This is a genomic window from Sporosarcina aquimarina, from assembly GCF_033253705.1.
In the GTDB taxonomy this organism is placed as follows: Bacteria; Bacillota; Bacilli; order Bacillales_A; family Planococcaceae; genus Sporosarcina; species Sporosarcina aquimarina.
On the sequence record NZ_JAUBDH010000006.1, the window covers coordinates 1 to 56,430 of the forward strand.

The following is a 56,430-nucleotide window of genomic DNA, read 5'->3' on the forward strand; positions in this document are numbered from 1 at the left end:
AAGCTCAGTTGTCTGGTAATGATGGCGAAGAGGTCACACCCGTTCCCATACCGAACACGGAAGTTAAGTTCTTCAGCGCCGATGGTAGTAGGGGGCTTCCCCCTGTGAGAGTAGGACGTTGCCAGGCAAGTTTTATTTTATTATTTGGTCCCGTGGTGTAGCGGTTAACATGCCTGCCTGTCACGCAGGAGATCGCCGGTTCGATCCCGGTCGGGACCGCCATTTAATTTAAACTTACAAACCGATTCGGGGATTTCCCTGGATCGGTTTTTTTATATTTATATGCATAGAGTGTGCGGTTCTACTTAATTTCCGTTACACTGATAACATCACTAGAAAAGGATCGGATTCTCTTATGAAGAAACACATTCATGTCACTTCGGTTTTGGAAACCATCCAGCTTGCCGAACAATTGGCTCAGCTGCTTTCGCCGCCAGATGTCATTACGCTAGAAGGGGATTTAGGCGCAGGAAAAACGACGTTCACTCAAGCGTTGGCAAAAAGCCTGGGCGTTACGCGTACTGTTAGCAGCCCTACTTTCACGATTATTAAACAATATGAAGGGACTACTCATCCTTTGAACCATTTAGATGTCTATCGCTTAGCGGACAGTGATGAGGACTTAGGATGGGACGAACTTTTTTATGGGGATGCGATTTCCATTGTGGAATGGGCACAGTATATTGAACCGGAGCTGCCGGAAAATCGTTTAGGCATCAAAATTACGCGAACCGGTGATACAGCGCGTCTGATTGAATTAGAACCCATCGGAAGTCATTTTATTAAGATTTGTGAGGCGATATCCCAATGATTTGGTTAGGAATTGATACATCCAATGCACCGTTATCCGTTGCGCTCGTACAAGATGGGCGAATTTTGTGCGAACAAACGTCAACTTTTTCAAAAACTCATTCGATCCAAGCAATGCCAGCTATTGAATGTCTTTTAAGTGATGCCAACTTAAGACCAACCGATTTAGAAGCCATTGCGGTGTCTGAAGGACCGGGTTCTTATACAGGCGTTCGAATTGGCGTTACTCTCGCTAAAACGCTCGCATGGACATTGGGAATTCCATTAGTTGGTGTTTCCAGCTTAGCCGTTCTTGCTGCGAATGCCGTGCCGTTTGAAGGTGTGATTTGTCCATTATTCGATGCACGGCGCGGAAATGTATTTAGTGGTGTATACAAATCTAAAGGTGAAAAACTTCATCCTATTTGGGAAGATCGCCATGGTTCACTGGAGCAATTGCTGTCTGACGTATCGTTCATTAACCAGCCGGTTTTGTTTATTGGACAAGATGTAGACATTCATAAAACAGCTATTAGTGCAGGACTAGGTGATCAAGCGGTATTTGCACCATTTCCACAACAGCTGCCGCGTGCTTCGCAATTGATAGATTTGGCTGAGCAGCGTATTCCGGCTTCTGATGTTCATCGGTTTGTTCCGAACTACCGTCGAATGACTGAAGCTGAAACAAATTGGCTCAATGAGCAAAAAACAGGTGAAGTTGAATGATTGACTCTATTGTATATCGCCCAATGCTTGCAAAAGATATTGACGATGTCGTTGCTACAGAAGTTGAAGTGTTTACCACGCCGTGGTCAGCTGAAGTATTTGAACATGAACTTACTGGCAATGACTATGCGACGTATATCGTAGCGGAATATGAACATGAAGTTGTAGGACACGTAGGGATGTGGGTCGTCCTTGATGAATGTCATATAACGAACGTAGCTGTACGTAAAAGTCGACAGGGGAATGGAATAGGGGAAGCGCTTATGCGCCAGGCTATGGACCTTTGTCGAAATAATGGGGTACGGGCGATGTCTCTTGAAGTACGTGTTACGAACGAAACTGCACAAAACTTATATCGTAAGCTTGGCTTTCAGCCGGGCGGTATTCGTAAAAACTATTATTCTGACGACCATGAAGATGCGCTCGTCATGTGGGTGGAATTGATATGAAACGAGACGTATATATTTTAGGAATTGAAACAAGCTGTGATGAAACTGCAGCTTCGGTTGTTAAAAATGGTTCAGAGATTATTTCGAATGTGGTGGCTTCTCAAATTGAGAGCCAGAAGCGGTTCGGAGGCGTCGTGCCTGAAATTGCTTCGCGTCACCATGTGGAAGAAATCACTCTGGTTATTGAAAAAGCGCTGCAAGATGCAGAGTTGGCTCCTGAGGAGTTAGATGCTGTAGCCGTTACTGAAGGTCCGGGACTCGTAGGCGCACTGCTTGTAGGGATTAACGCCGCAAAAGCATTTGCGTTTGCGAACAGTCTCCCAATTATCGGTGTTCATCATATCGCTGGCCATATCTATGCCAATCAGTTGATGCAGCCGATGGAATTTCCATTGTTGGCGCTGATTGTCTCAGGCGGGCATACTGAAATGGTCATCATGAAAGACCATGGTTCGTTTGAACTTATCGGGGAAACGCGTGATGATGCAGCAGGTGAAGCATACGACAAAGTGGCCCGTGTACTTGGTTTACCTTATCCAGGAGGTCCACACGTAGATCAGTTGGCGCTAGCTAGTACGTCAGCTGTGGAGTTCCCAATTGCTTGGCTTGAGAAAGATTCATATGATTTCAGTTTTAGCGGATTGAAATCATCTGTCATTAACTATAAACACAACTTAGAGCAACGTGGTGAAACGTTAGACGCTGAAGCAGTCGCAGCCGGATTCCAGAAAAGTGTTGTGGAAGTACTGACAGTAAAAGCAGTAAAAGCTGCCAAAGAGTATAATGTGAAGCAAGTGATTGCAGCAGGCGGTGTGGCTGCAAACAAAGGCTTAAGATCATCATTGGAAGTCGCTTTTGCACAAGAAGACATTCCATTTTCTGTTCCGCCGATTTCGCTGTGTACAGATAATGCTGCAATGATTGCCGCAGCAGGCACTCAAATGTTTTTAAGCGGCGTACGGAGTGAGTTGTCGATGAATGGAAGACCCGGTATGCAGTTAACTTCATGGAACGAGTAAGCTTAACACGAAATTCGTCAAATTCAGACGAATTTCGTTTTTTTTTGATAACGAGAATATTTCATTTGTCAATAGAGAACATTCGTACTTATGCACAATTTGTGGATAGTTTGTGCATAAGACCACGACTAGTTGATAAAATAGGTTACTAGAATGGATAACTATGTGGATTAAAAATGATGTTTGTGTGGATAACGTGGATAACTTTGTGAATTGCGATAAAACCGCTGTTGGCAGTGTGGAAAAGATTGTGGGTAACTAATTATCGATAATGTCGAACTCAGAAGGACAACTGTTGACCCGTGACGGATTCTACGGTTTTCTGCAGATCTTCAATATTTTTGTCCAACCGAGACAACTCATAAGAAAAAGCAGCGAATCGCTCCGCTGCTTTTATCTTTTAAACTGTTTCTATTTCTTCCTGTAGTTCTAGCCATTCATCTGCCAGTGAATCGTGATCAGTTTGTAACTCATCGATTGTTGCTTGAAGTTCCATGAGCTTTACATGGTCATCTGCATACTCAGGCCGGACTAATTCACCTTGCAGCTGCGCAATCTGTTCATCTAACTCAGCCATTTTTGTTTCTGACTGTTCGATTGCACGCTTTAACCTTCGTTCTTGTTTCTGCCGTTCTTTATCCACTTCTTGGGGTTTACTCTTTACTGCCGCTGCAGGTTGCTGCGCAGCTAGGGATTCCGCAAGCAGTTCTTCTTGTTCAGCCTTCTTTTCAACAAAGTAGTCATAGTCTCCGAGGTATTCCACGGCACCTGAATCACTAAGGTCAAATACTTTTGTTGCAATCCGGTTGATGAAATACCGGTCGTGGGAGACGAATAGAATCGTTCCTGGGAAGTCATCTAATGCGTTTTCAAGAACTTCCTTACTGTCGAGATCCAAATGGTTTGTCGGCTCATCGAGTACTAGCGTATTCGACTTCTCCAGCATTAGTTTTGCAAGTGAAAGACGTGCTTTCTCCCCGCCCGAAAGTGATTGCACAGGTTTACCTACATCATCGCCAGTAAACAGGAAGCGTCCGAGCAACGTCCGGATGTCTTTTTCATTCATCAACGGCCAGTCATCCCAAATTTCTTGAAGGACCGTACCTGAACCAACTAACGTGGCCTGATTCTGATCGTAATACCCAAACTGGACGTTGGTACCATAACGGATTTCGCCTGCTAACAACTCTTGTCTTTTCACGATAGTTTTTAATAGTGTCGACTTGCCAACACCATTCGGACCGAGTATCGCAATCCGATCTTGTTTGTATATGCGCATATCGATATTCGCTGACACGGGGTTCCCGTTATACCCAACCGCAGCCTTTTCGATGGCAAGTACATCATTCCCACTCGGTCTGTCGATTGTAAACGAGAAGTTCGCAGATTTTTCATCGCCATCCGGCGAGTCCATCCACTCGGTTCTTTCTAATTGTTTACGACGGCTTTTCGCCATTTTACTAGTAGAAGCACGTGCAATATTTTTTTGGATGAAATCTTCGAGCTTTGCTTTCTCGCTCGATTCTCTTTCAAACAGTTTACGATCTTTTTCATAGTTCTTCGCTTTTTCGTCCAAATAGGCGCTGTAGTTCCCTGTGAAGCGCGAGACTTTACGTCGTGAGACTTCGTAAACCAAGGTAACAACTTGGTCAAGGAAGTATCTATCGTGCGACACGATGAGGAGAGCCCCTTCATACGATTTTAAATACGTTTCTAACCAGCTGAGTGTTTCGATGTCGAGATGGTTAGTCGGCTCATCGAGAATCAGCAGGTCAGGTTTGCTTAACAACATCTTGGCTAGTGCAAGACGCGTTTTTTGACCGCCTGAAAGAAGGTCAACAGGCTTCTCATAATCGTCAGGGAAGAAGCGCATACCATGCAGGATGGAACGCGTGTCCGACTCGTATTGGTAGCCTCCGCTGTCTTTGAATTCGACTTGCAGCGAATCATATTCGCCCATGATGCGGCCTGAAGTAGCAGGATCGTTGTAGACTTCAGGGTCTGCCATCTGGGCCTCTAGAGCACGCAGACGACGTTCCATTGCTTGCAGCGGTTCAAATACGGTCATCATCTCTTGCCATACAGTCAGCTCGGAATCGAGCCCGCTATGCTGTTCAAGATATCCGACACGAATCCCTTTAGGAACTATGATATCCCCAGAATCCGCAGTTAGTTCACCAGCAATTATTTTTAATAGGGTGGATTTTCCGGCCCCGTTTCTTCCAACAAGTGCGACACGGTCCCTATGCTGGACTTCCAATTTCACATTTTCAATTATGTCAGTGCCTGAAAACGACTTCGTTACACCGTTCACTTGCAAGATAATCATCGTTTCACCTCTATTTTCATTCTTCTTAAGTTTACTGGAACGGACGTGGCGGTGCAAACACTGGCTTTACAACCACACCTAAGTCCTGTAGGATAGAAGCGATTCGATACAGCAGCAGGAGGTTTACGATGGCTGAAGAACAAGTTAAAATTCCCCAGGCAACGTCAAAACGCTTGCCGTTGTACTATCGATTTTTACAAAATTTCGCGAATAGCGGGAAGAAACGTGTTTCTTCAAGCGAACTTAGCGAGGCCATGAAGATCGATGCAGCGACCATTCGTCGCGATTTTTCACATTTTGGTGCACTCGGCCGTAAAGGCTACGGTTACGATGTGGATCATCTTGTCGGCTTTTTTAGAAAGACACTCGACCAAGACGAAGCAACAGATGTTGCCTTGATAGGCGTTGGAAGTCTCGGTCATGCGTTCATGAAATACAATTTCCACAAGAATCATAATACACGTATCGTCATTGCGTTTGACCCGAAAGCGCCGCATGAAGGGAAGATGGTGGCAGATATACCTGTCTATCATCCGGATATGATTGAAGAGAAACTGACGGAACTTGGGATTGAAATGGTGATTTTAACCGTTCCTTCGCGTGCTGCCCAGAAAGTAACCGATCGTCTTGTTGAGGTAGGCGTTAAAGGAATCCTCAACTTCACAACAATCCCGCTAACGGTGCCAGAGTCCATAAGGGTTCACACAATTGACTTGTCTGTTGAGTTGCAATCTCTTATCTATTTCATAAAAAATGACGTAAAAGATTCACAATTATAAGCCTGCATGGATAGTCAATTCGTGCAAAATGATGTAGAATAGACATATTCAGAGGGAGGTGTCCGAGATGTCACCAGGTATTGGAAGTCTACTTATTATTGCTGTCATTGCCCTTCTCATTTTCGGACCGAAAAAGTTGCCTGAAATCGGCAAAGCATTCGGTTCTTCACTAAGAGAGTTTAAAAATGCGACAAAGGGTCTTGTAGAAGACGACGACGCAAAAACAGATGTTAAAAAAGTGGAAGACAAGAAAGAAGTGCTCTAAGTTAGGATGTCTGTCCAATGGAAGAACGTACGCTAACCATTATTGAACATATAGAAGAAATTAGAAAACGGCTGATTACGATCGTCGTTTTCTTTGCAGTTTCAGTCATTGGAGGATTTTTGCTGGCAAAGCCGCTCATTAAATTCTTGCAATCCAATGGACCTGCTGCAGATTTACCGTTAAATGCATTTAACGTGATTGATCCGATTGCCATCTACTTAAAGGTAGTGGTGTTCATCGGGATTATCATTATTTTACCGATTATTATGTACCAATTTTGGGCGTTCGTTTCTCCGGGACTGTTAGATACGGAACGACGGGTGACGCTCAGCTATATCCCTTTTGCATTCTTCCTGTTCTTATCGGGAATTGCATTTTCCTACTTTGTATTACTGCCGTATGTCATTCAATTTATGGAAACTCTTTCCGCAGATCTGGGGATTACGCAAACAATCGGCATCAATCAATACTTCTCGTTCCTGTTCCAAATCTTGCTGCCGTTTGGATTCGTGTTTCAATTACCCGTGGTGTTATTATTCTTATCCCGTCTGGGCTTTTTGAATCCGAATGTCTTGACGAAATTCAGGAAAGTCGCGTACTTTGTCCTGTTCGTCATTGCAGCCTTCATAACGCCACCTGATTTGGTATCGCATTTGTTTGTCACACTTCCATTGTTCTTGCTATACGAAGTGAGTATTATCATTGCTCGTGTCGGGTACAAGAAGTTCTTGAAAGCGGAACAATTGCGCATTAAAGAAGAGGAAGAGGCAGAACGTGAGCGGTTGTTTGCAGAAGCAAAAGCTGAACAGCAGCGCCAGATTGATGAAGTGAATGCACGCATGAATAACGAGGACAACTAAAAAGACTTGCTGGCCGGGTTCCGGTTCGCAAGTCTTTTTTTTGTTATCTATACACCGTTTACCAAAAGTGCTGGAACAATGTGATTACAGACTCTTGGAGCTTTTGCAGTTCCAAGATTTTATCTTTATTCAGCGTGACAATCATGACAAATCCATTCATAAGCATGTGCGCAATCATAGGTGTCCAAATCCGCTTGGTTTTATAGTATATATAGGAAAATACAAGACCTGGCATGAGATAGACGAGAATGTGCTCGAGTTCGTTGTGAACAGCTGCAAAGATAAGCGCGCTGGCAAGAGCCGCGATCCAGAAGTTGGTTTTCGTATAGATCCCGCCGAATACAACACGGCGAAATACGATTTCTTCAAGTATCGGTGCGAAAAGAACGATACAGATGATTAAGATCGGTGCGACTTCAGCTACTTTTGTAAGTCGAGCCGTATTGTCTGAGCCATTCGTAATGCCAATAGCTTGCTCAATGTATCCGGCGAGCATTTGTCCAAGTAAGGCTAAGAAAAAACCGAGCACACCCCAAACAATGGATTTTGAAATAGGGGCTTTCTTTCCTTTAAAGACTGTCCAAAATTTCTTATCGGTTCGGATGACCAGTAAGAAGGCGATGATCGCTAAAACATTTGCAATGAATAAACCCCAAGCCGTCCCTTGAAAAGCGGCTTCTTTCGTTTCAAGTCCATTTGCAGCGAATAGTTTAATCATCCCTTGTGCAATCGGCAAACTGCCGAATTGCATCGCGATATATAAAAGGAGGATGGTTATGTAGAGCATCCAAGGTTTGATCGTTTTTTGTTTCAAAAAAATCGTTCCTTTCCATCTAAGTATTGATAAGTGTATCGGTTTTATAAAAGAAGCGCAAAGAGTAAGAAATAACGATTTGTTTTACTTGCAATTCAGTCACTGATTTATTATGATAGTAACTGTGTTAGCACTCCTGTTAAGTGAGTGCTAAATAAGAAAAAAGAAGAACCGTTAGAGGAGGGTGTTTCATTTGTTGAAACCATTAGGTGATCGTATTGTAATTGAACTAATCGAAGTGGAAGAGAAAACGTCAAGCGGCATCGTATTACCAGATTCCGCAAAAGAAAAACCGCAAGAAGGTAAAGTCATTGCAGTCGGTACAGGCCGCGTTCTCGAAAACGGCCAGCGTGTCGAGCTTGAAGTAAAAGAAGGCGACCGCATCATCTTCTCAAAATATGCAGGTACTGAAGTTAAATATGAGGGCAACGAATACTTAATTTTACGTGAGAGCGACATTCTAGCAACTATCTAAGAATGCGCATCACTTTTAAAAACGAACAAATATTAGGAGGGACTCATTCATTATGGCGAAAGAAATTAAATTCAATGAAGACGCACGCAGCGCAATGTTGCGCGGTGTCGATACATTAGCAGATGCTGTAAAAGTAACACTCGGACCAAAAGGACGTAACGTGGTTCTTGAAAAAAGTTTCGGTTCACCACTTATCACGAATGACGGCGTAACGATTGCAAAAGAAATCGAACTCGAAGACGCATTTGAAAACATGGGTGCAAAACTTGTTGCTGAAGTCGCTTCAAAAACAAACGAAATCGCGGGTGACGGTACGACAACTGCAACGGTTCTTGCGCAAGCCATGATCCGTGAAGGATTGAAGAACGTTACTGCGGGTGCGAACCCTGTTGGAATCCGTAAAGGAATCGAGTCAGCAGTAGCAACAGCAGTTGAAGAATTGAAAGGTATTTCCGATGAAATCGAAAGCAAGCAAGAAATTGCACAAGTTGCTGCAATCTCTTCTGGCGACGAAGAAGTCGGTAACCTCATTGCTGAAGCAATGGAGCGCGTTGGAAACGACGGCGTTATTACACTTGAAGAATCTAAAGGCTTCACGACAGAGCTTGACGTTGTAGAAGGTATGCAATTCGACCGTGGATATGCATCTGCATATATGGCAACGGATACAGATAAGATGGAAGCGGTTCTCGACAATCCATATATCTTGATTACAGATAAAAAGATTAATAATATCCAAGAAATCCTTCCGGTACTTGAGCAAGTCGTTCAACAAGGCAAGCCGTTGTTGATGATCGCTGAAGACGTTGAAGGCGAAGCACTTGCGACACTTGTGGTGAACAAGTTACGCGGTACGTTCAATGCAGTTGCAGTAAAAGCCCCTGGATTCGGAGATCGTCGTAAAGCAATGCTTGAAGACATCGCGATTCTAACAGGCGGAGAAGTGATTACAGAAGACATCGGGCTTGACTTGAAGTCTACTGAAATTACACAACTTGGACGCGCTTCTAAAGTTGTTGTGACAAAAGACAACACAACAATTGTTGAAGGAACAGGTGATGCGGATACAATCGCAGCACGCGTTGGTCAAATCCGTTCACAGCTTGAAGAGTCTACTTCTGAGTTCGACAAAGAGAAACTACAAGAACGTCTAGCGAAACTTGCTGGCGGTGTAGCAGTGATCAAAGTCGGCGCAGCAACTGAAACAGAATTGAAAGAACGCAAACTTCGCATCGAAGACGCACTGAACTCAACACGCGCAGCAGTTGAAGAAGGTATCGTTTCTGGTGGGGGAACAGCGCTTATCAACGTATACAAAAAAGTGGAAACTTTGCTTGAAGGCGTAGAAGGCGACGTCGCTACAGGCGTGAAAATCGTCCTTCGTGCACTCGAAGAGCCAGTACGTCAGATCGCTACAAACGCAGGTCTTGAAGGTTCAATCGTCGTAGATCGCTTGAAGCGTGAAGAAGTCGGCATCGGCTTCAACGCAGCAAACGGCGAGTGGGTCAACATGGTCCAAGCGGGTATCGTGGATCCAACAAAAGTAACGCGTTCCGCACTACAAAACGCAGCATCTGTTGCAGCGATGTTCCTATCGACTGAAGCAGTAGTTGCGAACTTACCAGAACCAGCTGGTGCAGGCGGCATGCCTGACATGGGCGGTATGGGTGGAATGGGCGGCATGATGTAAGTCAGCCGTCTTCAATAGAAAACGTCAATTCCTTTTGGGGAGTTGGCGTTTTTTATTTAGATAAAATCGGGGGTGGGTGGACGGTTGTTGATCTGCGTTTCAGGTACGCGCTCTCCGCGAGCTTGCCCTTAGCCGAAGATACAACTCCCGAACAATTTTAAATAAACACGAAGGTTTGTTGCACATGTAGCTAGTATCATTCATACTTAATCATTTTTCCTGCTCATTGTAATGGAAGTGAATTAAAACTTCTTTGTTGACTTATTATTTTAATGATGCTAATTTATATTAAGGATAACAGGAGTCCTTAATATCTCTTTAATAAATGGAAAGGAGAATCAGAATGAAATACTCAAATGCCACAAATTATGCTTTGCACACGATGGTGTATTTAATTCATTTGCCACAAGGTAACACGGTAGGGGTTCAGGAGTTGGCGAAAATTCAAAAGCTGTCTCCGACATATCTGTCAAAAATTCTAACCAAGCTGACAAAAGCGGGGTTGATCGAATCGACACCAGGAGTAAAGGGCGGCTATAAAATTTCCAGGTTTCAAAATGAAGTTTCGTTTTTTGATGTCATCAAAGCGATTGAGGGAGACACCAACCTGTTTGATTGTTCAATTCACCATGAAGGGTGCCTGATCGAAGAAACGATGCAGCAAGCAGAAGAAAATATGAAAAAAGAACTCCAGTCAAAGCTTCTCATTGATATTGTTAAAAAAGCAGAGGCCGAACGTTCGGTGGAAACGAACCAGTAAAAGCAACGGAAGGAGATGGACAAATGTTATTGGATTGTGCAGTGATTGGCGGAGGACCAGCGGGGCTGAATGCTTCTTTGGTTCTCGGAAGGTCAAGAAGGAAAACTATTCTGTTCGATGATAACAAGCCCAGAAATGCCGTGACTTCGGAATCCCACGGGTTTATCACGCGTGATGGTATCAACCCACAGGAATTGAAACGAATTGCCCGGGAAGAATTGGGCAATTATCCCGACGTTAAAATCGAAAAGCAGCGGGTGCTGAGCGTAGCCAAGAAAAATGGCGTATTCCAGATCACAGCTGAGGACGGAGGAATCCATAATGCTAAAAAGGTCATACTAGCGACGGGATTCAAGGAAGTTCTGCCGGATATCCAATCAATAAAAGAGTTTTACGGAACCAGTTTGTTTAGCTGTCCATTTTGCGACGGCTGGGAATTGAGAGACCGTCCCCTTGCGGTGATCTCAGAAAATCAGCCAGCTTTTCATCTGGCGAAAGTAGTATCGAACTGGACGGATAATTTGATAGTGTGCACCAATGGTAAAAGAACGCTTTCTGCAGATGAAAAAGTAATACTTGAAAGCAAGGGGATAAAAGTTTACGAGAAAAAGATTCGTTCGTTAATCGGTGAAAAGGGGTGCCTGCAAAAAATCGAGTTTGATGGCGGAGAAGCGGTGCTGAGCGACGGTGGATTTGTCCTGCCGGAATGGGTGCAAGCAACTGACATTGGTATACAGTTAGGATGCAACCTGAACGAGCGTGGAGGCATTGAAACAGATAGTTGGAAAAAGACAACCGTTGAGGGTCTTTATGCATGTGGTGATACTTTGATGGCCGGGCCGTCTCAATTGATTCTTGCTGCTGGAGAAGGCAGTATGGCTGCAATCAGCATTAATGGAGCACTGATTGAAGAAAAGTTTAGGGAATAGAATGACCTGGATAATTGATTAAGCAAAAAAGGTAGGCCAATCTGTAGCCAGGCAACTTACTTAGTTAGGGAATAGACATTCCAATGATTTATATAAGTTTCAAAAAAATTTATGTCAATTGTAGATAAAGAATACCTTTAATGGTTTTAATGTAAACAAACAGAATTCTGCTGGATTTAGGCAGGAACACGAAATAAGAATCACGGAAGGACTCCTCAGAAGGAGAAGAACAGTTTGTACTCTTTCAACAATATCCTGACGCATTACAGGCCAGTGTTTGTTTCTTACTTCTAATTTTTTATACACGAAGAAAGGGAAGGGTTTATTGCAGAGGGAACAATGCCGTAGATTTTTGTAGATGGTAAAGGTTAATCCGTCTCTATCATGAAGTGTCAGGATTCTGATGCTGAATCCATCAAACGCTGGATTAATGAAGAAGGATCTCTTTGTAGGGAAGGTTATGCGGCTCTTTAATTTTTTTGATAGCAATGTTTGAATCGCACACGTTATAGCAAGGCAAGTCAGAGAAACACTATTGACATAAGTATCCAAATTTAAATTAAGATCGTAAAGGTTTTAGAAAACAGTAATCAAAGGAGAATTTATCATGAATCAAAAATTACAGAAAAAGATCCAAAATTTAGAGAGCATAAAACGACTTCCAGCAGAGGAGTTCTTTAAATTCCTACAGCTTAATAAAGAAGACGAACTCTTAGATCTTGGAGCGGGAGCAGGATATATAAGCCTTTCTATTGCTGACTATGTGAAAAAAGTTGTGGCGTTTGATTTTGATAAGGATGTTTTAGATTATCTAGAAAACAAAGCCAAAGATAAAGGAATAACAAACATAGAAACAGCTGCCGGAGATTTTAAAGCAATGCCCTTAGCTAGCAATAAATTTGATAAAGCTGTCGCTTCAATATCATTGCATGAAGTTCCCCCACTTTCATTGGTTTTAAGTGAAATTCACAGGGTGCTAAAGGATAAAGGAATATTTTTATGTATCGATCTAGAGAAAACAGATCACCCCACAGGGCCAAGAGTTCCTTCTCAGGAAATGGAGGCGGAAATTCGCAAAGCAGGTTTCAGCATCAAAGAAACAGTTCATTCACCAACACCGATTGCTAATCAACCTGTTTATATTATTGTGGCACAGAAAAATAATTAAAAGAAAAACTAGTCATTAAGGTCACAACTTAATGGCTAGTTTTATTATAAAGAATAACTGCCTATATAAGACACAACTCCAAAACGATTTTAAATAGTATTCAAGTTGTAAGGTGCACAGACGACGATTTTTTATTATCAGAACAAATAGATTGCTTCTGTACTTTAGGATGCGTAAGGTTAGAAATATAGTATAGGAGGGGTTACCTTGAAGAATATTACATTAAATAATGGCATCGCTATGCCGATCATTGGAAGTGGTACAAATACGTACGGGAAAGAAGGGAACGAGTATAGAGGTGCTTTAAGAGGAGACACGCAAGAAGTCGACTGGGCGATTGACAATGGGTACCGTCATTTTGACTCTGCTCAAGTGTATAACAATGAAGAAGTGCTTGGACAAGGCATTGCGAACTCGCAACTTCCGCGTGAGGATTTTTTTATCACGACTAAGCTAAATACCTTCGAGGGGTTTGCTGGTGCGGATTGGGCTCATGCTGAAATTGAAAAGAGTTTAGAGAAACTGCAAACAGATACAATCGATCTATTTCTTCTTCACAACCCTTGGGATAACCCTACTGAGATGCTCGAAGCTTGGGGAATTTTAGAAGACTATTATAAGCGCGGTGTGTTTAAGGCAATTGGAGTTTCGAACTTTAAGGAAGAACACCTCGATTTACTTCTTGACAATGCCGCTGTGCGACCAGCAGTGAATCAAATAAAATCTCAAGTCGGCACATGGAATGAAGCGTTGATTGCGTATAATAAGAAAAATAATATTGACACTGTCGCATGGTCGCCACTCGGCGGAATCGATGAACAAGCTAAGCAGACTTTAGAGGAAATCGGAAACCAGTACGGAAAAACGTTTGCACAAGTTGTGTTGCGTTACAACATTGAGCGTAATGTGATCGTCATTCCTAAGTCACATAATAAAGAGCGCCAAGCACAAAGTTTAGCGATTTTTGACTTTGAACTTACAGAAAACGATCGTGAATTAATTAGCAAATTATAAAAAGCCATTCCCTCCACAAAAGCGGAGGAAATGGCTTTTCTTCATGAAGCGCAAAACTCCTTGTTACAGTTTTGCCCAACGTTCTTCTAACCAGTTCATGAAATTTTCACCTTTGTCGCCTTCATACGCATCATATACATCTAAACGCATACGTTTTAGTTTATCTGCAAAGTCTGCCACTGTATGGTCCTTAGGCAAGCTTTTTTTCACTCTTAAAAAAATCTTGTCAGTACCTTTGATAATATCAAAACGCGCAGGCGATGGCTTCTCAACGTCCTCACCGAACGCTATAAGTGCTTCATAGGCTGCTAATTGCACCTTGCTGACAGTATCGTGCTGCATACGATTTTTCAGTAAATCTATGACTTTTTCATGTTGATAAGCAGATAACACTTCGACTGCGTTTAATCGTTCTCGCCAGCTAGAAGTATAATTGGCCTGTTTTTTTAATGTATCGTACTGTTCAGGTAATGTTGTTTCAAACTGTTTCAAGTGATTGCACCTCTTTTTTTAACTGAATGAAAAATGAATTCTTCTTCTGCCTCTCTTAGTATACGTTGTCTGGATGACAATAGCGATGCCTCGTTGGAGAAAATCTATTAAATCGTTATCTGTACAAGACATAACTACAAAGCATTTCCAAATAGTGTTCGAATTGAACGGTGCACAGGCGTGACCATCTGCATTTCCTTGTAAACGAATTTTTAATATCACTATTCACCCTGTACTTTTATATCTATACTAGAAGAAGCGAACTAAAAAGGAGCGGATTACTTTGGGGGACATCCAAACGCGCAATAATGTTAAGGTCTCGGGTCAAGGGGAACAAACAATTTTACTTGCTCATGGTTTCGGTTGCGATCAGAGTATGTGGCATTACATCGTACCTGAGTTAGCGAAACAGTACCGAATTGTGTTATTCGATTATGTTGGCGCTGGAAATTCAGAGATCTTGGCCTATGAGTCTGAAAAATATAGTACCGCACATGGCTATAAGCAAGACATCTTAGATATTATAGACGAGTTGGAATTGAAAGATATTCACTTTGTAGGTCATTCTGTCAGTTCGATGATTGGGATGTTAGCCGCCATCGAGAGACCAGAAAGCTTCAACAAGTTTGTTATGGTTGGCCCTTCCCCATGCTACATCAACGAGCCGGGATATGTCGGAGGTTTTGAAAAAAGCGATATTTCGGAACTGTTGACGATGATGGAGATGAATTTCACAGGATGGGCTAGCTACCTAGCGCCCATTGTTACGGATCCTGAGAAAAGTCCCCAGCACACGAAAGATTTGGAGAACAGTTTTGCTTCCGTAGATCCTCAAATTGCGAGAGAGTTTGCGGAAATGACTTTTCTGTCCGATCATCGGGAGAGCTTAGCGCTGATGACCATTCCCACTTTGATACTTCAGTGCTCTGAAGATAGTATTGTTCCGCTTGAAGTAGGGGAGTATTTACATGAGCATTTATCAGGAAGCCTATTGAAGGTAATGAATGTGAAAGGTCATTATCCTCAAATAAGCGAACCGTTGAAAACTAGAGAGCTGATAGAAACGTTTTTACGCCATAAATGTTGAAGGGGACGATTTTTAGTGGACGAACGCTTAAGTGAGGCGCCTTGTGGTTTTATCAGTATGGACCCGAGCGGTTCAATCCTTGAAGTAAATAATCGTTGCCTGAACTGGCTCGGGTATATGGAGAAGGACCTTATAGGAAAGCATGTAGAGGCCCTTTTAACCAACGTTAACCGGATGCTCATCCATACCTACTTTTTTCCGACCATCCAGCTGCACGGGGCTGTGGAAGAGTTTTATATTAATTTGAAGAACTCTGATGGAGATTCCATCCCGGTTCTATTGAATGCGAGCCGTTCTATGAGAAAGGAAAAAGAAGTGATTGATTGTATGTTCATCCAGATGAAGCAGCGCATCAATTACGAAATGGAATTACGCTCACTTCAGAAAACAACAGAAGAAGCATTTACTCAATTAGAGAAAATTTACATGGAAATCGCAAAGAAACAAGCGGAAATCTTAGACATGAATGATGAGCTCTTAAAACTGTCTAATACAGATAAGCTTACGGGAATTCCGAACAGACGCTTTTTCCAGGAAGAAATGGAATATCATATGAACCGATTCACTAAAGAGGGAATTGTGTCTTCGTTATTAATGGTGGATATTGATCACTTCAAAAGGGTAAATGATACATACGGTCATCTTGCGGGAGATCGAGTGCTAGTTCAACTAGCGGGACTTCTGAGACAGGAAATTTGTAAAGAAGACTGCGTTGCGCGTTTGGGCGGTGAAGAATTTGTCATTATTCTTCCGAATACCGAAGCTGAAGAAGCCATGAAACTGGCGGTTAAGCTCAATAACGCAATAGCTGCTGCCAACTGGGAAATTATTGATCACTTAACGGTTAGTATCGGCGCAGCGACATTTACAGGAAATGATAATGAAACAACTATTGTAAATCATGCCGATCAGGCGTTGTACCAAGCTAAAGAAATCGGCCGCAATTGCGCAATTCATTTTGATGACTTAGATTTACGTTCCTAAAAAAGAGCTGCTGATTAGCGCATTCATCAATAAAATTCATTCAATACCCTCCATCTTCGATTGAAACGGAGGATTCAGGGTATAGACTATTGGAAGTATATTTTACAAAATCATGTAAGCGTACTAATCACAAGGAGTGTGTCTGAAATGAAAGCAATCGTAATTGAACAATATGGCGGTTCGGAACAGTTGGTGGAGAAAGACCTGCCAAAACCGGAGATTCAAAATCAGCAAGTGTTAATTGAAATGCATGCCACGTCTATTAATCCGATTGACTGGAAAGTACGGGAGGGGTATATGAAAGACGCGATGCCTTTTGAATTTCCGTTGATCTTAGGTTGGGATGCAGCGGGAGTAATCAGTGAAGTCGGAAGCAAAGTCACTCAGTTTAAAAAAGGGGACTTTGTATTCTCACGTCCTGCCATGGAAAACGGGACCTACAGCGAGTATGTGGCGGTCGACGAAGACTTAGTGGCGTTAAAGCCAGATCATCTTAGCTTTGAAGAAGCAGCCTCCGTACCGTTGGCAGGTTTGACGGCTTGGCAATGCCTGGTTGACTTTGGACAAGTGAAAAAAGGAGATAAGGTACTTATCCATGCGGGATCTGGCGGTGTAGGCAGCTATGCCATACAGATTGCCAAAAGCTTCGGAGCAACCGTTTTTTCTACAGCCAGCAGTAAAAATGAAGCATTTTTGAAAGAGCTCGGTGTGGATGAATTTATTGATTATAAAACCACTGATTTTGCAGATGTTGCAAAGGACGTTGACTTGGTAGTGGACACCATGGGCGGTGAAATTTTAGAAAAGAGCTTGGACGTCGTGAAAAAAGGCGGACGCCTCGTTTCAATCGCAGGTGAGCCAAATGCCGAGAAAGCGGAAGCCAATGGCATCACAGCGGAATCTCTATGGCTGAATCCGAATGGGAAACAGCTCGCAGAACTCGGAGAACTGATGGAAAAAGGACAAGTTAAACCACATATCGGTCATACATTCCCGTTAACAGAAGATGGATTGCGTGAAGCACACGATCTAAGTGCAACGCATCATGCAAAAGGTAAAATTGTCATTAAGATTAAGTGAAAAGAACCTGTGCACAAAACACTCATGAATGTTTAAACAAACACTAAATTTGTGGGGCAGGTACTTGTAAAAAGCAGCAAAGAGAGCCAGTGGCTTGTCTTTGCTGCTTTTTCCATTAAAATTTCTTCCGGAAGAAGGGAGTTTTTTTCAAAGCGATGGACAGCGGGATGGCAATCAGCAACCCGACGCCGCATTGAATGAGATCTCCTGGAATGGATGCGAGGGGTGCCGCCCAATTGTTGTACATGATGGCTTGCCCGATGTAGTACACGGCGAGCATGACCGGTATGGATGCAACGGCTGCTAGGATGTTGAGCAGGGTGTTTTCTCCTTGTTGGCCATTCGACCATGCGATTTTTCCGACGATGTAGCCTTGCAAGGCACGCGCGATGATCGTCGTGGGCGCCCAGATCATCCAGCCGCCGAAAATATCGAACATGCCCATTCCGATTGCTCCAGCAAGCGCTCCCTTTTTAGGGCCGAATAGAATGGCAACGGTGAAAAGCGCTGCTGTCCCTAAATGGATGAGGCCGCCTTGTCCGATCGGAAGCTTGATGTTGATGAAGACTGTGGACAATAATACAATGGTCGACAGGATAGCTGTCAGCACTAAATCCAACGTGTTTGTGCGTATTTGGGTCGATGTTTGGCGTTCTACTCTTTGCATGGGGAATCCATCTCCTCGCGTTATGGAAAGTTGATAATTCTTATTTTACTGAATGGCTGACCATCATAAAAGTGCCAGTTTGATTAAAGTGTTAGAGGTCAGTCGTGTGAGGAGGAAATTGAAATTTGCTGTATGCGTGGTTTCTCTTTCTTATGGTACGATGGAAGAAGTGAACGTATCGAAGAGTTAGGTGGGGGATTTATTGAAAAAAGTTGCGATCATCCAGGACATGTCTTCCTTTGGAAAGTGCTCGCTCACAGCGGCCATCCCCGTGTTATCTGTCATGGGGGTGCAGGCAGTACCTCTGCCGACTGCCATTTTAACGTCCCAGACAGAGTATCCGAGCTATTTTTGTGAAGATTTAACGGCTAAGATGCCTCATTTCACAGACGAGTGGCACAAGATGGGCGCTGCATTTGATGGGATTCATACGGGGTTTGTGACAGGAAAAGAGCAGATTGAAAATATTTTTTCTTTTTTACATACATTCTATAAGGAAGAGACAACGCTTCTCGTGGACCCGGTAATGGGGGACAGGGGACACATGTATGATGTGTTTACTGGGGAGTTGATCGGCTATATGAAGGAACTGGCGAAGCGTGCAGATGTCATTACACCGAATGTGACAGAATGTTGTTTATTGACAGGTCTGTCGTATGACAAACTGCAAACGTATCGGTCGAATGAGGAGTATGTAGCCGCCGTTGAGGACGCCGGTCGGCAGCTGCAGTCAGACACCGACGCAAAGGTCATCATCACTGGGTTGAATCCCCCGGCCCCATTAGGAAAAAGACGCATCGGCAACATGTACATCGATGGTGACCGCTCTTATACGAGATTTCAAGAGTATAACGGCAAGAGTTATTCAGGAACCGGGGATCTGTTCGCCTCTGTCGTGATGGGCGGTATGATGCGCGACCAGACCCCTGTAGAAACCATGGAGCTTGCAGATGAATTTTTAACTGCTGCCATCCAGTCGACATCCGAAGAGCAGATTCCCACTGTGGCCGGCGTGAATTTTGAATCGCATTTGAGGATGTTGCTGTAAAGTAGGCTTCTTGTACACAGTCGGCAAATCGAGCGTAAAGCACCCGTGTGAGAATATCACTTCTCATTCAGGTGCTTTTTGAATAATACAACAAAAAACATATAATAAGAGTTAGAGGAGTGAAACAAACAACTTAGTACTTTCCAGAAAGGATCGTGCTTATGAAAGGCCTACGGAAGATTGTCGAGGAAAGCTAGGATTCTATGAGTTTCTGGAAATATTGAGTCGCGTCCCGAGCACGAGACGATGAAATCGTGGGCGCGCGGGCAGTTGTATCGTGAGTTCGATCTAGACGTTGCAAATGCAATTTTCATTACGGGATATCAGGATGAGGAGAACAACGGCAGGAAGTTGCTTGCTTTCGTAGATGAGGAATCTCAGTCGCTTGAATTGAATGGGACAGCTCATAACGTGAAATGCCGGATTGGCAAATACGGACTTTCTGCGCATGCTGATGCAAACAAAATGGATCGGTTCATCCGCACGCTCGAACCTACATACACGTTGCTTGTTCATGGTGATGATGAGGCAAGGCAACGGTTGAGTGAGGTGCTGGATACACGGTACAACCCGATTCTAGTAGAGAACGGAGAGACCTGTCCGTTTGACAAACGGACTTCCGGCAAAGGGGTAAAAGGAAAGCGGTACACTCCAGTGAATAGTCACGCTCAGTTGAAGTCAAAAGTGGGACAAGTCGTCCTGTACCAAAAGGAAATGGGCGGTGCGTGGAAATTTGCGATCTGTACAGGTATTCATCCGAAAACGAATACACTTCATTGCCAAACGTTTAAAGGCAAATCGGTCCGGTTGCAGATGATCGAAGTAACCGATTTTTTAGGGAATTGGAATGGTCCGATCGATGAATTGAAACAGGCAGCGCAAGACGTTACTGCGTTCAGCCGACCATTTGTGGAAGTGTTAAACTGGAATCTTGCGGAGATAGGAAATCATTCGTTTGACCAGTAGGTGGAGATTCTCGGGATTTCGGATATAGAAGATCGGATTGCGCTTGCAATCAGCCTCCAAGCCCTTCCCGAAGAAAACCAAAGCCGTTCTGAAGGGACAACGTTCTATAAGCTGACGGAGGAAACAAAACGCAAACTGAAAGAACTGGACTTGCCGATTCAAGGGTTGCGGATGAACCAAATGGCAGCGATGGAAACGGTGCGGCAGTGTTTTCCGAGGAACCTAGGTTTTTACGGTGCGGTGTTCAAGGATTGGGCACTCAAGAAGAAACAATTGTTGTATCGTTCGATTTTCCAGATGTCGTCACTGACAAAGAAAGGGAAGTGTATCGAACTCTGACGAAGCAGGAAACAGGATGGGATCTCGAATACTCCAATTCCGTCCGACAAGACTTGCTTCAGCAAATGGTATCTACAAAATAATCCTATCTGTCTGGGAAATTAACAATCTAATAACGAATTCATTAGAGTAAGGTTTTTCTCTTGTGAAATTTTTCCGGCATATTTGAATTCAAGTCCGTCCAAACTGCAAGTTCTTCAATAACTGACCTTTCTCCATTTTAGGAATACAAGTGAACGTGTCGACAGCTGATAAGGCAGCCTATATCCTTTACTATGAGTTTTTGTATGAGACATGCAACACGAATTCAAATCGTGTTGTATTTTTTTTTGCACTTGCTGTTGAAAATTAGAGAAGAAGAAGGGAAAGCTTTAACTGTGATTGACTCGGGAGAAGATTATAGATTTGTAAGCAAAACGAAAATTGGAGGAGTTTTATGAGGAAAGACTTTTGGAAGACGATCCGTGAAAAGATAGATTGGCCGGTATTTCTATTTAGTGGCGGTATATTAGTAGCATTCGTGCTGTTTTCAATTCTTAAAGTAGAGCAGGTTAGCAATTTTGTGAATAAGGGATTTGACCTGTCTATTCATTACTTCGGAGCGTATTGGCAATTGCTCATGATAGCGACCTTTGGTGTAGGTGCAATATTGGCCTTTTCAAAGTACGGTAAAGTCCGTCTGGGCGATGTGAAGAAGCCTGAAATGTCTTATTTTAAATGGTTAGCCGTAATTTTGACAACCGGGTTAGGAGCGGGCGGTGTCTTTTGGGCAGCGGCAGAACCTATGTATTATTTTCTAGACGTGCCTCCCATGCATAAAGGGATTGAAGGCGGCACTGTTGACGCGATTGGGCCAGCATTGGCTCAAAGTTACATGTCATGGGGCTTCACCGCATGGTCTGTATATGGGGCGATCAGTTCCATTATTTTGATATACGCACATAAACATAAAGGAATGCCATTGAAGCCGAGGACTCTTTTGTATCCTATTTTAAAAGAGAGAATTTTAACGAGTAAATGGGGCACGGCTGCTGATGTATTTTGTATCATAGGTGCTGCTGCTGGTACAATCGGACCGATTGGTTTTCTCGGACTACAAGTAAGCTATGGAGTCAATTCGATTTTTGGCATTCCGGATACATTCGTGACACAGCTCTCAATCATCGTTATTTTGACAGGAGTCGTACTCGTATCGACCCTTACAGGTATCGAGAAGGGAATTCAATTTTTAAGTAAGCTGAATGTGAATTTAGTGGCGGTGATTGCGGTCTTCCTGATTGTGTTTGGTCCGGGCCTGTTCATCGTCAACACGTTCATGTCTTCCTTTGGTACGTATATTAGTGATTTCGTAAGCATTAGTACATTCCGTGGGGACGAGGCATGGCTTGGAAGCTGGATGCTCTTCTTCTTCGGATGGTTCATAGGGTTTGGTCCAATGGTGGCGTTATTCGTCGCAAGAATATCCAATGGTAGAAAAATCCGTGAAATATTTGTAGTAGTTGCGATAATAGCACCTATCGTTACAAACTTTTGGTTCACGGTACTTGGCGGAACGGGGATCTTCTACGAATTAAAAAATGCAGGCTCTGTCAGCGGTCCGTTGAATGAAGGCGGATTGCCGAGTGCAATCATTGCCATAGCCGAACAAATGCCGTTAGGATTCATCATGCCGACTGTCTTCTTGATTTTAACGACACTATTTGTAGTGACAACAGTAGACTCCATGTCGTATTCAATCTCCATGGCCGTGACAGGAGATGGAAATCCTCCAAAAGCCATACGTGTATTTTGGGCGATTATCATGGCCGCAATCGCCGCTATACTAATCGAAATCGGTGGTGGAGGAATCGGAGCTTTGCAGTCGTTTGTCGTCATCGCTGCAGTTCCAGTATCCATTCTTTTGCTCCCGGTCATATGGCACGCACCAAAAGTGGCAAAGTTATTGGCAATTGAGCAAGGGATAGTCAAGAAAGAATAGTGTGGTGCGCTTTTCTTATTAAAAGGATAGTCGTCTTATATGGAAGCTATCCTAACTAACACAACCAATTTATATAATTAGTGCCTATCACTAAGCTAACTTTCTAAACTTAAAGAGTGTTAACCCCTAGTATTGGGGTTAACGCTTATTTTGCATTGAAGGTGCTGACTATCCCCACGGTGCGAAGTACGTTGACTATAGAAAAAGAGTACTTGTAAGAGAGGGATGAGAGATGATGCAGCAAGGGGCTGACCGTGAGTAAACTAGCCTGAATGATAGGTATACTGTTCGGAAATGGTTAGCCCTACGAAATGTGGAAGTTGAATACAGAAAAGCTCAACGTCAACGCGTTCATGTCATCATTCGGCACGTACATCAGTGATTTTGTAAGTATCAGCACGTTTGAGGGGACGAGGAATAGCTGGGCCTTCGGCTGGTTCATAGGGTCCGGCCCATTGTGGGCACTGTTCGTCACAAGAATCTCCAACGGGAGGATGACGCGGGAAATCCTTTTAGTGGTCGCTGTAATTGCGCCAGTCATCACGAACTTCTAGTTCACAGTACTTGGAGGAACGGGCATCTTCTACAATGTGAAGAATGCAGGTTCTATCAGCGGCCCCCTTGAATGAAGGCGGATTGCCGTGAGCGATCATCGCCATCGCGGAACAGATGCCGCTCGGGGCAATCATGCCTTCGGTGTTCCTGTTTTTGACCACACTTTAGTAGTGAGGACAGTGGTCTCCATGTCGTATTCCATCTCGATGGCTGTGACGGGTGACGGGAATCCACCAAAAACGATTCGTGTTTTCTGGGCGATCATCATGGCTGTAATCGCCACCATCCTCATCAAAATAGGCGGGTGAATCAGGGCACTGCAGTCATCAGTTGTCATCGCTGCAGTTTCCGGATCGATTCTTCTGATCCTGGTAGTATGGTATACACCAAAAGTGACTAAAACACCGGGAATCGAACAAGATATCGTAGAAGATGACCACTCAATTGTAAAAGCTGCAGGCAGGACAGGGATCCATAAGTGACTCATGAAAGCTGACTAAAACGTATTGCCTTCGTGTGATACATTTTTTTTGCTGACTTCAGGTGATTGGGCTGAACCTTCGTCAAAACAGGCAGACATCTATACATAACAGTCAAGCAACCCACTTAATCTGCTAGACTGACAGGTCGCCAGCTTCCTGCTGGATACCTGGGGCATGTGTGCTATCCCTTCGAATAGGTTTGATTTGCAGCCGAACTGTCAATAGAATGAGTAAAGAATGGAGGGAATCGAGGGTGGAATTCGGAATGATCCTAATCAAGTTAGTCAGCGGTTTCCTGGCTTTGGTGATCTGCATGAAACTCACAGGCGCAAAAGGTGTCTCTAATCTGACTCCCATCGACTTCATATGGAGTATTCTACTTTCGGAAATCGTCGGGAATGGTCTTTACGACGAAAAAGTGAAATGGTACTACGTCCTGTTGACACTATTAGTATAGTGTCTGCTAAAAGTTCTGTTTGACAAGATGATGTACAAATCGGATAAGCTTGAAAGAATGCTCACAGGAGATAGGGATCATATCATCATAGACGGTGAACTGGATGAAATGGAAATGAAAGACAACCGGCTGGACCTAAGAGAGCTAAGCCATGCACTGCGTAAACAGGGCATTTTTTCCTTGGATGAAATCGATCAGGCGTTCCTCGAGAAAGATGGGACGGTGACCGTGCAGAAGAAGGAAGAATTCGAGACGGCGACAAAGGGAGATCTGATGTGTACAAAAGAGACACCTGACGCAAAATGAGCGGAAGGCGGGTCGGCTAAATACGTAATGGACAAGGACAATTGAAATGATTGCGGAAATTTTGAATCAGGCGATCACTGCACAAGCGGCATGAGATAGACCAACCGCCGCTGAGCCGGAATATCAACCAGAAGTGAATATGGCTGTGCACTAGCGTCGTAAGTGATAACTGCCTATGTATGACGCAATTCGTGAAATCTTATCAGTTACAAGAAGGTTTCTGCTGGTTGATATAGTGTTCAACCGCTTCATAAACAGCTGGAGCTGCGTGCTGTCTGACTTGATCGAGCAATTCAGCGGGGTCCTGGAACGGCAGCGTCTCTTCCGTACCGCTCCCTTTGCTGTGGAACCGCTTGTCATTAATCGAGTACGTACCATCGTCTGTCACTTTTGCAATGAGCAGCGCTTTGTTGAATGAAGACTCCGGGCTATGGTGGATCTGATGTTTCACATGGTCAATATGTGACCATTCAATCTCATCGGGATACAGCCCGTAACGTCGTTTCCAGCCGCTGTCTGTCAGTTGTTCGAATACCATGGTGCCTTTTTCGGTCGTGCCCGTCCGCAGCCGGAAAGTACCGGCAGGCGAAGTGACGGGATCGCCATCCAATGCGACGGGTTGCATGGCGAGGTTGCTGCCAAAACCACTATCGATAAGATACAGAACGCCACCATATTCGAGAAGGTTGACGACATGAGTACGGTCAAGAGTATAACTATTGCGGGGTTGTACCCAGATTGTAGCAGCGGCGAGTTGGACGGGAAAGCCAAGATCCCGGAGTACGAGATATAACAGACCATTGAGCTCGTAACACAAACCGCCGCGTCCACGTATGATCATTTTATCCTGAAGGTATTGCTCGGTGATCGGTTCTTCATTCGTAAGCAGGACGTCAAGGTTTTCAAATTCGAACTGCTGTGCAAAAAACTTCTGGACCTGACTGATCTGTTCCAGCATGGAGCCAGTCCGTTCCAGCTGGTTGAGGATTGAGATTGTCATTTTGCGTTACATCCTTTCGGTTGATGGTGGCTGTATGATGCGGATACAATAATTATAATCCATGATTCCGACGAGTGCTGCGAACTGTTTTAAGGGAGACTGCATGTACAATTTTTAATACAGGTCGTATGAAGAGCTGGGTGCTTCCGATTATAAAGAGAATGATTCCAGCAGTCTTAAGTGATTCGAAGAAGAAAAATACACTACCGACGACGAATTCTAATCCGAGCAGTAATTCGTTGAAGATAAAGATATATTGATAATTTTTGTTGAAGAAAATAATATGCTTGCCGACTTCTACTTCATATTCCTGTTGTTTATTCACTAGCTTGGGCATCTATATTCCCTCCTTATTCTCCAATTCCCTCCACAATTCCTTGTAAACGAATTTTATTGTCCCTATTCACCCTGTACTTTTATATTTATACTTAAACCCTTACGCTGTAAGACAAAACTTCAATACGATTCTTAAGCGTGTTCTAGTTGAACCAGGATACGCTCATCTTTATCGTTGCATCAGAAATTCAATTCACGCGTAACTCTACTACTAATTTTGATTGATGTATTGGTTATTGTATTATAAAAAATAAAACTTCTGTATAAATGAATATACTATGAAAATAAAGGAGGATTACATGACCTGGAGCAAATTGAAGAAAAGTCTGGAGAGTTTTCTCTGTCCCGCGTTAAGTGGAAGAGTTGAATACCTCGCAAGCAGCTATCATTATTTCCCTGACAAATCAGGAGCTTGTTATATTGCGGTGGATAAGAAGAAAGTGTTTAATATGCGTGACACAACTACCTCAATCAGATGGTTTCAGACGGAGCTGGAAATTAAGAATGCTTTAGATATTCAAATTCCTATCAGCAGTGAGGAAATTGAAGCGTTAAGAAACGAAACCAACGCGTTAGTTCCGGAGGATCGTCTACTAGTAATGGCTAGGAGTAGAAAGTTATCAGAATACGCAAAAGAGATGATGTTTGCACAGTCATCATTGAGTAAATCAAACTTTAACGTAGCAGCTAATAAGTTTTTAACTACACCTATAGAAGAAAGCATAGAGAGCAATGATATCCTATTGAATATTCTAGCTTTAGTGGACAGACGGGTAGGGAAAAAACGATTAGTAAACATGACGGAGAAGATGAAGTTAAAGCATCCAATAGTGCAGTACTTTTATGAACTGCGTCTCAGTACGTTGTGATAAAAAGATTGTACCCACTTGCAATATAGGATCGTCACAATATAAGCCAGTTGTCTAAACTCAAAAAGCGTCCACTCCTATTGTGGAAGCTTTTGTGCTTTTGAGCAGTTTCCAAGACTATCTCTCTTCAATTTGAAAAACAAACTAATTGACCGTGAAAAAGAGACGTGTTATTATTACTTTGAATTCAAGATAATTTATTCTTCATAACTAGTTTAGGATAAATTAGACTGGAAGAATTACTTACACGTAGGTATGGAACGCAGTTGGGCGTTAGGATAATTAGTAAACAAATTAGCTTGTAAGTTCGAGCTATTTATTTTTTGCTTATATATCCTTAATTCAAGATATTTTTATAAAGTGAAAAGGGGAGCATAACATGAACGGATTAAAAGGGATTCACCATGTAACAGCGATTACGAGCAGTGCTGAAAAAAATTATGAGTTTTTCACATATACATTAGGTATGCGGCTAGTAAAGAAAACGGTGAATCAGGATGATATTCAGACGTATCATCTGTTTTTTGCAGATGATGTTGGATCAGCAGGTACAGATATGACATTTTTTGATTTCCCTGGAATTCCAAAAGGGGTTCATGGAACAAATGAAATTTACAAAACTGCTTTTCGTGTCCCGACAGATGCAGCATTGGAATACTGGATAAAGCGCTTTGATAAGCATGAAGTGAAGCACACGGGAATCCAAGAAGTTTTCGGCAAAAACACCATTTCGTTTACCGATTTTGATGACCAGTACTATATGCTGATTTCAGATGAGCACAATTCTGGTGTCGAATCAGGCACCCCTTGGCAGCATGGTCCTGTACCTCTTGAGTATGCGATAACAGGGTTAGGTCCAATCCATATTCGGATTGCACAGTTTGACTACTTCAAAGAGCTGCTTGAAAAGGTCATGCTGTTTAAAGAAATCTCAGCGGAAGGTTCTCTGCACTTGTTTGAAGTCGGAGAAGGCGGAAATGGTGCTCAAGTAATCGTAGAGCACAATACGTCACTTCCAGATGGCCGTCAAGGGTACGGAACGGTGCACCACGCCGCTTTCCGAGTAGAGGATACGGATGTGCTGAATGAGTGGATTGAGCGCTTGCAATCGTTCGGCTTGAATAATTCCGGTTATGTAGATCGATTTTTCTTTGAATCTTTATATGCCCGTGTAGCACCAGGAATTCTTTTTGAGTGGGCGACAGACGGACCTGGATTCTTGGGGGATGAACCTTATGAAACCGTTGGTGAAATGTTATCATTACCTCCATTTTTAGAAGAGAAGCGCGAACAGATTGAATCGGTTGTTCGGCCTATCAACACGGTACGCAGCACGATCGAGATAGAAAAAGAGTACTTGTAAAAAGGGGGACCCGATCATGCGGCATATTTTCAAAAAAGGAACGAATGAAAAGAAACCAGTATTGCTATTGTTGCACGGCACAGGCGGTACGGAGCAAGACTTGCTTTCGTTAGCAGAACTAGTTGACCCTGAAGCGTCTGTGCTCAGTGTACGTGGAAATGTATTAGAAAATGGCATGCCCCGCTTCTTTAAACGTTTAGCTGAAGGTGTATTTGACGAAGAAGATTTAGTCTTCCGAACAAAAGAGCTGAGAGGCTTCTTAGCACAAGCAGCAATAGACTATCAATTCGATCCGTTAAACGTTGTAGCTATCGGCTATTCAAATGGGGCTAATATTGCAGCGAGTCTGCTGTTCCACTATGCTGATGCCCTAAAAGGAGCTATTTTGCATCATCCGATGGTACCGATACGTAATATCCCGATGCCAGATTTAACAGGGGTACCCGTATTTATCGGTGCGGGAGCAAACGATTCGATTTGTCCTAAGGAAGAGTCGATGGAACTGCAGAAACTGCTGGAAGAAGCGGGCGCATCTGATGAACTTCACTGGGAGCATGCGGGTCATCAGCTGACAACGACGGAAGTGCAAGCTGCAAAAGCCTGGTATGAACAAACCTTTAGGTAAATAAGCGATGAATCATGATGGATGAAGTGATCTGTTTAACTAGGTAAGAAACAAAGAAACACAAATTCAAGAGAATCAACTATATAATGGAGGAATTTCAAATGACAAAATGGACAGTAGATCAATCGCACTCAACAGTAGGCTTTGAAGTGAAACATATGATGGTATCCAAAGTAAGAGGTCAGTTTGACGCGTATACGTCAACAATCGACGCAGCAGACTTAACGGATCTTTCGAATGCTTCGATTGCTTTTAATTTCGATGTTGCAAGCATTAACACGCATTCCGCAGACCGGGATAATCACCTGAAATCAGCAGACTTCTTTGATGTAGAGAACTTTCCGGAAATCACATTCCGTTCCACTGCTATCGTAAAAGAAGGGGATGACTATAAAGTAACGGGTGACTTAACGATTAAAGACGTTACGAAACCGGTAACTTTTGACGTGGAATTTGGCGGTAAAGGTCTGGATCCATGGGGGAATGAAGTATATGGTTTCGAAGCAGAAACGAAGATTAACAGAGAAGAGTTTGGTCTGACTTGGAACACAGCGCTTGAAACAGGCGGCGTACTCGTTGGCAGAGATATCAAAATCAAAGTTGAATTGGAAGTAAACCCCGCATCTTAAATCACTAGCAGATCTAACTGTTTTGTATTGTAAATATAGGTTAGTAGAGCGTCAACTTCATTTGTGAAGTTGGCGTTTTTTCTTTTAAAATAGATTTCGGACACATTCACAGGATGAAAAACGACAAAGCACACGATACGGATTACTACAATCAGTTCTCCAAAGCATTCATCATTTCACACGACTCTAATGAAGTGAAAAGTAAAGTCAGAGGGATCCGAATGGGTAAACCCCATGTGCAGCTGCAGCGATAGACGAAGTATCTGTTGAACGACACTTTTGAATGGTTTATGAGTAATTAAAGAGATATAGTTGAAAGCCCGCCGACTAAGTCCGAGGAAAGTGGAATGTACAGGTGGGTGTTTTGCAATTCAATAGATCTGTGCGAATACTTCACGATAATAGCCCCCTCTTTCCACATACACGCGAGTCATGTAAAATAGATAACGTCATGTGAATGGCGGATTGTTAGTTATTGATGTCATGAAATTTTGGCGTAAGAATTTTGAATTCCAGTATAAATACAATGTGATTTTGAGATGAAGGGTTGACCTGGCATCCCATAATGAGAGGATTGGAAGATTAACATGAAAGAGAATTTTTGGCGTGATTTACCACGACCGTTTTTTATATTAGCACCAATGGAAGATGTGACAAATGTTGTATTTCGCCATGTTGTGGCGGAAGCAGCAAGACCCGATGTGTTTTTTACGGAGTTTACGAATACTGAAAGCTATTGTCATCCTGAGGGGATTTTCAGTGTGCGCGGACGTTTGACGTTTACAGAAGACGAACAGCCAATGGTTGCACATATTTGGGGGAATAAGCCCGAACACTTCCGTGATATGAGTATCGGGATGGCGGAACAAGGATTTAAAGGCATCGATATTAACATGGGCTGTCCTGTTCCGAATGTCGCTGCGAAAGGAAAAGGCAGCGGGCTCATCAATTATCCGGATAACGCGGCTGAAATTATTCAAGCTGCGAAAGCAGGCGGGTTGCCGGTCAGCGTGAAGACACGGCTTGGCTACACGGATGTAGAAGAATGGCATGGCTGGTTACGACATGTACTCGAACAAGACATCGCCAATTTGTCGATTCACTTACGTACCCGAAAAGAAATGAGTAATTTTGAAGCGCATTGGGAACTCATCCCTGACATCAAGAAACTTCGTGATGAAATTGCACCGGATACGTTGTTGACGATTAACGGGGATATCCTCGATCGCCAAATGGGAATGGAACTTGCCGAGAAATACGGTATCGATGGCGTTATGATTGGACGAGGCATCTTTAAAAATCCGTTCGCTTTCGAAAAAGAGCCGAGAGAACACAGCAGTAAGGAATTGATGGATCTTTTAAGACTGCAGCTCGACCTTCATGACAAATATTCAAAAGAAATCGAGGAACTTCCATTCAAACCGCTTCGCCGCTTCTTTAAGATCTATGTAAAAGGAATGCGGGGAGCAGGTGAATTGAGAAACCAATTGATGAGCACGGAAACGACAGACGAAGTACGTAAAATACTCGACGAATTTGAGATGCAGAATACGGAAGAACTTACCGAGTAAGTTGAATTTAACTGTCTTTAGTCTGTAACTACAAAGCGCACTCGCACTGTGTACATACACATCGCGGGTGCGCTTTTCCTATCAGTTACCTCTTTCACTTCTCAATTAGCGATTGCAATGCCTTTTGGCAATGCGTTCAATTAAAACCACTCCCGCAAATAGAATGATGAATAGCAGGATATGATTTGAAATAGACTTTTCCAGATGCAGATTATTGAAGAAATAGAGAACTAGAACGCTCCAGATCGCCATCACTATAATTGTCAATTAAACACCTTCCAATCTCAGAGTTGAAGGTACCTATATACGCCGTCACAAGTTTAAGATATAAGGTATACTACTGCTAAGGATACAGAGGAGAGTGAACATATGCCAGATTTTCTGCAAAATTATTTTGATGGGCTCACAGAAAGTGTGTTTTCCACATTGAAAACACCCGACGCTTATTTGAATAAGATTGCGCTCACTGCAATCATTATTGTAATCGGTATTTTACTTTATATGTTATTGAAGAAGATTGTAACTCGAAATGAAAGTGATTTTAAACGGCGAATCCGGACTCGTAAGTTTTTGAAAAACACGATGTCGACATTGACGCTTCTGTCTGTGCTGTTTATATGGGTACAGGCCATTAATGTACTAATTTTAATCGCCTTGTTATCGGGTGTATTCATTGCGTTCATGGTTAGAGGGCTTACAACGAATATTACAGCATACTTCGTCATCCGCTACCGAAAGTATTTTGAAATCGGGCACCGTATTGAAATCAATAACATCATCGGGGATGTAATTGACATCACGCCTATTAACGTCAAAATGCTGGAAGTGCGTGGTGGGCTGTCCTCAGATTCCAATACAGGACGCATTATCAAGCTGCCGAATAGTATCATTTTCGATGAATCCATTGAAGTGTTGGGCATCGCGAATAAATTCGTTTGGCACGAACTCAAGTACGTCTTGTCATTTGATAGTGATTGGGAAGCCGCTGAAAAGATTATGACAGAAGCAGGAGAACTCTATTTTGAAGAAACAGTACTGCCTCAACTTAAAGAAACCAATGGGCACCTGCCTGCAGACCCAGCAGCGCTGCGTCCAGTCTTTTCAGTGGATACAAATGACGCCGGAATCGTGCTGATTGTCCGCTATCTCGTCGATTACATTCAAGGGACAAGTGTGAAAACTTATTTGCAGAGAAAGATTTTACCTCAACTTATTACTCATCCCAAAATCGAATTTGCGATTGCTGAAGTGAAATTGTTCCGTGGATAATCGTGCTGTCTGTTAGGATGCTTCAAAAGGAAAACAAAAGAGCCTTTCATCTAACAGGGATGAAAGGCTCTTTGTCGTTTTTTTTCGTACAGCAGGCACTTATTTAGATTCATAATACTCCTTAGAATTGACGTAGAAGTGATACAGCATTCCTAAAAATATTGCTAACCAAGCGGCGCCTGCAATGAAAATCATAATCTTTGGAATGACAAGCAGGAATGGCATCTGCAAGGCTTTAGATAACTGAAAAGTGCTAGTCGTATACATGGCCAGTGGGAATGCCATTCCCCATAGTTGGGGGTCGTAATTCAATGGATATCGGTGATAAAGATGCCGCCAAATCATCAGGATGAACAGCAATGGAATCCACCATGTCCCTGTAATCCAAAAGAACAAAGTAAATCCTTTTAGGAAAGGTGTTAACTCGATAAGGAAAGGCAGCTCTTTAGCATGCAAAAGAAGTGTGGATCCCGCCAAGGTAGTAATTGCGACAGCGCCCATGTTGATCCAATAGGGTGGGGTGAGGTCTGAAAGTTTCAGTTTCAAGAAAGTGAAACGATAAAAAATGAGCGTGATAATATTTAAATACAGCATACATCCGAGTAGAAACATGCAAAGAGTACCGAACAAAAGTATGTCATTGCCATGCAAGACGTATGCGGATAGCAGCGTACCAAGGATAGAAATGGACTGTGTAGCAACAGCAGCAATCAGCCAAGCTCCATTTATCCCTTCAACAAGGGCCGGTTTGTGTTTTCGGATGGTGACAGCTGTAAAGAATACATACATAATGATGACCCATAGAAAAATTCCGAGATACCACAGGTATTTTGCAATTTGAACATTCTCTGTAAGGATAATGAGCTGGCTGCCGTAAACACAAGTTCCTGCAACGAGTGTAAAAAATCCAGGTCCATTCTCATGACTGGTAATATCTGCTGCGAATTTCGGGAAAAAGTATACGAGCCGAAGGATGGTAAGTATCCATAAAAAAATATATGCAGCGGTATTCATGTATAATAACGAAATGGATAGACTTTCTATTCCAAGTAAATGCAGAGCAATCGATAATGCTCCTGTTGCCATTATAAAAGCGAAATAACCGGAGAAGAAATTGACTACTGTATATTTTAATAAGTTCAAAGTAAGCACTCCTTGTACTGTCAAATGATTTCAGTACGATAACTATACATGCATTATACACCAATACCCTATCCAGTTAACCAAAGTTATCGGAATGGGTTTAGTATATCAGTATAATTTTCAATACAGTTATCCATAATCGACACTTGAATCACTGCAAGTTTCAATATGCATTCAGTTTAAAAACCATGAATAGAAAAGGAAGTTGCTGTTATTATGAAAACAATGTTATCTGAAGGATTGATCGTACGACATGCGGTGTCCCATGATGCAACTGCCATCGTTGAGTTTTATAATCGGGTAGGTGGAGAAACAGATTATCTGTCTTTTGGCGAAGGCGAATACCCTCAGTCGAAAGAGGAAACTAGACAGTCCATAGACGTAGGGCAAGATACTGCTGGGAGCTGTATTCTTCTTTTGATGAAGGAAGAGGAAATTATCGGAATTGGAACGATCGATTCAAGTACTAAATCCAGATTCCGTCATGTCGGTGTACTGGGCATTGTCATTTCCGAACTTCACACGGGCAAAGGACTTGGCCGCATTCTTATGAATGCGTTAATCAGCTGGTGCAAAGAGAATGACCAGATTGAAAAAATCACGCTTGTAACCAGAAGTGATAATGAGCGGGCGATCGCTCTATATGAAAAACTTGGATTTGAACGTGAAGGTGTATTCCAGAAAGATTCTTTCGATGGAAATAGATATTACGACAGCTTGTCGATGGCGCTGTTCATATAATACGAAAAAACCTTCTGCTCAGTCTATCGGGCAGAAGGCTTTTTGCATGAACTTACGAATCTAACGGCTGAGCTTTCTTTTTCGGATTGCGGATTGCGAAGGAAAGCAATAAGCCGCACGCTGCAATACATCCCGCTACGATGAATGCGACGTTGACCCCATGAATGGCGCCGTCAATTGACTTGTCGCTCGCTGCAGTAATTGTAATCGTTACAAGCACTGCCGTACCGACGGCTCCTGATATCTGACGGAACGTATTGTTCATAGCCGTTCCGTGAGAAATTAAGTGATTTGGCAGCTGATTCAAACCAAGCGTAGTGGATGGCATCATAATCATGGCGATACCAAACATCCGGATAGCATTCAAAACTGCCAAATAGGTGAATGTTGTGTCATGAGACAGATTTCCGAACATAAACGTAGTGATGGTCAATATAACGAATCCGGAACGCAATAACCATTTCGCCCCGTATTTGTCGAACAGCGTTCCTGTCACAGGGTTCATGATGCCCATGACAATTGCTCCAGGCAACAGCATAAGACCGGAGTGCAAGGCATTGAAGCCGAGCAGATTCTGCATGAACAATGGCAAAATGACTGTTGTTGCAATCATAGAAGCAAATACGATCATACCAAGACCCGTCGCAATTGAAAAAATGTTGTATTTGAATACTCGGAACTCAAGGATAGGTTCTTCAAGTTTTAGCTGTCGATTGATGAACCAGAAGAGAGTTACTGCACCTATAATAAGAGAGATGATTGTATTCGGGCTAAGCCAGCCTAAATTACCAGCAACGCTGAATCCGTAAAGGAGACCTCCAAATCCCAAAGTGGAGAGTACAATTGAAAGGTAGTCCACCTTCGGATTTGTTTGTTCTGTAATATTTTTGAGCAAAAAAGAAGCTGCGATAATGATAACAACTGCGATAGGGAAAACTACATAAAACACACTGCGCCAAGGGTAGTGATCGACTAGATAGCCTGACAAACTCGGTCCGATGGCGGGTGCGAAAGCGATGACAAGGCCAAACATCCCCATCGCTTTACCACGTTGCGAAATTGGGAAAATCAGAAACATGATTGTCTGCAAAAGCGGCATCATGATACCGGCCCCTGCGCCTTGTAATACGCGTCCTACTAGCAACAAGGAAAAGGTAGGAGAAAGAGCAGCGATGAGAGTACCTGCGGCAAATGTCCCCATAGCCGTCAGGAACAAATTACGAGTAGTGAATTTTCCAATGAGGAACGCAGTAATCGGAATCATGATTCCGTTCACGAGCATAAAAATCGACTGCAGCCACTGCACAGTACTTTCACTAATGTTAAGATCTTTCATAATCGGAGGCAGAGCTGTTGCGAGAAGTGTCTGGTTCAAAATAGTTATGAATGCACCCGACAATAATACAGCGAGAAGTGGAATGTGTTTTTTAAAATCGAATGTTTGGGAATTCCCTAGTGTTTGTGAATTGACCATTAGTTTTTTCATCACCTCATTTTAAATTAGCAAATCCTTACGTACATCTTTACATGAATTCCGGACCTGATATTCCTTTCATGATAGAGGTTTCCACGTAAAACCTCAATTATGTTGTTTAAAGACGTAAAGATAGGAAACTGCTTCTTTCTAGATTCAAAAGAGAATAAGAGGAAATAAGCGCTATAGAGGTTGGAGTCCCTGAAATGGTTGAAACGGGTTCAGGAATCGCAATTTAGTTCGCATGAATCTGAAAAGAAGGAAAGAGGGCAGATAGATTTAAAGATATAGTCATTGCAGTCCTTTCTTTAATTTGTCGAGTATTCAACGTGACATCTTTATTGTTATTTATCGTAGCAGACGTTCAATAGAAGCGAAAGAACAGAAGGACATGGTTTTCAAGTCATTGTGTGTTCTACGCAAAAATTTGTCGTTATTTCCCGGGAAATGTTCAAGGACTTTGTCGTTTACTAAGATAGAAGAATATTGTTTGTCGATATCCAACAGATCACTAGTGAAACAGAAGAACACTGATGAGGTGTTATCGAATAGGCAGGCAATAAGTAGTCATGTTGCTTATCCAGTGACTGAGGAAACATCAACTGGAAACTTATACAACGAATTGGTGTATACATACGTATCGAAATCCATTATCAAACTTTGACATTCTTCTGTACTTCTGTGAATTTTCTTTTAGTTCGTAATGAATACTCTTTCAAGATATTTAATTATGGCCGATATAAAGAATAAGTGTAGTAGTATACTTGAAAGAGAATCTAAAGAAACGATTGTTAACTATAAACGGATTCGAGGGGAAACAGATGTTTAAAAGTAAAAGTAAGCCAATAAAAGAAACTAACTATCAAAACGAACTAACTGCTTTAAAAGAAAGTCAGGCTATCAAGGAAGAGCAAGACCAGATTCGGATGTTGGAATTGAGGGATGAATTAGCTGCAGCTGTAGTTCAGCATGAAAAAGTCAATGGACAACATGGCGTCTTAGGGGATGCAGTGGGGAAAATTGAAGAACGATTTGAGAATATTGGTCAGCTTAGTGAACAAACAACGCAAAAATCGGAAGAATTATTTTTGAAAGGCTCTTCTTTGGAGAGTCAGTCCGTGACGATGGTTGCAGAAGCCGTTGAAGGAACTCAAGAGGTCCATTCAACTGCAGAAATTATAAAAAGTCTAGGCAGTCAAATTACAGCTTCTGAAAAGAACATGGCGAATTTAAGTGCACGCTCCGATGAAATTCAATCGATTGTCGGGGTAATCGAAGGAATTGCAACACAAACAAACTTACTAGCATTGAATGCTTCTATTGAAGCAGCGCGTGCCGGGGAGTCTGGATTAGGGTTCTCAGTCGTTGCACAGGAAGTGAGAAAATTAGCAGAAAGTACTGCGAAAAGTACTGCAAGTATCCAGGCACTTACTTCGTCACTGCGTGATGAGATTAAGCAGGCGCTGGATGCTACACGAACTAGTGCTGACCTTGTGGACAAAGGCGTTCAAGTAAGTTTTGCGACAGCAGAAAAAATTGAACGCATTTTAAATACAATCGAAAAGAGCCAAGGAGATATCGGTTCTATCCAAAAAATGATTGAAGAACAAAAACAACTTTCTGCGGAAGTGAAAAGTGAACTTCTGGATGCTAAAACCCTCTTTTCGCAAGCTCATGGGCTTATAGTCGAGCATATTGAAGATGCAAAAGAAGTAGATAATCGACTTGAAAACGGAATTCGTCAACTCACGTTGGGGGAAGAATAAACCGGTTCATACAAATAAGGCACATCCGTCCGTTGGATGTGCCTTATTTGTGTGTAAAAGAGGGATTTTAAAAGTACTTACGGACTTAGGGAAAACTCTCTCTCTTTTGAATCGGCTCGCATAGGATGGGTGTATATCAATGAGAAAGGAATTGAAAAATGTCCACAGTTCCTGTTATGTACGTCTATCTTTATTGCGTTCCTGCATTTTGCTGGCCAAATGGAATGCCTTCTTACAACGGAGTCTTTCCGAAAAGTGCTGAGAAAACGATATCCGATACTTCGCGCCATGAACTAGAGAAGGAGCGAATCCTATTAACAGATTATGGTCGAAAACCATTTGTCGTCAATATCGAGGAAGCGGCTAAACAGAATGACTATTTCCGTACGACACTCTGGACGGGATCCAATTTACAAGTCACGCTAATGAATTTGAATCCCGGAGAAAGTGTAGGACTGGAAATACATCCCGACGTCGACCAATTCCTGCGTTTAGAGCAAGGCACCGGATTGGTTCAAATGGGTTCTAGTAAAGATTATTTAAGCTATCAACGGGTCGTAAGTGACGACTATGCAATCGTTGTACCTGCAGGAATTTGGCATAACTTAACGAATACAGGGGAGATCCCCCTAAAGCTATATTCCATATATGCACCGCCGGAACATCCATTCGGAACAATCCATCGGACAAAAGCGGATGATATAGACGAATAGTAAACCGGTCCCAGCAACTAGGGGACCGGTCGTTTTCCATGTCATTTTCCACCCTTATCCAGAAACAGGTTACTTCAATTGAAAGAAGGGTAGAAGACCTAAACATGATGATTAAAGGAGTCTTGTAGAATGATGAACGTATTTGTATTAGGCGGAACCGGTTTGTTAGGAATGGCAACGATTAAAGAGTTGCTAAGTAAAGGATATGGAGTTTCTACAATTGCGAGGAACAAAGAAGTGATGGACGATGTGATGCCAGAACAAGTAAAAGAGCGATTCATAGGAGATATAAATGAGTTGACTGACGAGCAGGTACTGGATTTGTTAAATGGAAAAGATGTATTTGTCTATGCAGCCGGGCTCGATGAACGGACACTTCCTGAAGCACCTGCGGTAAGGTTTTACTATGTAAAGAATGTATTGCCAACTCAGCGTCTCGCTCGACTTGCACGTCAAGCAGGTATGAAGAAGTTTGTGATCTTTGGTTCGTATCATGCAGAAACAGCTAGTATGTGGCCGGATTTAGCGATGTACGAACAACCTTATGTGAAAACTAGATTGATGCAAGAAGAGATTGCCTTTATGGAAGGTGAAGGTGAGATGGATGTCATGTCACTTCGTTTACCTTATATATTTGGCACCATGCCGAATCGAACACCCCTTTGGAAAAGCTTCTACCCCAGAATTCAAGGTCAAGAACACGTTGAAATACCTGAGGGTGCTACTGCGATGGTCACGACGAAACAGGTGGCGGAAGCTGCGGTCGGGGCATTGGAGAATGGACAACATCGTACCACTTATGCGATTTCAGGAATTAATATGAAATACAAAGAGTTTTACGAAATGATTGCTGAGAGTCTCGGGCAACAGGAAACAGTAATTGAAACCGCTTCTTTAGGGAAGTTGAAGCCATCTGCTGAAAAGACGGATGAAACAGTGGCTGCCCAAGGAAAAGAGTTCGCGATCCATATGGAAAAACAGATTGAAATGCAAGACCGTGATGCTTTTATCGACCCGGAAGAAACGATGTCACTTTTACAGTACAAAGAAGATGACGTGCGAGCTGAAATTACAAATACCTTGGAAGTTTGTGCGCAGGAAGTTCAAAAAGGTGAAAAGATTTACTAAAACGGGTGTGTCCAAAACTGTTTGGGGTAATTAAATAATAAGAATACTTATTTGGGTATTGAAATCCAATTTTGGTCTGATAGAATCGATGGTATTACTTTAGGTTGTAACAACTAACAATCGATCCAGAGGAGGGCGATTATGAATATTGCGGTAGCGGTGGATGGCTCAGAGAGTGCAGTGCGTGCCACGCAACACGCACTAATGCTCGTTAAGTATTTGCCAGAGGCACACTTGGAAATTATTTTTGTGACCGATCTTAATAAGGTGGAAGATGAACGACTTCTTACTCAAAGTCCTAAAAACATGTCTGTTTATCAACGGGAAAACGTCCAGCCTATTGTAAAACTGGCAAGGGAATCTAACGTTGAGCCTAAAGTCACGCTACTGAAAGGGCAAGCGGGTCCGACGATTATCAAATATGTGAATGCAAATGAAGTGGATCAGCTTATAGTAGGAAGCCGCGGCTTGAATGCTTTCAAAGGTCTCGTGTTTGGGAGCGTCAGTGAAAAAGTTGTAAAACGTATGACGTGTCCTGTGACGATTGTAAAATAATCATTAATTTAATAGGAAATAATAGCTGCCCGTCATTTGCTGATTTTTCAGCAGTGACGGGTTTTTATATTTTACAAAATGAGCACTCTTCTAGTTTTTACCACTTCATTTGTTAAACTATTATAAAGTCTAACTAATTCTACACGCATATGTCGTAGACATGACAGGTTACTAAGAAAGTATCTGGAGGAATCATTATGAACAAGTTGTTTTCAAACAATGAGGTGAGTCGGGGATCGGCTGTTGTGGTCGGCGCTTCCCTGTCAGGATTAATGGCAGCAATAGCTCTCGCGGAAGAAGGCATGCAAGTGACGTTACTTGAAAAAGTGGGAAAGGGACACCGTTCTGGTGCAGGGCTTCAAGTCGATGCAGCGGGCTGGAATGCAACTGGCACCGAACGTTTACTTCGTAATCTGGCTTCAGGCGGCAAGCGATCGATTCAGCTCTGGTCATCTATCGAGTCGCGGTTACGCAGAGAAGCAGAAGCGACTTCTAAAATAAACTTAAGGTATGACACAAGGGTAAAGGAAGTTGGACAGGACGGTGAGGCAGCTTGGGTCGTGACTGATCAAAACGAAACAATCCGGGGAGATCTTGTGATTGGTGCAGATGGACATCATAGTTTAGTGCGCCGGTTTGTAGCACCTGACAATGCTGAAGCAAAGTTTGCTGGGTATATGGTGTGGATTGCATCTACTAATGAAGGGGAGCTGCCGAAATTGTTACGGCCCGGTCAAAAACACCCCGAAGTGACGATGCTGGGCAGTGATAGCGGTTTCTTGTTTGGATCGATTATTGATGCGGGTGAAGGGGTAGTAAATCGACGTATTGGGTGTACATGGTACGACAATTCAAGAAATGAGCTACTGCGTAATTTAGGATGTGTGAAAGGAGATGTGGTTCAGCATTCGTTGAATGGACAGGACATTCCTGTGGAGACGATTGATGAACTCATTATGCATGTTACAGCAAGGTGGGAGGAACCGTGGAAGTCCGCAATGCTGCATGCCTTGCATAATCGGACGCTTACTGGAACGCCTATTAAGGAATACGTTCCCAATCGCCTAGTACGCGGCCGTATTGCATTAATCGGTGACGCCGCCCACGTTCCTGCGCCTATTACAGCCAGTGGGTTCAATGCCTCTTTAGAAGATGCTGTTGAATTGGGCAAGTGTGTTTCGAAAGGAATACAAGGAGAATCGGCTGAGAAAGTATTAGTACAGTATGAAAAGGCTCGACTCGGCAGTGTACGAAGAATGGTGCAGTCTGGAAAGATGTACAGCACGTCCTTTGGTCTTTCTGGAGAATAAGAGATACAACTAAGCGCTTCAAAAAAAGCCTGTGTACAAAACCAAGGAATTGGTTTTGACACAGGCTTATCTATTAAATGGATGCTTCGTAAATTGATTTTACTGCTTTTTCTAGTTCGTTATTGAATTCATCGTCTGATTGGTTCGCATTCAAGTCTTGGCTAAGGGCTCTAGAGAAACTTGCTATCAATCCGTCATTCTCTTTTAGTTTTTCGTTCGCAACATCTGTTGAGTATCCGCCAGATAACGCAACAACACGTACAACTCTTGGATGATCGATCAATTCCTTATAAAGGTTCGTCTCTGTTGGGATGGTTACTTTCAGCATAACGTTTTGGCTTTCATCCAGCTGATCCAAATGTTTATGCAGTTCGGTTTTTAACATTGCTTCACAAGCTTTTTTGTCTACGCTGTTAATATCTACTTCAGGCTCGATAATAGGAACAAGCCCGGCCGCGATAATTTGTTTACCTACTTCGAATTGCTGATCAACGACAGCTTTGATACCTGCTTCATTTGGTTCTTTAATGACAGAACGCATTTTAGTTCCAAAAATATGCCGCTCATTTGCGCGCTTTAACGTGTCTTCCAAATCTGTAATTGGTTTCATTAACTGGACGCCGTTTTCTTCATCAGCAAGTCCTTTGTCGATTTTAAGGAAAGGGGCGATGCCTTTCTTTTCTGCTAAATAATCGGCAGTGTACATTCCTTCAATTTCACGATCCATTGTTTGTTCAAACAGAATCGCTCCAAGAATGTGGTCCGAGTTAAACGCAGGAGATGTAATAATACGGGTTCTCATGTCGTGCACTAAAGTAAACATTTCGTCTTCGTTCGTATACGCATCTTCATTCACACCGTAAGCTGCTAATGCTTTTGGGGTACTGCCACCGCTTTGGTCCAATGCTGCGATGAAACCTTTACCGTTTTTCACTTTGTCGAATTGTTTTTCATTCATTCCATTCACTCCTCATTCATAGTAGTATTTTTTAAAATAATCACCTAGATAGAGATTGACGGAAATTCGTCACGATATGACTTAGTTTATCATGAATAGGGTTCATCAAGCCATTAAACAGAATAAGCATACGACTAATTTACTTGTACTTGCTAATCCGTTCTTTTGTTTGTATTCAAACTTTTAACGCTACGCAGGCTTAAGTCCACCTATAGAAAAAAAGAGCTGTAATCGAGAGACTGACCGTTCCTAGCGCAATCCAAAGTATAGCGGCAGGATTCCAGTCAATAACCGTTGCGCTAACACCAACTCCTACAATGAAAGACAAAATGATGATAAACAAATGGAGCATCTCCGCTTTTGCCTCTGCATCTTTATAGAAGATGATTCTATACAAATCATTCATCATATTTCTCGCATTACCAGTCATGATTCCAGTATTGACCGGTGTGGATCGAAACCTCCGGAATGTCGTTAACGCATACCCAGAGAGAATGCCCAATGTAAATACCATGACGTTCAATTGTATCTGAGCTTGGAACATTGCTAATATTAGAAGCAGAATCGCTTGTACATATAGGAATAAACGATATCTGCGAAGGCCAGACTTATTTAAGCGAGCCAAAAGAAACTCTCCTAAAAATGCTCCTACTAAGAAGCCTAGAAAAGACATGACATTGGCGAACGCTTCATATCCACTGCCTGTAACCAATTTAATGCCGTAAGTTACCATATTTCCAGTTTGCGCACTCACGAACACATGATCTAGTTGTAGAAATGTATAGGCATCTATGAATCCCATTAAGAATGCAGAGATGACGGTTAAAACACTTGTGATGCGCTCTGTATGCAGTTGGTCTCTATCCATGTAAAGCCCCTTTCTAAACGTCGCTGTCTTACAGAAAGATGGACAGTGTTTAAATACCCTAATTTGAGTGGTATATCCTCAGAAGCATGAAAGTTTCGTTCAAGTGAGTCCTATCTGCAATATTAATTTGATAAAAAAGTAAACAAAAGTAGATTTATAATCGGAAAAATATAACAATAGATTGATCATTATGGAATATAAAACCATAAATTTAAAATATATGAATATACAACGTGAATCTCGTCTATACTTCATGAGAATCTTAGATTGTCCATATTCAATGGTTTGTGTTATATTTTTGGAATAAATTGAATACTGGTTATGTCAACCAATTAATGGGTTATTGTAAAAGACAGATGGGGAGGTATAAAAATGACAAAACAAGAACCAAAAAACAGTTCAACGGAGCATGCTCAGCATGAACAGGATCTGAGCCGGCGCAAGTTTCTGAAAAACTCAGGATTAGTAGCGGGAGGACTCGTAGGAGGAGGATTATTTGGCGGGCTGCTCACCAAAGGGTTTGACTCGAAAGAAGAAAAAGCAATTGTAGATAAAAAAGAACAGGCCGTTGACGTGCAGGAAGCGAGACAATTTTTCACGCGTCATCAAGACTATCTCGTACTTATGGCAGCAACTGAACAAATTTACCCGGAGGACGAGCATGGTGCAGGGGCTATCAAATTAGGTGTTCCGAATTACATCGATAAGCAATTAGCCGGCCGATGGGGTATCAATGGCAGAGACTATAGAAGCGGACCATATACATCTGACTTGAAGACATATGATTTGCCCGCAGGTCCAGCGGGTGAACAATCCATTTTGGATCGCGGCGATATATTTTTACAAGGTCTGCGGAAAATGGATGAAGAGAGCCAAAAGCGATTCGATACAACCTTTGACAAAGCGGCGGAAGACCAGCAAATTGAAATCTTGCAAGACTTCCAGGATGGAAAAGTGAAAATGAACGGACTTCCATCTTCCCAATTTTTTGCGCTTTTACTCCAATCGACTTTAGAAGGTGCTTATTCTGATCCTCTCTACGGCGGCAACAAAAACATGGAAGGCTGGAAGATGAAAGAATTCCCTGGCGCACAAGCTTCTTATGCAGGGTATATCGAGCAGGACGAATTTAAAAAATTGGATCCAGTTAGTTTAAGAGATTACCAAGGACACTAATTTTATAAAGCGAGAGGAGGAAGTAGCATGGTCAAAAAGTTACCTAAAGTAGATGCGGTTATCGTAGGATCGGGTTGGGCAGGCGGGATTGCTGCTGCGGAATTGACAAAAGCCGGACATAATGTTGTGATTCTGGAACGTGGCCGCGACAAAAAACACGAAGATTTTGTTGGGACAAAAGATGAATTACGCTATTCAAAACGCTATGACTTAATGCAAGATCTCAATAAAGAAACGATTACTTCCCGAAACTCGATGGACAAAGAAGCACTGCCTGTACGAAACAATGCGCAGGCACGACTTGGAAATAATACCGGGGGTGCCGGTGTGCACTGGAACGGGATGACATTCCGCTGGCTCCCGTATGATTTTGAAATTTATAGTAAAACAGTTGAACGTTATGGAAAAGAAAAAATTCCAAAAAACTCCACAATGCAAGACTGGGGCATCACGTATGATGAACTGGAACCTTACTATGATACGTATGAGAAAACAGCAGGCATATCGGGTGAAGAGAATCCAATCGGACCACCGCGTTCGGATAAGTATCCGACTCCGCCAATGAAAGATACTCCGAACATCCGTCTGTTCAAAAAAGCGACAACGGATTTAGGGTACCACCCTTACCACATGCCATCTGCGAATCTATCACAGACATACACAAATCCAGATGGAGAGACAATCAATGGATGTGTATACTGTGCGTTTTGTGAAGAGTATGGATGTGACTTTGGTGCAAAAGCCGATCCGATTGGAACTGTTCTCAAAACCGCAACAAAAACCGGAAAGCTTGAACTGCGTAACGAAGCAAACGTGACGAGAGTGAGCCATAATGGTAAGCGGGCAACTGGATTGGTCTATACGGATACCACCACTGGACAAGAGTTTGAACAGCCGGTTGATATTGTTGTACTGGCAGGTTTCGTATTCACAAACACTAAACTGCTGCTCGTCTCAAAAATTGGTGAACCTTATAATCCGAAGACAGGACAAGGAATCATTGGTAAAAACTTCACTGGACATTTCAATAACTTATCCACCTATATTGGCGCGCGCGGTTTCTTTGAAGACAAGAAATTCAACAACTTCATGGGAACAGGAGCGTTAGGCGCAACAATCGATGATTTTAGCGGAGATAACGAAGATCACACTGATCTCAATTACCTTCATGGGTATGAAGTTCATTACGGTCAGCTAGGAACACGTCCGATTGCAAATTACCAAGTACCTGAAGGGACACCGCTTTGGGGGAAAGAATTCAAGAAACAATCTTTGAAGTATTTCAACCGTAATTTGTTCATTACTGCCCAAAGTGGATTTTTACCTAACAAAACGACATACATGGATTTGGATCCAAAATATAAGGATGCATTAGGCAATCCCCTTCTCCGAGTGACTGTTACGTATGATAAGCAGGATATTGAACGGGCTAAAGCGGGTGTGGCACGATGCGCAGAAATCATGAAAGAAATGGGCGCGGATACGATGAACGTGGACGTTGTTCAGGACGATACCGCATTCGACCATAAGTTTTACACCGATCACTTCTTCGGGGGTGCAATTATGGGGGAAAGTCCTGACAATTCTGCAGTGAATACGTATTCTCAAATGTGGGATATGGAGAATCTGTTTGTAGTGGGCGGATCCTCCTTCCCTCATAACAGTAACTATAATCCAACTGGAACTATTGGGGCATTTGCGTATCGCGCAGCAGAAGGCATGAACAAGTATTTAAAGTCAGGCGGCCTGCTGACACAAGCTGAACTTAAAGATAATGCATAAAGGGTTAGAAAATACCTTCTTGTGATTAAATCATAAAACACTTTCGAAATGATACAATACATGTATCGAATTCGGAAGTGTTTTTTGTGTGTGAAAACGAATTGAAAGAAGGTCCAAAACGAAATTCCCACACGTATAAAAACGCGCGGGAATCTATTTACGGGTGACGATAGTTAAGCACTCAGTTTCTCGTGAATAAGGTCTACGATTTCCTGCCGATGTGCGACTTCTCCAGGCGCCACTACAAAGTTATGCGCTGCACCATTTGAAAGTTTTACAGCGAGACCGTTCGGCACAATGCCTAGCATCTTCGACTTATCAAAGTCAATGATGTCGTGAATGTTGAAAGATACCTCGCCTCTTTGAAGATTAAAGGAATGAGGAATAAATATAAATCGTTCGTTCGTGATGGTTAAGGTACCACCTACATATTCAATCCCTTTACGTAAGTTTGCGGACAGCTTATACTCTACTGTTTCTCCGTCATGAAGTTCCATAACGTTAACTCCTCCTTTTAAAAAGTTCAGTGTCGCAGGTTGCTAGTCAACAGATAGTCCTTGTCAGTGATTTCCCTTTCTATATAGGACTAAACAAGAATGACCGCCGTCAGTTAAATCACTAGTGAACTTGTTCTATCGTTTTACTAGTTGACCTGTAAAAGGAGTTATCCCATTTCGAAAAACTAGTCGCACAGAACAAAAGACAGTTAGAGGGTAAGGATGGGGATGAAAAAAATGAAACTAATTCCGAAGAAATCCGTAAATAAAGGTATAGGAATCAGTCAGGAGGTCAATTATTATGAAGGTTTTATATGCCTTTCTCTCAAGAATCGTATACATGTTTTATATAATGGCAGGAGGATACACAGTTTTCATTATTAGCATTGGTCCAAGAATGAAGGATTTCATCTTTCCTGCAGTTCTGGTAGTCCTGGCATTACTGTGTTCCCTGTGGCTAAAATCATTGGAACGCAAGATTATTGCAAAAGAAATGAATAAGTTTACTATCTAGCCGGAAAAGATAGATTAAGAATAAAAGAGGAGTTTTAAGTATGAAAGTTATGTTAGAAAGTTTGTATGACTTACTGCCTAGACTCGTGTTAGTGTTCTATTTAATGGCCGCTGGGCTAGCCATTTTCATGTTATTGCAAGCTCCGACAATTGAAAATTTCATGTATCCGATAGTTTTGGCTGTTATTGCATTCGCTGCCTCGCGTTTACACAGAGTCATTGCGCGGAAGCTAATTATGGACGAGATCGACAGTTGGGAGGATCGCTAGAATGGATTCTTCCTTCCGAAAATGACAAGAATACTCTTGAAAAAGCCCATTAACTGCATATAAAAACAGCTTCTAATAGGAGAGAAGCTGTTTTAAGTGTTATTTTGCTGGAGTCAGCACTGTCCGCTGAAGAGGGACTCCGCCCATCGCGACATTGTGCTGTTTCACTACGTACCGTTTCCCGTTAATGATATAGTATCCATTGCCTTCGTAATCTACAGTTTTCCCTTGTTTTTTCAACTCTTGTTTTACCGCCTCGGCTTGTTTAGTGAGGTTGGTATACCGTTCATTTAAATCAAGCGTGATATTCCCCTTACGATACCCCATAAGGATATTGAACCCCAGTAACACAACAGCAAGAATTGCGATAGTAACTAGAAAGCTAACCATCTCACTCACTCCTTATTATCTAGGATTCCTCTTTCGAACGAATCCAAACGTAGAATTTTCTGACACCGTCCTAATCTATAGTATAATACAGATATTTACAGAAAGGTAGTGTAGTTATGAAAAGATACGTCAAACTATACCTACTATTTCATCGAAAGCCAGGGGAAGGTTAAGCAGGAAATCGATTATCGGAAGAGGAGCTGTGAAACCCCGCTGTTTGGAAACTTTACAAATATTTTAATTTAAAATACCGCAGTTGCGGCACATCAGAGAACAATATGAAGATAGCGCTGGGATTATGATTGTATCTAGTATTCATCAACATGAACTGCCGATAATGAGAGTCAATGAAGAAATCATTCAGTTTTGTTATGGAACTGGTGCGACGATTGAAGTAGATATTTACAGTGGAGAAAAGGAAGTTTAGAAGACAGTATTGAAAAAGCCGTATTCCAAAGTTTTGAACTTGGAATACGGCTTTTAAATTGAATTATTTAAGCGATGAAATTGCTTCTTTTACTGGTGTATCGCCTGCAATTACTTGGAATTCCTTGCCGATTGTCGAATTGTCTTCTAAGCAGGCAAGGAGCACTTGAGCAATGTCATCCCGAGGTACTTTGTTTGCTTCCACTTTCTCAGCTGCTTCGATTTTACCCGTTGCGTCATCGTTCGTTAACATCCCTGGGTGAACGATTGTATAATCCAGATCCGTTCGGCGAAGCCAGTCGTCTGCATAATGTTTCGCAGCGACATAAGGAGCGAATGATGAATCCGCCTCTTGGATTGCTTCACGAGAAGTATCATACGAACTGATTAAAACGAAACGCTTTACGTTCGCTTGTTTTGCAGCTTCTATGGACTTCACTGCGCCATCCAAGTCAATAAGCATCGTTTTGTCAGGACCCGTTTTCGGTCCGGATCCGGCAGCAAAAACAATCGCATCTGCGCCTTCAGCAGCTTCTGCAATTTTCTTCGTGTCGTCTTCCAAATCTACTAGAACCGTTTCGGCTCCTAACTCTTCAAAATAAGAAGCCTGTTCTTGTTTCCGTATCATCGCTTTAGCTGTTAGCGAATCACTCTTCTGAATTAACGAGACCAGTTCTTTACCGATTTGTCCGTTTGCTCCTATAACTAATACTTTCACACTATCCAACCTTTCTTTCGTTCACGTATTTAATATCTTCATAATCTTTGGCAGAGATGAAGAAATTATATCTATATAATCTATACCCTAATGACAGTACAACTAATCTTTTTCTTAAACAGAGGAGTGGGGAGCAGCTGGAAAGTCCAACTCCTCAGCCTATCTCTTAGATTTTGCAAATCATTAAAAATCCCCTTCATTGCCCACGAGCAAAAGAAGGGGATTGGTGTATGCAATTACTGGATTGCTGGAGTTTCATTCACATGATATCGGCCTTTAGGAATAGTGAAAGGTGATCCTGAGATTGGGTCTTTAATGACCATACAATCCAGTCCGAAAATATCTAAAATGGACTCTGCCGTTATCACTTCTTCTGGATTGCCTTCATAGAGAAGTCTGCCAGACTTAAGTGCGAAAATGTAATCTGCATAGCGAGCCGATAAATTGATGTCGTGAAGTACCATGACAATCGTTGTTCCATGCTTCCGATTTAGATCAGTCAGCAAATCGAGAATTTCGACCTGATACGTGATATCCAAGAAAGTAGTAGGTTCATCGAGAAACAGGATATCTGTTTGTTGTGCAAGTGCCATGGCAATCCACACACGCTGTCGTTGTCCGCCCGAGAGCTCATCAATGTTGCGGTTTGCAAGTTCGGTAATGTCCATGATTTCCATTGCTTCTGCAACGGCTTCATAGTCCTTTGTTGTCCATCCGCTAAGCAATGATTGGTGAGGGTAACGCCCGCGGCCGACTAAATCCGCAACCGTTATGCCTTCCGGGACAATGGGGGATTGCGGAAGCATCCCAAGGACACGTGCCAATTGCTTCGAAGGCATCTTGCTGATGGGTTCGTTATCCAGCAGTACTGCACCGCCGGAAGGCTTGATAAGTCTTGCCATGGTTTTCAGAAGAGTAGACTTCCCACAAGCATTGGAGCCGATGATGACACTGATTTTGTTGCTTGGGATTTCCAAGCTGATTCCGTGAAGAATGGTTTTATGGTCATAGCCTGCTTGAAGCTGATCCGCTTGGAAACGGTGTATAGGTTTCATCATAATTCCCCCTTTCGATTCATGCGGATGAGCAGGTAAATCAGATAAGGAGCACCTAAAATCCCTGTGATGATGCCTGCGGGGTATCGTACGGTAAACGCAAACTGTCCAATAAGATCTGCCGCTAATACCAAGTTCACACCGACAAGTCCGCCGGGAATGACACTGGAAAATCCGGAGCCGACCAATCGTTTTGCGATAGGACCCGATAGGAATGCAACAAATGCAATGGGGCCAGTCATCGCTGTAGCGATTGAAATCATAATGACTGAACTGAGGATGAGCAGCACGCGAGTCATATTTGTTCGGACGCCTAGAGAAGTGGCTGCCTGTTCACCCAATTCCAAGATGTTCAATTGCTTGCTGAGAAGCAGCACAACCGGCGTCAAAATAAGAACTGAGATGAAAAGAGGAGGCAGCTGATCCATTTTAGATCCGTTCAGGCTTCCGCTTAACCAGCGGAATGCAGCTGGCAAATCCTGCTCTGCTCCAATCAGCAGCAGGTATGAAATCATCGCATCAAGCATCGCTTGAATCCCGATTCCGACCAGAATCAGCCGGCCGATTGAAAATGATTTCCCTCTAGATAAAAGATAGATAATCAGGACTGTAACAAGGCCGGCAGCTACTGACACAGCAGAAACGATCGCACCACTAGTGTGCAGAATCACTATACAGAAAACTGCTGCTGCACTGGACCCTGATGTGATCCCAATCACATTCGGGTTAGCAAGGGGATTGCGCAGCATTGTCTGGAAAACGGTGCCTCCAAGTCCGAAAGCAAAGCCCGCGAATAAGCCGGCAAGCATACGGGGCAGCCGGATTGTCGATACAGCGAACGAAGCCCCTGAAATCTGTTCACCTGACAAAGCGCGTACTACTACTCCAACCGGATAAATCGTATTTCCAAGCATTAGCATAGCTCCGCACAGCAGAATTGCCAGGGCGGCAAGGCTGCCTGTTACGAGACGGAAGCGTAGCTGTCTTTTCTTTCTTCCTGTTTGTATGAACTTCAAAGATTCACTTTTCATAATGACCGCACTTTCGATTTCATAGCTAATAGAATTAGGAGCGGAGCGCCGATGAACGCTGTTATGACACCGACCTCCAACTCACCTGGACTTCCTAGCAGCCGGCCTGCAACGTCTGAAAAGGTGAGGATAATGGCACCGGCCAAGGCGGACATCGGAATTACAAACCGAAGATCCGGGCCGAGAATGAGCCGCATGACGTGAGTCGCGAGCAGCCCGATGAAACCGATAGGTCCTGCAAGTGCAGTCGCTGCCCCGCACAGCAAAACTGCACCAAGCGCCGCAATCACTCGAAGAAACCCTGTTCGTACACCGAGGCTGGTCGCTACGTCATCACCAAGAGCCAGTGCATTCAATGCCGGGCCTGAAATGATGGCGAGAAACAACCCGACAATCAAAAAAGGAGCGAAAGTGGAAACTGCGCTCCATGAACCGGACCCGACACTTCCGACTTGCCAAAAGCGGAATTGGTCCATGACGTTAGATCTCGGAATCAGGATCGCTAAAACGAGCGAAGACAGGGCCGCACTGGTGGCGGCTCCTGCCAGGACTAACTTTATAGGGGTGGCCCCGCTTCTTCCGAGAGAACCAATACCAAAAACAAACGCCGCTGTTATCGCAGCCCCAGCAAGCGCAAGCCAGATATATTGGCTTGCAGTGCTGATGTGCAGAAAGGCGATTCCGCAGACAACGAATAGAGAAGCGCCCGTGTTAACGCCCAGTATACTCGGGTCAGCTATCGGGTTTCGAGTGACAGATTGCATGAGGGCACCGGATACTCCTAAGGCCGCTCCACAGAATAAGCTGAACACAGTCCTGGATACTCGTTTCCGGACAACATCCGCTCCGTAAGAGTGAACTTCAGGATGGAACAAACCATCCATGATTTCCTGAAGGCCGACTGATCGTGATCCGTAGGCTAAGGAGGCGATAGAGCTTAATGCAATCAGAACAAGGCTGCCTGCTAATACGACCCAAAAGTATTTAGGGAAGTGGAAATTGAGCGGTTTTTGCTTTGCAATGACTGGATTAGTCATTGACCTTATCCGCGGCGTCCCCTAATAATTTCACATACTCATCGAGAGTGTACGAGATGGATAGGGGATTCGGATTACCAGATGCTGCAAGTGGCGTATTATCTCCGATGAATACGACAGAACCGCGTTCAATCGCAGGAATCTTACCAAACAACGGATCTGCTTTTACAGCTTTGTACAGCTCATCATTGCCATATCCCACGATGATATCCGCATCGTTCAAAAGATCTGCGTTCTCTGCACTGAATTCAAATGAGTAGCTCGCAGGATCAGTGATTTCATCTGTGATGCTCTTAGGATACTCCATACCAAGTTCGTTCAGGAACGCACCGCGGGGGTCAGCTGGTGTGTACAGGTGCAGTTTTGACATATCTTGTGCAGAGAAGTTGACCCAAGCAACTTTCTTCCCTTCAAGCTGTGGATATTGTTCCGCTGCTTTTTTAACTTCCTCTTCCGTGTCTTTTATCAACTGTTCCCCTTCAGCTTTCATACCCATTGCTTCAGAATTCAACAGGACTTGTTCACGCCACGTTGTCGCCCATGGCTTGTCCGGGTATGCAACGACAGGAGCGATTTCACTGAGAGTATCGTAGTCTTCTTGTGTAATTCCTGAGTAGGCTGCAAGAATGACATCCGGCTTAGAATCAGAAATGGCTTCAAAGTCAAGACCGTCCGTATCCTGATAGATATTCGGCTCAGATTCACCAAGTTCTTTCACTTTCTCAGCAGTCCATGGCAGCATGCCGCTGTCATCTTGCACACCGTAATTGGCAGCAGAGAAACCTACAGGGACAACGCCTAACGCAAGAGCGACGTCGTGATTCGCCCATTGCACAGTAGCTACACGTTCCGGTTTGCTGTCAATGACAGTTTCTCCGAAAGCGTGCTGGATAGTGATTGGGTATTCTCCTTTTTCTGAAGCAGATGAATCTGTTGAATTTGTATCGTTATCAGATGATGCATTTTCACCGGATTTAGAATCTGAAGATTTATCTCCAGAACAAGCTGCGAGCATGAGCATTACTAGAGCTGAAATGAGTAAAGCGGTGATTGAGAGTTTGCGTTTTGAATGCATGATTGTACCTTCCTTTTCTGGTCTGATATTTGGGTTTGCATGATAGTCATGTAGAACTTATGGCCTCCTAAACTAACTGATAATGATTATCATTCTCTTTAATTTAAAATAATTTCAAGGTATTGTCAATGAAAAATTGAAAGCGTTTTAAATAATTCTTTATACATAGTCAGCGAATTGTATAAATTCATGGAGCTTACTAATTCGTTTCCAGATTATAGAGTGGTATAGTTGTCACAATGAATTAGACTACAGAAAAAGGAGAGAACACACATGAAAATTGAAATTTGGTCGGATTTTGTATGCCCATTTTGTTATATCGGAAAGCGCAAATTGGAACAGGCTTTGGATGAAATCAAAGGAAAAGATCGCATTGAAATCGAGTTCAAAAGCTACCAATTGGATCCGGATACTCCGAAATATAACGGGCAGGACTTCTATGAAAGTATGGGGGCTAAGTTTGGCGGAGCTGGGAAAGCGAAACAGATGATGGTTTCAATCACCGATCAAGCAAAAGAAGTTGGACTCGAATTCAATTTTGATACGATGAAACCGACAAATACGTTTGATGCACATCGCATGACGAAGTTTGCAAAAGTGCATGGTAAAGACGCTGGATTAGCGGAGAAATTGCTCTATGCTAATTTCACACAATCCAAGGACGTAGGTAACGAAGAAGTTTTAGTCGAACTTGCGGTAGAAGCAGGTTTACCCAAAGAAGAAGCATTAGCTGTTGCGAGTAACCCGGAAGCTTATGCAGATGAGGTACGGGCAGACATTGAAGAAGCGAAACAGCTAGGTGTCACAGGCGTTCCATTCTTCGTGTTCAATCGGAAGTATGCGATTTCAGGTGCACAGCCTAAAGAAGCATTTGTGCAGGCATTGGAGAAAGTCCTGGAAGAAGAAAAGCCAGTATCTGCTTTTGAAAACTTGTCGCCTGATAATGGGACAGATGCAACGTGTGCAGATGACAGCTGTGCGGTTCCATCTGATAAGAATGCAGAATAACGTTACAACTAATCTGGATACATGAAATGGTTCAGTAATTTTCGACGCCAAGTCTGTACATGATATAGTAGAGCAGTAAATAATAAAAGCGAGAAGGCGAATAAATGATTGAAGTAAAAACTTCCGAAATAAGTGATGGCGAGTTCAACAGAGGTGTATTTGCCACATGTGATATCGAAAAAGGTCAGTTGCTGCATGCAGCACCGATTATTTCTTATCCTAACGAGCAACATCAGTATATTGAAAAAACGATTCTGGGCGATTATGCTTTCGAATATGGAGTGAACCATTCCGCTATTCTTTTAGGATACGGCATGCTGTTTAACCATTCCTATGAACCAAATGCCTGGTATGATATCAATTTTGATGATCAGACGTTTGACTTCTTCGCACACAAAGCAATTGCAGCCGGCGAAGAAATTTTCATCAACTACAATGGTGAAGTGGACGATCAGGAGCAGTTGTGGTTCAACCAGGACTATGCGCCAGATGACGCTGAAGCATAAGCAGATAACAAATAGATTGTGAAAAGGCCATTCACACTATGTGTGTAGATGGCTTTTCTGCGTGCAAATGTAAAATGATAGTACACAAGTGATTTCCAAATGATGTATGATATGGATAAAAGATTTCTGAATTCTTTGTCCATGACGGAAGCTAACAGAAATGAGGAAGAATGGAATGTCTGAAAAACTGGGGTTAATCATGGTGCTTCTCCTTCTATTTGTATGTTCAGGCTGTTCTGTATGGAATGCTGTCAGAGGGTGTCCTGATGGAGAGATTGAGTGGATTGATTCGTTAAAGCTGAATGATATTTCGTATACAGGTGATTTCAATGGCGTGTCGACGGAAAGTTCTTTTGAAAAAGGTGACAAAGTGGGTGAAGTGAAGTACATGATGGCGGATCATGCGTGTTCCAATCACAAAGCGCGTAATGGAGATGCTGCCTTTTTACCAGTGGGTACAGAAGTGTATAAGGCGGCGGGGTATCGAACGGATTTCAGGGTGATTGCGGAGGATCGCGTGTTTCAAGTAAGAGAAAATAAGGCCGCTGGAACAATTGGAGAGTTGTATGACATTGAAGGAAAAGTGACGGGAATAAGTTTAGAGAGCGAGGTAGACAATTCACAAATCGCTGAGGTAACTGGAGAACAGACAAAGTCTTTTATAGAAGAGTATTTATCGTTGGATTACGTTGGATATGACAAGGTGATGGATGATGTTGAAGGGAATAATCGTGTGTTTTTGAGAATACATCTTCAGGACGGTTCCTCATTCTTGGAAAGCTATTGGCTTGATAAGAATGTTATTATAACAGGCGCTTATGGTACAGATCGGATGAAATCGATTATTGAAGAAGAGATGCGCCAGTAACGAACTTTTACAGCAGAAGAGGTGTTCTTGTGGAAGAAAAGTATGTCTGCACGTTCATCGCACAACCGCCATTTGATGAAATTGATATTGAGTGCAAGGGAGAAGGTCAAGAACTTCACTTCACCCTTGCGATCGGTTTTTTTTCTGTCCCTTCGTTTCTTTATCAGTTGTCCCGTTTATGGAAAGGGAAAACAGATACTGTTGAAATGGGTGGGTTTGGGAATGCTGTAAACTATTATTTTAAAATAGTAGATAGGCGTTTGCTTATTGAGGAAGAAAGACATTTTACTCATGATGAGAAGAGCCGACATTATGATTTCGATTTTGAATGCTTTGTGAAATCAGTGGACCAAGGCTTGAAAGATTTCATCAAAAAGCAAATGGCTCTGGGTGAATATCCGCTGAAAGTAAACTACAGTCCGCATTTGCTGGAACCTCAAAATATGAAGGAGTATGAGGAGTTTTCTTCACTTATCAATCGGAAAAGGACTATTCTTTAGAATTGGAAATGAAGTTAGTTGAAGACCATGAATTGACTCCCTTTGGAAAGTAGTGATGTGCATGCAGCGACAGGTATCTATAAAAGTGGGAGTTGCTGTTCTATTTGTGTTTCTAATTGGCGGGCTCCTCATTTGGTATTTCATCGAAAAAGAACAATCGTTTACGACTCCGCAGGAAGCTGTCTTAGAAGTGGATCCCGATTTAGTGCTTATTCCTGGATACCAACTGAATAACGAATCTCTTTTCTTTTTCATTAACAGCCAAGAAAATCTAGGGGCTGTATATGCTGAGAAAGGAATACTGGGTTGGAAGGCTGGGATGCTTACGTCTGGAACGAGCAGATTCGATCAAATCGCTGCAAACTTTAATGGCTTTCAAAGCCAAGACAACCTGTACTATGGTGTCGTTGAATTGAAGGATCATCAGTCACTTAGGATGGATGACGTAGAAGTTAGGGCTTTGAATTTAATGATGATGGGAAATGAAATTGCTGAACAGTATAATTTGCGGGGATTGTATATTTGGTATGTGGAACTGGAACCTGCAGGGGAACAGAGAACGCTTCAGCTTATTGATGAAGATACGGGTGAAGTACTTGATGAAATGGTTATCGAGGCCTAGGTGTTGGTGGAATAGTTATGGACGGAGGTACACAAAGTGAATGAATACGGCATGGAATCAATCCTTGGAATCGATTTGAAAAAGATTTTAGTTGATCAGGTTACGCTTTATCAAAGAGGAAGCGGATGGGAA

65 protein-coding genes, 1 tRNA gene and 1 rRNA gene (1 of these 67 only partly in view) are annotated in these 56,430 nt (G+C 42.8%); 50 read left to right on the plus strand and 17 right to left on the minus strand.

The window, feature by feature from the left end:
- Window positions 1-11 precede the first annotated feature (11 nt).
- From rrf to tsaD, 6 genes are all read left to right on the plus strand, one after another.
- Window positions 12-127: ribosomal RNA gene (gene rrf / locus QT716_RS10605) — 5S ribosomal RNA — on the plus strand.
- Between the two features lie 19 nt (window positions 128-146).
- Window positions 147-222: transfer RNA gene (locus QT716_RS10610), tRNA-Asp, on the plus strand.
- A gap of 133 nt (window positions 223-355) precedes the next feature.
- The gene (gene tsaE / locus QT716_RS10615) at window positions 356-811 is read left to right on the plus strand and encodes a tRNA (adenosine(37)-N6)-threonylcarbamoyltransferase complex ATPase subunit type 1 TsaE (protein ID WP_317936030.1); all 456 of its coding nucleotides are present in this window, start codon (window positions 356-358) and stop codon (window positions 809-811) included.
- Window positions 808-1,515, plus strand: a complete 708-nt coding sequence (tsaB, locus tag QT716_RS10620; RefSeq protein ID WP_317936031.1) for a tRNA (adenosine(37)-N6)-threonylcarbamoyltransferase complex dimerization subunit type 1 TsaB — start codon at window positions 808-810, stop codon at window positions 1,513-1,515. Before tsaE ends, tsaB begins: the two co-directional genes overlap by 4 nt.
- Window positions 1,512-1,964: a ribosomal protein S18-alanine N-acetyltransferase gene (rimI, locus tag QT716_RS10625; protein ID WP_317936032.1), complete on the plus strand. Its 453-nt coding sequence runs from the start codon at window positions 1,512-1,514 to the stop codon at window positions 1,962-1,964. Before tsaB ends, rimI begins: the two co-directional genes overlap by 4 nt.
- Window positions 1,961-2,983: a tRNA (adenosine(37)-N6)-threonylcarbamoyltransferase complex transferase subunit TsaD gene (tsaD, locus tag QT716_RS10630; protein ID WP_317936033.1), complete on the plus strand. Its 1,023-nt coding sequence runs from the start codon at window positions 1,961-1,963 to the stop codon at window positions 2,981-2,983. Before rimI ends, tsaD begins: the two co-directional genes overlap by 4 nt.
- 400 nt (window positions 2,984-3,383) lie before the next feature.
- Here tsaD and QT716_RS10635 read toward each other — a convergent pair whose 3' ends face one another.
- Entirely contained in the window at window positions 3,384-5,312 is a 1,929-nt protein-coding gene (locus tag QT716_RS10635; protein ID WP_317936034.1) for an ABC-F family ATP-binding cassette domain-containing protein, read from the minus strand.
- 128 nt (window positions 5,313-5,440) lie between these two features.
- Here QT716_RS10635 and QT716_RS10640 point away from each other — a divergent pair, with 128 nt between their 5' ends.
- From QT716_RS10640 to tatC, 3 genes are all read left to right on the plus strand, one after another.
- The gene (locus QT716_RS10640; protein ID WP_317936035.1) at window positions 5,441-6,091 is read left to right on the plus strand and encodes a redox-sensing transcriptional repressor Rex; all 651 of its coding nucleotides are present in this window, start codon (window positions 5,441-5,443) and stop codon (window positions 6,089-6,091) included.
- A 67-nt stretch (window positions 6,092-6,158) separates the two neighbouring features.
- Window positions 6,159-6,356, plus strand: coding sequence for a twin-arginine translocase TatA/TatE family subunit (locus QT716_RS10645; protein WP_317936036.1), 198 nt, complete (start codon window positions 6,159-6,161; stop codon window positions 6,354-6,356).
- A 17-nt stretch (window positions 6,357-6,373) separates the two neighbouring features.
- Window positions 6,374-7,216, plus strand: a complete 843-nt coding sequence (gene tatC / locus QT716_RS10650; protein WP_317936037.1) for a twin-arginine translocase subunit TatC — start codon at window positions 6,374-6,376, stop codon at window positions 7,214-7,216.
- 58 nt (window positions 7,217-7,274) lie between these two features.
- On the opposite strand, the gene QT716_RS10655 is transcribed toward tatC, so the two are convergent.
- Window positions 7,275-8,030: a CPBP family intramembrane glutamic endopeptidase gene (locus QT716_RS10655; RefSeq protein ID WP_317936038.1), complete on the minus strand. Its 756-nt coding sequence runs from the start codon at window positions 8,028-8,030 to the stop codon at window positions 7,275-7,277.
- Window positions 8,031-8,223: 193 nt separating this feature from the next.
- Here QT716_RS10655 and groES point away from each other — a divergent pair, with 193 nt between their 5' ends.
- From groES to QT716_RS10685, 6 genes are all read left to right on the plus strand, one after another.
- The gene (groES, locus tag QT716_RS10660) at window positions 8,224-8,505 is read left to right on the plus strand and encodes a co-chaperone GroES (RefSeq protein WP_317936039.1); all 282 of its coding nucleotides are present in this window, start codon (window positions 8,224-8,226) and stop codon (window positions 8,503-8,505) included.
- Between the two features lie 52 nt (window positions 8,506-8,557).
- The gene (gene groL / locus QT716_RS10665) at window positions 8,558-10,195 is read left to right on the plus strand and encodes a chaperonin GroEL (protein ID WP_317936040.1); all 1,638 of its coding nucleotides are present in this window, start codon (window positions 8,558-8,560) and stop codon (window positions 10,193-10,195) included.
- Window positions 10,196-10,538: 343 nt separating this feature from the next.
- Window positions 10,539-10,955, plus strand: a complete 417-nt coding sequence (locus QT716_RS10670) for an RrF2 family transcriptional regulator (protein ID WP_317936041.1) — start codon at window positions 10,539-10,541, stop codon at window positions 10,953-10,955.
- 23 nt (window positions 10,956-10,978) lie between these two features.
- Window positions 10,979-11,884: an NAD(P)/FAD-dependent oxidoreductase gene (locus tag QT716_RS10675; RefSeq protein WP_317936042.1), complete on the plus strand. Its 906-nt coding sequence runs from the start codon at window positions 10,979-10,981 to the stop codon at window positions 11,882-11,884.
- Between the two features lie 607 nt (window positions 11,885-12,491).
- Entirely contained in the window at window positions 12,492-13,052 is a 561-nt protein-coding gene (locus tag QT716_RS10680) for a class I SAM-dependent methyltransferase (protein WP_317936043.1), read from the plus strand.
- Between the two features lie 207 nt (window positions 13,053-13,259).
- Window positions 13,260-14,066 carry an aldo/keto reductase family protein gene (locus tag QT716_RS10685; RefSeq protein ID WP_317936044.1) on the plus strand — a complete coding sequence of 269 codons (807 nt, stop codon included), beginning with the start codon at window positions 13,260-13,262 and terminating at the stop codon, window positions 14,064-14,066.
- Window positions 14,067-14,129: 63 nt separating this feature from the next.
- Here QT716_RS10685 and QT716_RS10690 read toward each other — a convergent pair whose 3' ends face one another.
- Complete coding sequence (locus tag QT716_RS10690) at window positions 14,130-14,558, minus strand: HEAT repeat domain-containing protein (RefSeq protein ID WP_317936045.1); 429 nt, start codon at window positions 14,556-14,558, stop codon at window positions 14,130-14,132.
- A gap of 283 nt (window positions 14,559-14,841) precedes the next feature.
- Between QT716_RS10690 and QT716_RS10695 the strand changes: the two genes are divergently transcribed.
- From QT716_RS10695 to QT716_RS10705, 3 genes are all read left to right on the plus strand, one after another.
- Window positions 14,842-15,645 (plus strand): alpha/beta fold hydrolase, encoded by an 804-nt coding sequence (locus QT716_RS10695; protein ID WP_398293189.1) that lies wholly within the window; start codon window positions 14,842-14,844, stop codon window positions 15,643-15,645.
- A gap of 15 nt (window positions 15,646-15,660) precedes the next feature.
- The gene (locus QT716_RS10700) at window positions 15,661-16,629 is read left to right on the plus strand and encodes a sensor domain-containing diguanylate cyclase (protein WP_317936046.1); all 969 of its coding nucleotides are present in this window, start codon (window positions 15,661-15,663) and stop codon (window positions 16,627-16,629) included.
- 147 nt (window positions 16,630-16,776) lie between these two features.
- Window positions 16,777-17,709, plus strand: coding sequence for an NADP-dependent oxidoreductase (locus QT716_RS10705; RefSeq protein WP_317936047.1), 933 nt, complete (start codon window positions 16,777-16,779; stop codon window positions 17,707-17,709).
- Between the two features lie 115 nt (window positions 17,710-17,824).
- Here the strand turns inward: QT716_RS10705 and QT716_RS10710 are convergent, their stop codons facing one another.
- Window positions 17,825-18,376 (minus strand): ECF transporter S component, encoded by a 552-nt coding sequence (locus QT716_RS10710; RefSeq protein WP_317936048.1) that lies wholly within the window; start codon window positions 18,374-18,376, stop codon window positions 17,825-17,827.
- A 202-nt stretch (window positions 18,377-18,578) separates the two neighbouring features.
- On the opposite strand from QT716_RS10710, the gene QT716_RS10715 reads away from it, so the two are divergent.
- The 8 genes from QT716_RS10715 (at window position 18,579) to QT716_RS10750 (ending at window position 24,507) form a co-directional block, all read left to right on the plus strand.
- Window positions 18,579-19,424 carry a pyridoxamine kinase gene (locus QT716_RS10715; RefSeq protein ID WP_317936049.1) on the plus strand — a complete coding sequence of 282 codons (846 nt, stop codon included), beginning with the start codon at window positions 18,579-18,581 and terminating at the stop codon, window positions 19,422-19,424.
- Between the two features lie 246 nt (window positions 19,425-19,670).
- Complete coding sequence (locus QT716_RS10720; RefSeq protein ID WP_317936050.1) at window positions 19,671-20,390, plus strand: MBL fold metallo-hydrolase RNA specificity domain-containing protein; 720 nt, start codon at window positions 19,671-19,673, stop codon at window positions 20,388-20,390.
- Window positions 20,391-20,729: a hypothetical protein gene (locus QT716_RS10725; RefSeq protein WP_317936051.1), complete on the plus strand. Its 339-nt coding sequence runs from the start codon at window positions 20,391-20,393 to the stop codon at window positions 20,727-20,729.
- A 436-nt stretch (window positions 20,730-21,165) separates the two neighbouring features.
- Complete coding sequence (locus QT716_RS10730) at window positions 21,166-22,707, plus strand: BCCT family transporter (RefSeq protein WP_317936052.1); 1,542 nt, start codon at window positions 21,166-21,168, stop codon at window positions 22,705-22,707.
- 353 nt (window positions 22,708-23,060) lie between these two features.
- Entirely contained in the window at window positions 23,061-23,261 is a 201-nt protein-coding gene (locus tag QT716_RS10735; protein ID WP_317936219.1) for a BCCT family transporter, read from the plus strand.
- A gap of 207 nt (window positions 23,262-23,468) precedes the next feature.
- On the plus strand, window positions 23,469-23,570 hold the full coding sequence (locus tag QT716_RS10740; protein ID WP_317936220.1) for a hypothetical protein: 102 nt from the start codon (window positions 23,469-23,471) through the stop codon (window positions 23,568-23,570).
- Window positions 23,571-23,970: 400 nt separating this feature from the next.
- Window positions 23,971-24,201 carry a DUF421 domain-containing protein gene (locus QT716_RS10745; protein WP_317936053.1) on the plus strand — a complete coding sequence of 77 codons (231 nt, stop codon included), beginning with the start codon at window positions 23,971-23,973 and terminating at the stop codon, window positions 24,199-24,201.
- Window positions 24,202-24,228: 27 nt separating this feature from the next.
- The gene (locus tag QT716_RS10750; RefSeq protein ID WP_317936054.1) at window positions 24,229-24,507 is read left to right on the plus strand and encodes a YetF domain-containing protein; all 279 of its coding nucleotides are present in this window, start codon (window positions 24,229-24,231) and stop codon (window positions 24,505-24,507) included.
- A 202-nt stretch (window positions 24,508-24,709) separates the two neighbouring features.
- On the opposite strand, the gene QT716_RS10755 is transcribed toward QT716_RS10750, so the two are convergent.
- Entirely contained in the window at window positions 24,710-25,507 is a 798-nt protein-coding gene (locus QT716_RS10755) for an arylamine N-acetyltransferase family protein (RefSeq protein WP_317936055.1), read from the minus strand.
- Between the two features lie 52 nt (window positions 25,508-25,559).
- A complete protein-coding gene (locus QT716_RS10760; RefSeq protein WP_317936056.1) occupies window positions 25,560-25,844 on the minus strand; it encodes a YrhK family protein in 285 nt (94 codons plus the stop codon).
- Between the two features lie 298 nt (window positions 25,845-26,142).
- On the opposite strand from QT716_RS10760, the gene QT716_RS10765 reads away from it, so the two are divergent.
- The 7 genes from QT716_RS10765 to QT716_RS10795 all read left to right on the plus strand — a co-directional run bounded on the left by QT716_RS10765 (window position 26,143) and on the right by QT716_RS10795 (window position 32,169).
- On the plus strand, window positions 26,143-26,712 hold the full coding sequence (locus QT716_RS10765; RefSeq protein ID WP_317936057.1) for an SF0329 family protein: 570 nt from the start codon (window positions 26,143-26,145) through the stop codon (window positions 26,710-26,712).
- 379 nt (window positions 26,713-27,091) lie between these two features.
- The gene (locus tag QT716_RS10770) at window positions 27,092-28,075 is read left to right on the plus strand and encodes a ring-cleaving dioxygenase (protein WP_317936058.1); all 984 of its coding nucleotides are present in this window, start codon (window positions 27,092-27,094) and stop codon (window positions 28,073-28,075) included.
- A gap of 16 nt (window positions 28,076-28,091) precedes the next feature.
- A complete protein-coding gene (locus QT716_RS10775; protein WP_317936059.1) occupies window positions 28,092-28,700 on the plus strand; it encodes an alpha/beta hydrolase in 609 nt (202 codons plus the stop codon).
- A gap of 101 nt (window positions 28,701-28,801) precedes the next feature.
- The gene (locus tag QT716_RS10780) at window positions 28,802-29,329 is read left to right on the plus strand and encodes a YceI family protein (protein WP_317936060.1); all 528 of its coding nucleotides are present in this window, start codon (window positions 28,802-28,804) and stop codon (window positions 29,327-29,329) included.
- Between the two features lie 113 nt (window positions 29,330-29,442).
- Window positions 29,443-29,583, plus strand: coding sequence for a hypothetical protein (locus tag QT716_RS10785; protein WP_317936061.1), 141 nt, complete (start codon window positions 29,443-29,445; stop codon window positions 29,581-29,583).
- Between the two features lie 333 nt (window positions 29,584-29,916).
- Window positions 29,917-30,900, plus strand: a complete 984-nt coding sequence (locus QT716_RS10790) for a tRNA dihydrouridine synthase (RefSeq protein ID WP_317936062.1) — start codon at window positions 29,917-29,919, stop codon at window positions 30,898-30,900.
- Between the two features lie 369 nt (window positions 30,901-31,269).
- Window positions 31,270-32,169 (plus strand): mechanosensitive ion channel family protein, encoded by a 900-nt coding sequence (locus QT716_RS10795; RefSeq protein ID WP_317936063.1) that lies wholly within the window; start codon window positions 31,270-31,272, stop codon window positions 32,167-32,169.
- Window positions 32,170-32,268: 99 nt separating this feature from the next.
- Here QT716_RS10795 and QT716_RS10800 read toward each other — a convergent pair whose 3' ends face one another.
- Window positions 32,269-33,321 carry a tellurite resistance/C4-dicarboxylate transporter family protein gene (locus tag QT716_RS10800; RefSeq protein WP_398293297.1) on the minus strand — a complete coding sequence of 351 codons (1,053 nt, stop codon included), beginning with the start codon at window positions 33,319-33,321 and terminating at the stop codon, window positions 32,269-32,271.
- Window positions 33,322-33,528: 207 nt separating this feature from the next.
- On the opposite strand from QT716_RS10800, the gene QT716_RS10805 reads away from it, so the two are divergent.
- Window positions 33,529-34,053 carry a GNAT family N-acetyltransferase gene (locus QT716_RS10805; RefSeq protein ID WP_317936065.1) on the plus strand — a complete coding sequence of 175 codons (525 nt, stop codon included), beginning with the start codon at window positions 33,529-33,531 and terminating at the stop codon, window positions 34,051-34,053.
- 52 nt (window positions 34,054-34,105) lie between these two features.
- Here the strand turns inward: QT716_RS10805 and QT716_RS10810 are convergent, their stop codons facing one another.
- Window positions 34,106-35,527 (minus strand): MDR family MFS transporter, encoded by a 1,422-nt coding sequence (locus tag QT716_RS10810; RefSeq protein WP_317936221.1) that lies wholly within the window; start codon window positions 35,525-35,527, stop codon window positions 34,106-34,108.
- A gap of 821 nt (window positions 35,528-36,348) precedes the next feature.
- Here QT716_RS10810 and QT716_RS10815 point away from each other — a divergent pair.
- The 5 genes from QT716_RS10815 (at window position 36,349) to QT716_RS10835 (ending at window position 40,999) form a co-directional block, all read left to right on the plus strand.
- The gene (locus QT716_RS10815) at window positions 36,349-37,293 is read left to right on the plus strand and encodes a methyl-accepting chemotaxis protein (RefSeq protein ID WP_317936066.1); all 945 of its coding nucleotides are present in this window, start codon (window positions 36,349-36,351) and stop codon (window positions 37,291-37,293) included.
- Between the two features lie 176 nt (window positions 37,294-37,469).
- Window positions 37,470-38,006: a cupin domain-containing protein gene (locus QT716_RS10820; protein WP_398293203.1), complete on the plus strand. Its 537-nt coding sequence runs from the start codon at window positions 37,470-37,472 to the stop codon at window positions 38,004-38,006.
- Between the two features lie 129 nt (window positions 38,007-38,135).
- Window positions 38,136-39,134, plus strand: a complete 999-nt coding sequence (locus QT716_RS10825; RefSeq protein ID WP_317936068.1) for an NAD-dependent epimerase/dehydratase family protein — start codon at window positions 38,136-38,138, stop codon at window positions 39,132-39,134.
- Between the two features lie 141 nt (window positions 39,135-39,275).
- Entirely contained in the window at window positions 39,276-39,689 is a 414-nt protein-coding gene (locus QT716_RS10830; RefSeq protein ID WP_317936069.1) for a universal stress protein, read from the plus strand.
- 197 nt (window positions 39,690-39,886) lie between these two features.
- Window positions 39,887-40,999 (plus strand): FAD-dependent oxidoreductase, encoded by a 1,113-nt coding sequence (locus QT716_RS10835; RefSeq protein ID WP_317936070.1) that lies wholly within the window; start codon window positions 39,887-39,889, stop codon window positions 40,997-40,999.
- Between the two features lie 73 nt (window positions 41,000-41,072).
- Here QT716_RS10835 and QT716_RS10840 read toward each other — a convergent pair whose 3' ends face one another.
- Together QT716_RS10840 and QT716_RS10845 are read right to left on the minus strand one after the other, a co-directional pair.
- Window positions 41,073-41,957 carry a fructose bisphosphate aldolase gene (locus QT716_RS10840; protein ID WP_317936071.1) on the minus strand — a complete coding sequence of 295 codons (885 nt, stop codon included), beginning with the start codon at window positions 41,955-41,957 and terminating at the stop codon, window positions 41,073-41,075.
- Window positions 41,958-42,156: 199 nt separating this feature from the next.
- On the minus strand, window positions 42,157-42,825 hold the full coding sequence (locus QT716_RS10845) for a YoaK family protein (RefSeq protein WP_317936072.1): 669 nt from the start codon (window positions 42,823-42,825) through the stop codon (window positions 42,157-42,159).
- Between the two features lie 372 nt (window positions 42,826-43,197).
- Between QT716_RS10845 and QT716_RS10850 the strand changes: the two genes are divergently transcribed.
- Both QT716_RS10850 and QT716_RS10855 read left to right on the plus strand, forming a co-directional pair.
- Window positions 43,198-44,001 carry a gluconate 2-dehydrogenase subunit 3 family protein gene (locus QT716_RS10850; RefSeq protein WP_317936073.1) on the plus strand — a complete coding sequence of 268 codons (804 nt, stop codon included), beginning with the start codon at window positions 43,198-43,200 and terminating at the stop codon, window positions 43,999-44,001.
- A 27-nt stretch (window positions 44,002-44,028) separates the two neighbouring features.
- Window positions 44,029-45,783 (plus strand): GMC family oxidoreductase, encoded by a 1,755-nt coding sequence (locus tag QT716_RS10855; RefSeq protein WP_317936074.1) that lies wholly within the window; start codon window positions 44,029-44,031, stop codon window positions 45,781-45,783.
- A 173-nt stretch (window positions 45,784-45,956) separates the two neighbouring features.
- On the opposite strand, the gene QT716_RS10860 is transcribed toward QT716_RS10855, so the two are convergent.
- Window positions 45,957-46,280, minus strand: a complete 324-nt coding sequence (locus tag QT716_RS10860; protein ID WP_317936075.1) for a hypothetical protein — start codon at window positions 46,278-46,280, stop codon at window positions 45,957-45,959.
- Window positions 46,281-46,581: 301 nt separating this feature from the next.
- Between QT716_RS10860 and QT716_RS10865 the strand changes: the two genes are divergently transcribed.
- Window positions 46,582-46,794: a hypothetical protein gene (locus QT716_RS10865; RefSeq protein ID WP_317936076.1), complete on the plus strand. Its 213-nt coding sequence runs from the start codon at window positions 46,582-46,584 to the stop codon at window positions 46,792-46,794.
- A 40-nt stretch (window positions 46,795-46,834) separates the two neighbouring features.
- Window positions 46,835-47,062, plus strand: coding sequence for a hypothetical protein (locus QT716_RS10870; protein WP_317936077.1), 228 nt, complete (start codon window positions 46,835-46,837; stop codon window positions 47,060-47,062).
- Between the two features lie 99 nt (window positions 47,063-47,161).
- Here the strand turns inward: QT716_RS10870 and QT716_RS10875 are convergent, their stop codons facing one another.
- Window positions 47,162-47,452, minus strand: coding sequence for a hypothetical protein (locus QT716_RS10875; RefSeq protein WP_317936078.1), 291 nt, complete (start codon window positions 47,450-47,452; stop codon window positions 47,162-47,164).
- A gap of 298 nt (window positions 47,453-47,750) precedes the next feature.
- Here QT716_RS10875 and QT716_RS10880 point away from each other — a divergent pair, with 298 nt between their 5' ends.
- Window positions 47,751-47,879, plus strand: coding sequence for a hypothetical protein (locus QT716_RS10880; protein ID WP_317936079.1), 129 nt, complete (start codon window positions 47,751-47,753; stop codon window positions 47,877-47,879).
- Window positions 47,880-47,942: 63 nt separating this feature from the next.
- Here QT716_RS10880 and QT716_RS10885 read toward each other — a convergent pair whose 3' ends face one another.
- From QT716_RS10885 to QT716_RS10905, 5 genes are all read right to left on the minus strand, one after another.
- Entirely contained in the window at window positions 47,943-48,596 is a 654-nt protein-coding gene (locus QT716_RS10885) for an SDR family oxidoreductase (RefSeq protein ID WP_317936080.1), read from the minus strand.
- 236 nt (window positions 48,597-48,832) lie between these two features.
- Window positions 48,833-49,651, minus strand: coding sequence for an ABC transporter ATP-binding protein (locus QT716_RS10890; RefSeq protein ID WP_317936081.1), 819 nt, complete (start codon window positions 49,649-49,651; stop codon window positions 48,833-48,835).
- Window positions 49,651-50,682: a FecCD family ABC transporter permease gene (locus QT716_RS10895; RefSeq protein ID WP_317936082.1), complete on the minus strand. Its 1,032-nt coding sequence runs from the start codon at window positions 50,680-50,682 to the stop codon at window positions 49,651-49,653. The genes QT716_RS10890 and QT716_RS10895 overlap by 1 nt, the downstream gene beginning before the upstream one ends.
- Window positions 50,679-51,719 (minus strand): FecCD family ABC transporter permease, encoded by a 1,041-nt coding sequence (locus tag QT716_RS10900; protein ID WP_317936083.1) that lies wholly within the window; start codon window positions 51,717-51,719, stop codon window positions 50,679-50,681. The genes QT716_RS10895 and QT716_RS10900 overlap by 4 nt, the downstream gene beginning before the upstream one ends.
- Window positions 51,712-52,794: an iron-siderophore ABC transporter substrate-binding protein gene (locus QT716_RS10905; protein WP_317936084.1), complete on the minus strand. Its 1,083-nt coding sequence runs from the start codon at window positions 52,792-52,794 to the stop codon at window positions 51,712-51,714. Before QT716_RS10905 ends, QT716_RS10900 begins: the two co-directional genes overlap by 8 nt.
- 273 nt (window positions 52,795-53,067) lie before the next feature.
- Here QT716_RS10905 and QT716_RS10910 point away from each other — a divergent pair, with 273 nt between their 5' ends.
- From QT716_RS10910 to QT716_RS10935, 6 genes are all read left to right on the plus strand, one after another.
- Window positions 53,068-53,802, plus strand: a complete 735-nt coding sequence (locus tag QT716_RS10910) for a DsbA family oxidoreductase (protein ID WP_317936085.1) — start codon at window positions 53,068-53,070, stop codon at window positions 53,800-53,802.
- A 104-nt stretch (window positions 53,803-53,906) separates the two neighbouring features.
- Window positions 53,907-54,308, plus strand: coding sequence for an SET domain-containing protein (locus QT716_RS10915; RefSeq protein ID WP_317936086.1), 402 nt, complete (start codon window positions 53,907-53,909; stop codon window positions 54,306-54,308).
- Window positions 54,309-54,483: 175 nt separating this feature from the next.
- On the plus strand, window positions 54,484-55,176 hold the full coding sequence (locus QT716_RS10920; RefSeq protein ID WP_317936087.1) for a hypothetical protein: 693 nt from the start codon (window positions 54,484-54,486) through the stop codon (window positions 55,174-55,176).
- A 29-nt stretch (window positions 55,177-55,205) separates the two neighbouring features.
- Complete coding sequence (locus tag QT716_RS10925; protein WP_317936088.1) at window positions 55,206-55,676, plus strand: hypothetical protein; 471 nt, start codon at window positions 55,206-55,208, stop codon at window positions 55,674-55,676.
- 61 nt (window positions 55,677-55,737) lie between these two features.
- A complete protein-coding gene (locus QT716_RS10930) occupies window positions 55,738-56,298 on the plus strand; it encodes a hypothetical protein (protein ID WP_317936089.1) in 561 nt (186 codons plus the stop codon).
- 36 nt (window positions 56,299-56,334) lie between these two features.
- Window positions 56,335-56,430 carry the 5' end (the start) of a hypothetical protein gene (locus QT716_RS10935; protein WP_317936090.1) on the plus strand. It continues 393 nt past the right edge of the window, so only the first 96 of its 489 coding nucleotides appear in the window; its start codon is at window positions 56,335-56,337; its stop codon lies beyond the right edge, outside the window.

Coding starts and splice junctions, on each gene's coding strand:
- groL (WP_317936040.1), top strand. CDS start 8,558: ATGGCGAAAGAAATTAAATTCAATGAAGACGCACGCAGCGCAATGTTG.
- QT716_RS10755 (WP_317936055.1), bottom strand. CDS start 25,507: ATGACAATCTCAATCCTCAACCAGCTGGAACGGACTGGCTCCATGCTG.
- QT716_RS10780 (WP_317936060.1), top strand. CDS start 28,802: ATGACAAAATGGACAGTAGATCAATCGCACTCAACAGTAGGCTTTGAA.
- QT716_RS10710 (WP_317936048.1), bottom strand. CDS start 18,376: ATGCAAAGAGTAGAACGCCAAACATCGACCCAAATACGCACAAACACG.
- QT716_RS10860 (WP_317936075.1), bottom strand. CDS start 46,280: ATGGAACTTCATGACGGAGAAACAGTAGAGTATAAGCTGTCCGCAAAC.
- QT716_RS10670 (WP_317936041.1), top strand. CDS start 10,539: ATGAAATACTCAAATGCCACAAATTATGCTTTGCACACGATGGTGTAT.
- QT716_RS10810 (WP_317936221.1), bottom strand. CDS start 35,527: ATGGTCAATTCACAAACACTAGGGAATTCCCAAACATTCGATTTTAAA.
- tatC (WP_317936037.1), top strand. CDS start 6,374: ATGGAAGAACGTACGCTAACCATTATTGAACATATAGAAGAAATTAGA.
- QT716_RS10805 (WP_317936065.1), top strand. CDS start 33,529: ATGAAAACAATGTTATCTGAAGGATTGATCGTACGACATGCGGTGTCC.
- QT716_RS10790 (WP_317936062.1), top strand. CDS start 29,917: ATGAAAGAGAATTTTTGGCGTGATTTACCACGACCGTTTTTTATATTA.
- QT716_RS10930 (WP_317936089.1), top strand. CDS start 55,738: ATGCAGCGACAGGTATCTATAAAAGTGGGAGTTGCTGTTCTATTTGTG.
- QT716_RS10910 (WP_317936085.1), top strand. CDS start 53,068: ATGAAAATTGAAATTTGGTCGGATTTTGTATGCCCATTTTGTTATATC.
- QT716_RS10745 (WP_317936053.1), top strand. CDS start 23,971: ATGAGTAAAGAATGGAGGGAATCGAGGGTGGAATTCGGAATGATCCTA.
- QT716_RS10835 (WP_317936070.1), top strand. CDS start 39,887: ATGAACAAGTTGTTTTCAAACAATGAGGTGAGTCGGGGATCGGCTGTT.
- QT716_RS10765 (WP_317936057.1), top strand. CDS start 26,143: ATGACCTGGAGCAAATTGAAGAAAAGTCTGGAGAGTTTTCTCTGTCCC.
- QT716_RS10870 (WP_317936077.1), top strand. CDS start 46,835: ATGAAAGTTATGTTAGAAAGTTTGTATGACTTACTGCCTAGACTCGTG.
- QT716_RS10785 (WP_317936061.1), top strand. CDS start 29,443: ATGAAAAACGACAAAGCACACGATACGGATTACTACAATCAGTTCTCC.
- QT716_RS10890 (WP_317936081.1), bottom strand. CDS start 49,651: ATGAAACCTATACACCGTTTCCAAGCGGATCAGCTTCAAGCAGGCTAT.
- QT716_RS10920 (WP_317936087.1), top strand. CDS start 54,484: ATGTCTGAAAAACTGGGGTTAATCATGGTGCTTCTCCTTCTATTTGTA.
- QT716_RS10775 (WP_317936059.1), top strand. CDS start 28,092: ATGCGGCATATTTTCAAAAAAGGAACGAATGAAAAGAAACCAGTATTG.
- QT716_RS10720 (WP_317936050.1), top strand. CDS start 19,671: ATGAAATCGTGGGCGCGCGGGCAGTTGTATCGTGAGTTCGATCTAGAC.
- QT716_RS10880 (WP_317936079.1), top strand. CDS start 47,751: ATGATTGTATCTAGTATTCATCAACATGAACTGCCGATAATGAGAGTC.
- QT716_RS10895 (WP_317936082.1), bottom strand. CDS start 50,682: ATGAAAAGTGAATCTTTGAAGTTCATACAAACAGGAAGAAAGAAAAGA.
- QT716_RS10820 (WP_398293203.1), top strand. CDS start 37,470: ATGTACGTCTATCTTTATTGCGTTCCTGCATTTTGCTGGCCAAATGGA.
- QT716_RS10770 (WP_317936058.1), top strand. CDS start 27,092: ATGAACGGATTAAAAGGGATTCACCATGTAACAGCGATTACGAGCAGT.
- QT716_RS10635 (WP_317936034.1), bottom strand. CDS start 5,312: ATGATTATCTTGCAAGTGAACGGTGTAACGAAGTCGTTTTCAGGCACT.
- QT716_RS10735 (WP_317936219.1), top strand. CDS start 23,061: ATGTCATCATTCGGCACGTACATCAGTGATTTTGTAAGTATCAGCACG.
- QT716_RS10900 (WP_317936083.1), bottom strand. CDS start 51,719: ATGACTAATCCAGTCATTGCAAAGCAAAAACCGCTCAATTTCCACTTC.
- QT716_RS10855 (WP_317936074.1), top strand. CDS start 44,029: ATGGTCAAAAAGTTACCTAAAGTAGATGCGGTTATCGTAGGATCGGGT.
- QT716_RS10760 (WP_317936056.1), bottom strand. CDS start 25,844: ATGCCCAAGCTAGTGAATAAACAACAGGAATATGAAGTAGAAGTCGGC.
- tsaD (WP_317936033.1), top strand. CDS start 1,961: ATGAAACGAGACGTATATATTTTAGGAATTGAAACAAGCTGTGATGAA.
- rimI (WP_317936032.1), top strand. CDS start 1,512: ATGATTGACTCTATTGTATATCGCCCAATGCTTGCAAAAGATATTGAC.
- QT716_RS10705 (WP_317936047.1), top strand. CDS start 16,777: ATGAAAGCAATCGTAATTGAACAATATGGCGGTTCGGAACAGTTGGTG.
- QT716_RS10830 (WP_317936069.1), top strand. CDS start 39,276: ATGAATATTGCGGTAGCGGTGGATGGCTCAGAGAGTGCAGTGCGTGCC.
- QT716_RS10840 (WP_317936071.1), bottom strand. CDS start 41,957: ATGAATGAAAAACAATTCGACAAAGTGAAAAACGGTAAAGGTTTCATC.
- QT716_RS10825 (WP_317936068.1), top strand. CDS start 38,136: ATGATGAACGTATTTGTATTAGGCGGAACCGGTTTGTTAGGAATGGCA.
- QT716_RS10730 (WP_317936052.1), top strand. CDS start 21,166: ATGAGGAAAGACTTTTGGAAGACGATCCGTGAAAAGATAGATTGGCCG.
- QT716_RS10795 (WP_317936063.1), top strand. CDS start 31,270: ATGCCAGATTTTCTGCAAAATTATTTTGATGGGCTCACAGAAAGTGTG.
- QT716_RS10640 (WP_317936035.1), top strand. CDS start 5,441: ATGGCTGAAGAACAAGTTAAAATTCCCCAGGCAACGTCAAAACGCTTG.
- QT716_RS10645 (WP_317936036.1), top strand. CDS start 6,159: ATGTCACCAGGTATTGGAAGTCTACTTATTATTGCTGTCATTGCCCTT.
- QT716_RS10845 (WP_317936072.1), bottom strand. CDS start 42,825: ATGGATAGAGACCAACTGCATACAGAGCGCATCACAAGTGTTTTAACC.
- tsaE (WP_317936030.1), top strand. CDS start 356: ATGAAGAAACACATTCATGTCACTTCGGTTTTGGAAACCATCCAGCTT.
- QT716_RS10680 (WP_317936043.1), top strand. CDS start 12,492: ATGAATCAAAAATTACAGAAAAAGATCCAAAATTTAGAGAGCATAAAA.
- QT716_RS10750 (WP_317936054.1), top strand. CDS start 24,229: ATGATGTACAAATCGGATAAGCTTGAAAGAATGCTCACAGGAGATAGG.
- QT716_RS10850 (WP_317936073.1), top strand. CDS start 43,198: ATGACAAAACAAGAACCAAAAAACAGTTCAACGGAGCATGCTCAGCAT.
- QT716_RS10740 (WP_317936220.1), top strand. CDS start 23,469: ATGGCTGTGACGGGTGACGGGAATCCACCAAAAACGATTCGTGTTTTC.
- QT716_RS10815 (WP_317936066.1), top strand. CDS start 36,349: ATGTTTAAAAGTAAAAGTAAGCCAATAAAAGAAACTAACTATCAAAAC.
- QT716_RS10905 (WP_317936084.1), bottom strand. CDS start 52,794: ATGCATTCAAAACGCAAACTCTCAATCACCGCTTTACTCATTTCAGCT.
- QT716_RS10915 (WP_317936086.1), top strand. CDS start 53,907: ATGATTGAAGTAAAAACTTCCGAAATAAGTGATGGCGAGTTCAACAGA.
- QT716_RS10675 (WP_317936042.1), top strand. CDS start 10,979: ATGTTATTGGATTGTGCAGTGATTGGCGGAGGACCAGCGGGGCTGAAT.
- QT716_RS10875 (WP_317936078.1), bottom strand. CDS start 47,452: ATGGTTAGCTTTCTAGTTACTATCGCAATTCTTGCTGTTGTGTTACTG.
- tsaB (WP_317936031.1), top strand. CDS start 808: ATGATTTGGTTAGGAATTGATACATCCAATGCACCGTTATCCGTTGCG.
- QT716_RS10865 (WP_317936076.1), top strand. CDS start 46,582: ATGAAGGTTTTATATGCCTTTCTCTCAAGAATCGTATACATGTTTTAT.